59 protein-coding genes and 1 other annotated feature (1 of these 60 running past the window's edge) are annotated in these 57671 nt (G+C 35.7%); of the genes, 2 read left to right on the top strand and 57 right to left on the bottom strand.

What is annotated here, in order from left to right; translation table 11 throughout:
* Nucleotides 1–301 precede the first annotated feature (301 nt).
* Nucleotides 302–892 (bottom strand): peptidylprolyl isomerase, encoded by a 591-nt coding sequence (locus J3U50_RS03285; protein ID WP_034530939.1) that lies wholly within the window; start codon nucleotides 890–892, stop codon nucleotides 302–304.
* Between the two features lie 147 nt (nucleotides 893–1039).
* Here J3U50_RS03285 and J3U50_RS03290 point away from each other — a divergent pair, with 147 nt between their 5' ends.
* Nucleotides 1040–1678: a VTT domain-containing protein gene (locus J3U50_RS03290; protein WP_034530938.1), complete on the top strand. Its 639-nt coding sequence runs from the start codon at nucleotides 1040–1042 to the stop codon at nucleotides 1676–1678.
* 30 nt (nucleotides 1679–1708) lie between these two features.
* Here J3U50_RS03290 and J3U50_RS07335 read toward each other — a convergent pair whose 3' ends face one another.
* The 19 genes from J3U50_RS07335 to racE all read right to left on the bottom strand — a co-directional run bounded on the left by J3U50_RS07335 (nucleotide 1709) and on the right by racE (nucleotide 17371).
* A complete protein-coding gene (locus J3U50_RS07335; RefSeq protein ID WP_368042534.1) occupies nucleotides 1709–2353 on the bottom strand; it encodes a TIGR01906 family membrane protein in 645 nt (214 codons plus the stop codon).
* Nucleotides 2337–3116, bottom strand: coding sequence for a TIGR01457 family HAD-type hydrolase (locus J3U50_RS03295; RefSeq protein WP_301945555.1), 780 nt, complete (start codon nucleotides 3114–3116; stop codon nucleotides 2337–2339). Before J3U50_RS03295 ends, J3U50_RS07335 begins: the two co-directional genes overlap by 17 nt.
* A 12-nt stretch (nucleotides 3117–3128) precedes the next feature.
* The gene (locus J3U50_RS03300; RefSeq protein WP_034532203.1) at nucleotides 3129–3677 is read right to left on the bottom strand and encodes a YutD family protein; all 549 of its coding nucleotides are present in this window, start codon (nucleotides 3675–3677) and stop codon (nucleotides 3129–3131) included.
* Between the two features lie 12 nt (nucleotides 3678–3689).
* Nucleotides 3690–5063, bottom strand: a complete 1374-nt coding sequence (locus J3U50_RS03305; RefSeq protein WP_301945556.1) for a bifunctional UDP-sugar hydrolase/5'-nucleotidase — start codon at nucleotides 5061–5063, stop codon at nucleotides 3690–3692.
* Nucleotides 5064–5076: 13 nt separating this feature from the next.
* Nucleotides 5077–5685 carry a metallophosphoesterase gene (locus J3U50_RS03310; RefSeq protein WP_041152706.1) on the bottom strand — a complete coding sequence of 203 codons (609 nt, stop codon included), beginning with the start codon at nucleotides 5683–5685 and terminating at the stop codon, nucleotides 5077–5079.
* Between the two features lie 120 nt (nucleotides 5686–5805).
* Nucleotides 5806–7176: an amino acid permease gene (locus J3U50_RS03315; protein WP_301945557.1), complete on the bottom strand. Its 1371-nt coding sequence runs from the start codon at nucleotides 7174–7176 to the stop codon at nucleotides 5806–5808.
* A gap of 203 nt (nucleotides 7177–7379) precedes the next feature.
* Entirely contained in the window at nucleotides 7380–8570 is a 1191-nt protein-coding gene (locus tag J3U50_RS03320; RefSeq protein ID WP_034532195.1) for an acetate/propionate family kinase, read from the bottom strand.
* Between the two features lie 10 nt (nucleotides 8571–8580).
* Nucleotides 8581–9615 carry a class I SAM-dependent methyltransferase gene (locus J3U50_RS03325; protein WP_034532193.1) on the bottom strand — a complete coding sequence of 345 codons (1035 nt, stop codon included), beginning with the start codon at nucleotides 9613–9615 and terminating at the stop codon, nucleotides 8581–8583.
* Nucleotides 9616–9851: 236 nt separating this feature from the next.
* On the bottom strand, nucleotides 9852–10274 hold the full coding sequence (locus J3U50_RS03330) for a competence type IV pilus minor pilin ComGF (RefSeq protein WP_054608075.1): 423 nt from the start codon (nucleotides 10272–10274) through the stop codon (nucleotides 9852–9854).
* 137 nt (nucleotides 10275–10411) lie between these two features.
* Entirely contained in the window at nucleotides 10412–10864 is a 453-nt protein-coding gene (locus J3U50_RS03335) for a hypothetical protein (protein WP_301945558.1), read from the bottom strand.
* A complete protein-coding gene (gene comGC / locus J3U50_RS03340) occupies nucleotides 10833–11138 on the bottom strand; it encodes a competence type IV pilus major pilin ComGC (protein WP_054608072.1) in 306 nt (101 codons plus the stop codon). Before comGC ends, J3U50_RS03335 begins: the two co-directional genes overlap by 32 nt.
* A 3-nt stretch (nucleotides 11139–11141) precedes the next feature.
* Nucleotides 11142–12113 carry a type II secretion system F family protein gene (locus J3U50_RS03345; RefSeq protein ID WP_301945559.1) on the bottom strand — a complete coding sequence of 324 codons (972 nt, stop codon included), beginning with the start codon at nucleotides 12111–12113 and terminating at the stop codon, nucleotides 11142–11144.
* Nucleotides 12091–12999, bottom strand: a complete 909-nt coding sequence (gene comGA, locus J3U50_RS03350) for a competence type IV pilus ATPase ComGA (protein ID WP_301945560.1) — start codon at nucleotides 12997–12999, stop codon at nucleotides 12091–12093. Before comGA ends, J3U50_RS03345 begins: the two co-directional genes overlap by 23 nt.
* Before the next feature lie 90 nt (nucleotides 13000–13089).
* Nucleotides 13090–13824, bottom strand: a complete 735-nt coding sequence (locus tag J3U50_RS03355) for a YebC/PmpR family DNA-binding transcriptional regulator (protein ID WP_034532182.1) — start codon at nucleotides 13822–13824, stop codon at nucleotides 13090–13092.
* A gap of 95 nt (nucleotides 13825–13919) precedes the next feature.
* Nucleotides 13920–14921 (bottom strand): catabolite control protein A, encoded by a 1002-nt coding sequence (gene ccpA, locus J3U50_RS03360; RefSeq protein WP_054608069.1) that lies wholly within the window; start codon nucleotides 14919–14921, stop codon nucleotides 13920–13922.
* 156 nt (nucleotides 14922–15077) lie between these two features.
* A complete protein-coding gene (locus J3U50_RS03365) occupies nucleotides 15078–15500 on the bottom strand; it encodes a YtxH domain-containing protein (RefSeq protein ID WP_034532178.1) in 423 nt (140 codons plus the stop codon).
* A 15-nt stretch (nucleotides 15501–15515) separates the two neighbouring features.
* Nucleotides 15516–15893 carry a DUF948 domain-containing protein gene (locus J3U50_RS03370; protein WP_054608068.1) on the bottom strand — a complete coding sequence of 126 codons (378 nt, stop codon included), beginning with the start codon at nucleotides 15891–15893 and terminating at the stop codon, nucleotides 15516–15518.
* A gap of 69 nt (nucleotides 15894–15962) precedes the next feature.
* Nucleotides 15963–16553 carry an XTP/dITP diphosphatase gene (locus J3U50_RS03375; protein WP_054608067.1) on the bottom strand — a complete coding sequence of 197 codons (591 nt, stop codon included), beginning with the start codon at nucleotides 16551–16553 and terminating at the stop codon, nucleotides 15963–15965.
* Between the two features lie 2 nt (nucleotides 16554–16555).
* Complete coding sequence (gene racE, locus J3U50_RS03380) at nucleotides 16556–17371, bottom strand: glutamate racemase (RefSeq protein WP_054608066.1); 816 nt, start codon at nucleotides 17369–17371, stop codon at nucleotides 16556–16558.
* A 164-nt stretch (nucleotides 17372–17535) separates the two neighbouring features.
* Between racE and J3U50_RS03385 the strand changes: the two genes are divergently transcribed.
* A complete protein-coding gene (locus J3U50_RS03385; protein ID WP_054608065.1) occupies nucleotides 17536–18027 on the top strand; it encodes a YslB family protein in 492 nt (163 codons plus the stop codon).
* A gap of 46 nt (nucleotides 18028–18073) precedes the next feature.
* Here J3U50_RS03385 and trxA read toward each other — a convergent pair whose 3' ends face one another.
* The 37 genes from trxA to J3U50_RS03570 form a co-directional block, all read right to left on the bottom strand.
* A complete protein-coding gene (trxA, locus tag J3U50_RS03390; protein ID WP_034532172.1) occupies nucleotides 18074–18385 on the bottom strand; it encodes a thioredoxin in 312 nt (103 codons plus the stop codon).
* Nucleotides 18386–18475: 90 nt separating this feature from the next.
* Nucleotides 18476–20833, bottom strand: coding sequence for an endonuclease MutS2 (locus tag J3U50_RS03395; RefSeq protein WP_301945561.1), 2358 nt, complete (start codon nucleotides 20831–20833; stop codon nucleotides 18476–18478).
* 13 nt (nucleotides 20834–20846) lie between these two features.
* The gene (locus tag J3U50_RS03400; protein ID WP_034534301.1) at nucleotides 20847–21332 is read right to left on the bottom strand and encodes a CvpA family protein; all 486 of its coding nucleotides are present in this window, start codon (nucleotides 21330–21332) and stop codon (nucleotides 20847–20849) included.
* Nucleotides 21332–21595 (bottom strand): cell division protein ZapA, encoded by a 264-nt coding sequence (gene zapA, locus J3U50_RS03405; protein WP_034532166.1) that lies wholly within the window; start codon nucleotides 21593–21595, stop codon nucleotides 21332–21334. Before zapA ends, J3U50_RS03400 begins: the two co-directional genes overlap by 1 nt.
* 109 nt (nucleotides 21596–21704) lie before the next feature.
* Nucleotides 21705–22019, bottom strand: coding sequence for a DUF1292 domain-containing protein (locus J3U50_RS03410; protein ID WP_034532164.1), 315 nt, complete (start codon nucleotides 22017–22019; stop codon nucleotides 21705–21707).
* Nucleotides 22020–22037: 18 nt separating this feature from the next.
* On the bottom strand, nucleotides 22038–22469 hold the full coding sequence (gene ruvX / locus J3U50_RS03415) for a Holliday junction resolvase RuvX (protein WP_034532162.1): 432 nt from the start codon (nucleotides 22467–22469) through the stop codon (nucleotides 22038–22040).
* Nucleotides 22470–22472: 3 nt separating this feature from the next.
* Nucleotides 22473–22745: an IreB family regulatory phosphoprotein gene (locus J3U50_RS03420; RefSeq protein ID WP_034532160.1), complete on the bottom strand. Its 273-nt coding sequence runs from the start codon at nucleotides 22743–22745 to the stop codon at nucleotides 22473–22475.
* A gap of 79 nt (nucleotides 22746–22824) precedes the next feature.
* A complete protein-coding gene (gene alaS, locus J3U50_RS03425) occupies nucleotides 22825–25467 on the bottom strand; it encodes an alanine--tRNA ligase (protein WP_301945562.1) in 2643 nt (880 codons plus the stop codon).
* A 265-nt stretch (nucleotides 25468–25732) separates the two neighbouring features.
* Nucleotides 25733–27094: a DEAD/DEAH box helicase gene (locus tag J3U50_RS03430; RefSeq protein WP_053791660.1), complete on the bottom strand. Its 1362-nt coding sequence runs from the start codon at nucleotides 27092–27094 to the stop codon at nucleotides 25733–25735.
* A gap of 3 nt (nucleotides 27095–27097) precedes the next feature.
* Nucleotides 27098–28066, bottom strand: a complete 969-nt coding sequence (locus tag J3U50_RS03435) for a bifunctional oligoribonuclease/PAP phosphatase NrnA (protein WP_301945563.1) — start codon at nucleotides 28064–28066, stop codon at nucleotides 27098–27100.
* A gap of 136 nt (nucleotides 28067–28202) precedes the next feature.
* Nucleotides 28203–28517, bottom strand: coding sequence for a preprotein translocase subunit YajC (gene yajC / locus J3U50_RS03440; RefSeq protein ID WP_080695532.1), 315 nt, complete (start codon nucleotides 28515–28517; stop codon nucleotides 28203–28205).
* A gap of 67 nt (nucleotides 28518–28584) precedes the next feature.
* Nucleotides 28585–29595 carry a Holliday junction branch migration DNA helicase RuvB gene (gene ruvB / locus J3U50_RS03445; protein WP_053791659.1) on the bottom strand — a complete coding sequence of 337 codons (1011 nt, stop codon included), beginning with the start codon at nucleotides 29593–29595 and terminating at the stop codon, nucleotides 28585–28587.
* 13 nt (nucleotides 29596–29608) lie between these two features.
* Nucleotides 29609–30226: a Holliday junction branch migration protein RuvA gene (gene ruvA, locus J3U50_RS03450; RefSeq protein WP_054608063.1), complete on the bottom strand. Its 618-nt coding sequence runs from the start codon at nucleotides 30224–30226 to the stop codon at nucleotides 29609–29611.
* A gap of 13 nt (nucleotides 30227–30239) precedes the next feature.
* Nucleotides 30240–32180 carry a DNA mismatch repair endonuclease MutL gene (gene mutL / locus J3U50_RS03455; RefSeq protein WP_301945564.1) on the bottom strand — a complete coding sequence of 647 codons (1941 nt, stop codon included), beginning with the start codon at nucleotides 32178–32180 and terminating at the stop codon, nucleotides 30240–30242.
* 15 nt (nucleotides 32181–32195) lie between these two features.
* Nucleotides 32196–34817, bottom strand: a complete 2622-nt coding sequence (gene mutS, locus J3U50_RS03460) for a DNA mismatch repair protein MutS (protein WP_301945565.1) — start codon at nucleotides 34815–34817, stop codon at nucleotides 32196–32198.
* A 23-nt stretch (nucleotides 34818–34840) separates the two neighbouring features.
* Nucleotides 34841–35641 (bottom strand): TIGR00282 family metallophosphoesterase, encoded by an 801-nt coding sequence (locus J3U50_RS03465; protein WP_041152719.1) that lies wholly within the window; start codon nucleotides 35639–35641, stop codon nucleotides 34841–34843.
* Between the two features lie 79 nt (nucleotides 35642–35720).
* Nucleotides 35721–37268: a ribonuclease Y gene (rny, locus tag J3U50_RS03470; RefSeq protein WP_171819656.1), complete on the bottom strand. Its 1548-nt coding sequence runs from the start codon at nucleotides 37266–37268 to the stop codon at nucleotides 35721–35723.
* Nucleotides 37269–37480: 212 nt separating this feature from the next.
* Nucleotides 37481–38527: a recombinase RecA gene (recA, locus tag J3U50_RS03475; RefSeq protein WP_034532137.1), complete on the bottom strand. Its 1047-nt coding sequence runs from the start codon at nucleotides 38525–38527 to the stop codon at nucleotides 37481–37483.
* Between the two features lie 90 nt (nucleotides 38528–38617).
* Nucleotides 38618–39085, bottom strand: coding sequence for a CinA family protein (locus tag J3U50_RS03480; protein ID WP_054608060.1), 468 nt, complete (start codon nucleotides 39083–39085; stop codon nucleotides 38618–38620).
* A gap of 44 nt (nucleotides 39086–39129) precedes the next feature.
* Nucleotides 39130–39717 (bottom strand): CDP-diacylglycerol--glycerol-3-phosphate 3-phosphatidyltransferase, encoded by a 588-nt coding sequence (pgsA, locus tag J3U50_RS03485; protein ID WP_034532136.1) that lies wholly within the window; start codon nucleotides 39715–39717, stop codon nucleotides 39130–39132.
* A 47-nt stretch (nucleotides 39718–39764) separates the two neighbouring features.
* Nucleotides 39765–40619 (bottom strand): RodZ domain-containing protein, encoded by an 855-nt coding sequence (locus tag J3U50_RS03490; RefSeq protein ID WP_054608059.1) that lies wholly within the window; start codon nucleotides 40617–40619, stop codon nucleotides 39765–39767.
* Nucleotides 40620–40697: 78 nt separating this feature from the next.
* A complete protein-coding gene (locus tag J3U50_RS03495) occupies nucleotides 40698–41954 on the bottom strand; it encodes a pitrilysin family protein (RefSeq protein WP_054608058.1) in 1257 nt (418 codons plus the stop codon).
* On the bottom strand, nucleotides 41944–43218 hold the full coding sequence (locus J3U50_RS03500) for a pitrilysin family protein (protein WP_301945566.1): 1275 nt from the start codon (nucleotides 43216–43218) through the stop codon (nucleotides 41944–41946). Before J3U50_RS03500 ends, J3U50_RS03495 begins: the two co-directional genes overlap by 11 nt.
* Before the next feature lie 20 nt (nucleotides 43219–43238).
* Complete coding sequence (locus J3U50_RS03505; protein WP_053791652.1) at nucleotides 43239–44102, bottom strand: amino acid ABC transporter substrate-binding protein; 864 nt, start codon at nucleotides 44100–44102, stop codon at nucleotides 43239–43241.
* Nucleotides 44103–44105: 3 nt separating this feature from the next.
* The gene (locus tag J3U50_RS03510) at nucleotides 44106–44744 is read right to left on the bottom strand and encodes an amino acid ABC transporter ATP-binding protein (RefSeq protein ID WP_301945567.1); all 639 of its coding nucleotides are present in this window, start codon (nucleotides 44742–44744) and stop codon (nucleotides 44106–44108) included.
* A gap of 11 nt (nucleotides 44745–44755) precedes the next feature.
* The gene (locus J3U50_RS03515) at nucleotides 44756–45394 is read right to left on the bottom strand and encodes an amino acid ABC transporter permease (protein ID WP_034534329.1); all 639 of its coding nucleotides are present in this window, start codon (nucleotides 45392–45394) and stop codon (nucleotides 44756–44758) included.
* A 318-nt stretch (nucleotides 45395–45712) separates the two neighbouring features.
* On the bottom strand, nucleotides 45713–46516 hold the full coding sequence (gene minD / locus J3U50_RS03520) for a septum site-determining protein MinD (protein WP_301945568.1): 804 nt from the start codon (nucleotides 46514–46516) through the stop codon (nucleotides 45713–45715).
* Nucleotides 46516–47187 (bottom strand): septum site-determining protein MinC, encoded by a 672-nt coding sequence (locus tag J3U50_RS03525; RefSeq protein WP_034534333.1) that lies wholly within the window; start codon nucleotides 47185–47187, stop codon nucleotides 46516–46518. The genes minD and J3U50_RS03525 overlap by 1 nt, the downstream gene beginning before the upstream one ends.
* 33 nt (nucleotides 47188–47220) lie before the next feature.
* The gene (gene mreD, locus J3U50_RS03530) at nucleotides 47221–47739 is read right to left on the bottom strand and encodes a rod shape-determining protein MreD (RefSeq protein ID WP_301945569.1); all 519 of its coding nucleotides are present in this window, start codon (nucleotides 47737–47739) and stop codon (nucleotides 47221–47223) included.
* Nucleotides 47740–47750: 11 nt separating this feature from the next.
* Nucleotides 47751–48602, bottom strand: coding sequence for a rod shape-determining protein MreC (gene mreC, locus J3U50_RS03535; RefSeq protein WP_054608053.1), 852 nt, complete (start codon nucleotides 48600–48602; stop codon nucleotides 47751–47753).
* A 57-nt stretch (nucleotides 48603–48659) separates the two neighbouring features.
* A complete protein-coding gene (locus J3U50_RS03540; protein WP_034532118.1) occupies nucleotides 48660–49664 on the bottom strand; it encodes a rod shape-determining protein in 1005 nt (334 codons plus the stop codon).
* A gap of 166 nt (nucleotides 49665–49830) precedes the next feature.
* Nucleotides 49831–51150, bottom strand: coding sequence for a folylpolyglutamate synthase/dihydrofolate synthase family protein (locus tag J3U50_RS03545; RefSeq protein WP_081006879.1), 1320 nt, complete (start codon nucleotides 51148–51150; stop codon nucleotides 49831–49833).
* Between the two features lie 52 nt (nucleotides 51151–51202).
* Entirely contained in the window at nucleotides 51203–53863 is a 2661-nt protein-coding gene (locus J3U50_RS03550) for a valine--tRNA ligase (protein ID WP_053791648.1), read from the bottom strand.
* Between the two features lie 37 nt (nucleotides 53864–53900).
* Nucleotides 53901–54116 (bottom strand) — a binding site (T-box leader).
* Between the two features lie 45 nt (nucleotides 54117–54161).
* Complete coding sequence (locus tag J3U50_RS03555; protein ID WP_301945570.1) at nucleotides 54162–54659, bottom strand: peroxiredoxin; 498 nt, start codon at nucleotides 54657–54659, stop codon at nucleotides 54162–54164.
* Nucleotides 54660–54772: 113 nt separating this feature from the next.
* Entirely contained in the window at nucleotides 54773–55990 is a 1218-nt protein-coding gene (gene thiI, locus J3U50_RS03560) for a tRNA uracil 4-sulfurtransferase ThiI (RefSeq protein ID WP_034532110.1), read from the bottom strand.
* Nucleotides 55991–56005: 15 nt separating this feature from the next.
* Nucleotides 56006–57154 (bottom strand): cysteine desulfurase family protein, encoded by a 1149-nt coding sequence (locus J3U50_RS03565; protein WP_301945572.1) that lies wholly within the window; start codon nucleotides 57152–57154, stop codon nucleotides 56006–56008.
* A 104-nt stretch (nucleotides 57155–57258) separates the two neighbouring features.
* Nucleotides 57259–57671: the 3' portion of a septation ring formation regulator EzrA gene (locus tag J3U50_RS03570; RefSeq protein WP_054608049.1), read on the bottom strand. Its footprint extends 1297 nt past the window's final position; the window shows 413 of its 1710 coding nt (coding positions 1298–1710); its start codon lies off the right edge, out of view; the stop codon is at nucleotides 57259–57261.

Below are 57671 nucleotides of genomic sequence, written 5' to 3' on the forward strand. Positions count from 1 at the left end.
CAAGTTGTAAGTTCCTTACACATCATCGATTATCAATCTTGTTCAGTTTTCAAAGATCTACCTTTTATTAACTTGCTGTCTTAATTGACAACTCATTAATCATAGCAAATTATCAACACAGTGTCAATAACTTTTTTTATTTGCCAACGCTTGAAATCAACTGATTTAACGCGACTTGATTATGATATCAAAATCATCAATCACTGTCAACATCAATTTTTCAAGGTTATTTGAGAAGATTAAGTAATCTCTCTCAACAGCAATATTTATACTACCAGGAAGTCTTTTTACGGTCAAGTACTTATTTGAAAATTTCTACTTTGTTTACTAGAACATCTTCAACGGGTTTGTCACTTGCATCTACTTTAGCATCTGCAATCTTATCAACGATATCCATACCCTTAACTACTTGTCCGAATACAGTATGTCTGAAATCTAGCCATGGTGTTCCACCATTCTTAACGTAATAGTCAATGATTTCTTCAGGAAATCCTGCTTCATTCATTTGATCCATTAGTGTTTCAGGAAGTGTCTTATTTTGTACAATAAAGAACTGACTACCATTGGTGTTTGGACCAGAATTAGCCATAGACACAGCTCCACGTACGTTGTATAAGTCTTTAGAAAATTCATCATCAAATGGACGGTTCCAAATACTTTCCCCTCCTGCACCGGTTGCTGTTGGATCACCACCTTGAATCATAAAGTCTTTGATAACTCTATGGAAAGTTGTTCCATCATAGTAACCAACTTCTGCTAATTTCATGAAGTTTTCTACTGCTTGAGGTGCTTGTTTTTCAAACAAAGCTATTTGAATGTCACCATAATTTGTCTTTAGAATAGCCATCGGCTTATATTTATCATCTATACTTAATTGTGGATATTGAGTCATTTTGTCCTCCAAATATTTAATTGCTATATCTATTATAGCTAACGAAGTAAAAATGATTAAGTGTTTTTACTAAATTATTTTAAAAAAACTTTAATGTAAATCATGTAAATTTGTTAAAATATAGTTAAACAACAAAAGGAGAGAGAAATGCAACTTTTAATAGATTTTATATTACACATTGACCAACACATCATTAACTTGGTTAATTATTTTGGTGATTGGACCTACCTACTACTATTTCTAGTAATCTTCATTGAAACTGGAATCGTAATTATGCCCTTCCTACCTGGGGATTCATTACTATTTGCAGCAGCAGCTATCTCTGCAAATCCAAAATATCACCTAAGTATATTCATATTTATCATCCTATTCCTAATTGCTTCAATCGTCGGTGACTCATTAAACTTCTTCCTTGGTGAAAAAGTTGGTAATAAACTTACTAAACAAAAACATATTGGTAAGTTCATTAAACAAGAACAACTAGACAAAGCAAAAACTTTCTTTGATAAATACGGTATCTTAGCTATATTTATTGCTAGATTCATGCCAATCATTAGAACATTCGCACCATTCATTGCCGCCTCAAGTGGTTACAAGTACAGCAAGTTCGTTAAATATAACGTTGCTGCTTGTATCGTCTGGGTACTACTATGTTGTGGTGGAGGATACTTCTTCGGAAACATCCCATTTGTACAAGAACACTTCTCAGTGGTTGTACTTGGTATCATTCTGGTAACTTGTATCCCTGCTTTAGTAGCATTGTTCAAAAAAGAAAAGAAAGCATAATAAAAAGGACTCCTATGTTGGGGTCCTTTTTTATTGTGTTGATCTATTAATACATCGTAATAGGATCAAATAAAATACTGTTACAAATATAAATATAAAAGCAAATCCAATCATAAAGTACTGATCTGGAAACAGTATGATGATTGGTTCTTTTTTTGCATTAAAAATCCAATCATTGTTTCTAAATAGGATTTTATGGAAGAAGATAAACGCATCATTGAAATCAATTAAAGCAAACACAAAAAGAAATACAAAACATCCGTATATTTGCCTAAAAGCTGATTTTAAAAACCATAAAAGGCGATTTTTCCTTAATCTAATCAATATTTTTATGACTATTGGCGTCATAACTACCATAAAGAGATTATTTAAAAGAATTAACCTTCTCACATCACCAAAGTGTACCTTTTCCACGTTATTAATTGGCAACGTTGTTTGCATATCACTAATAAAGAATGACTGTAAATATCTAATAATCAATAAGTAATTATCACTGATTTGTCCTGAACTCATTTTAATGTCATGTTGTACGTTTAATACGTGGGCAACTGACGTATATATAAATGGCATGTTCATAAATAAAAATATCGAGCAAGTTATAAACCACAAGATGATTACTAACGACAATGCTCGATACTTCATAAATTCAATATTCAAATTAAACTTCCCAGTCATCCAATGAATCAATTTGATGAGTTGGTTGAACTTCTTTTTGTGCCACTTGTTCCTTGGTAGATAAACCAGTGTAGACAATTAAGGTATCCATGCCAAAGTTAATACCCGCTGAAATATCAGTCATGTAGTTATCTCCCACCATGACTACGTCAGACTTGCTCAAACCAATCTTATCCAATGCGTTTTGCATGATAATTGATTCTGGTTTACCAATTAAAACAGGTTTTTGTTGGGTTGCGTATTCAACAAGTTTTACTAATGAACCTGCTCCTGGTTGCATCCCTTTTTCAGTTGGAATATTACTATCTGGATTAGTACCAATAAACTTAGCACCATCCCTTACTAATAGAACTGCCTTACTTAATTGATCGTAAGTAACTGAACTATCTAATCCAACAATCACATAGCTAGGCTTATTATCAGTAATTTCAAAACCGTTATTTTGAAGAGCAGTGATTAATCCTTTTTCTCCAACTACATAAGCTGTCTTGTCTAATTGGTTGCTTTCAGCATCTTTTTTTACATAATCAGCAGTAGCTAATCCGGCAGTGTAAACGTTATCGACACTCACATGGATGTCGTGGTTATCACCTAGGTTTTTAACTACATCCTCAGGCATCTTAGTTGTGTTATTGGTTACGAAAAGAAAATCAATCCTGTTTGATTGTAGTCTTTCGATAAATCTCTTGGCAGCTGGAATTCTCTTACTTCCGGCATAAATTGTGCCATCAAGGTCAATGAAATAACCCTTATACTTTGTCATTAATATTCTCTCCTAGTCCGTTCTCTGTTTGATTGTAAAGTGTCTCTTGCCATGTCCCTTGGATTGGGTCACTGTCACGTGTTCTCTTTTATCTACACGAGGCTTTTCGTTAGTAACCTTTTCTTTGATAAAGGCATGACGGTTATTCTTATTGGAAGAACGACGGCCTCTTCTCTTATTGAAAGAACCGTTTGGTTTAGTCTTCACTTCTAGGTTATGCAAAACAAAATAGTCCGCACCCATGTTGGCATACTCATATAAATAATCTTGAATTGCCATGAATTGGTTTTGTAATGGTGTGTTACTACCATCGTCAGAAAATCCCTTTAGTCTTAATACGCCGTATCCGTAATCACCAACGATAAAGCTGTATCTGCTAAAAATGGGATTGTAACTAGCAGTGAAGTCATCAATATTAAAACAGTTATTACGATTACTGATGATTTCATATTTATGGCCATTAATTAAAATGGTCTTTTCGTCTTCAAGTTTTATGTTAGCTAGTGGTTTATAGTTACTGTTCTTTTCTTCGACTAGCTCTTCAATACTCTTACGATCCAAAATTATCCTCTCCTATTCTAGCGGATATTTCTTTGATAAGTATGATGCGAACACTTCTCTAAGTGTTTGATCATACAAGATATTATTATCACCCTTAATTGCAACCGTTGGGAAGAACGGAATGAAGATGTAATGATCTAGTAATGCAATTTCGTAGTTTTGATCAAAGTCAATCAATTTACCATCGAAGTAAACATTGTTTTGATCATCTACATCGATTCCATCATAGTTCAATTGGCCAAAGTACTTTCCTCTAAAGCCCATTCCCTTTTGTTCATATGCAATTAGGAATTTCCAATTCTTTTGCATTTCCATTACCATGCGCCATAAGTCGCTACCTGATAATGTTGTCTTAGTTACATGCATAGAATGTGGCAAGATTTGGTGTAATTGGTTCTTATCTACAATGCCTTTTGGAAGAGCATGTAAGAACAATCCGTTATTAACGATTGCTGCTTTAGTTCCAGCTTTTTCTTTCATCGCAGATAGAAATTCGCTAACCATTCTTGGTTTACCACGAAGACCATTATCCATTTTTTCATCTAACTTAGCAACTTTAGATTGAGCTAAAATGTCTTGACCTCGTTTTTCTAAAGCATCAAGCCACTTACTGTCTTCTGGTTCAACTGGTAAGTCACTAGTTTTAACAACACTAGCTTCACTATTGATAACGTGATCATCTTCAACTTCTAGTGTTACCTTTCCAACATAGTATCCATACTTGCCGGCAGCAGCCAATAATGATTGATTATCTTTTTCACCATGTTCAAACAAATGGTGAGTATGACTTCCAATGATAACGTCAAAACGTGGAAATTTCTTAGCAATTAATCTGTCTTGAGTAACCCCTAAGTGGGATAACAATACTAATACTTCATCATCCTTATCATTATCCAACAATTCCGGAATCTTTTCTTGGTCGTCAATTGGGGTCCATCCCTCAAGGGTATATGTTGATTGATATGGAGCTGTTAAACCATAAATCTTAATATGATTACCAGCTGGGGTATCAATCATCTTAGTTTCATGAGCCCAATCCGGTCTCTTCTTAGTATCAGAATCAACAATATTAGCTAAAACGACGTCAAAGTTGGCGTCATCATACAAATGATTTAACTGTTCTTTACTATTGGTTAGACCTTCATTATTACCGATTGTGGCAGCATCATAGCCGATTTCATTTAATAATTCAACATTGGCTTTACCGTTGGTAGCATCGGTCAATGGATCAGCTCTATCTAAGGCATCTCCTAAATCAACTGTAATGACGAAATAACCTTGTTTTTCCAGTTTTTGTTTTTCGCTAATTAAATATCTTTTTATTCTTGGCCAATTTTCAAAGTGTGAATGTAAATCATTGGTATGTAAAATAGCAATTTTTTCCAAACTTACTTCCTCCTTATCGTCTTTTGGCAAAATCAATTTTCTTTTGTTCCACCATCTTAAAAATATCCTGTTCACTAAACGGAGCACCGAATGGCTTCTCATAGCCTAAATAGTCCTTTTCTGGACTATCTACCCCAACATTGATATTTTCCTTTACCGGCACTGAATAGTGATGAATATGCCCGTGGAGATCAATAATCGGTCCAACCTGGCCCATCATCAAAGGATAATGGGTCATATAGTATTGGGCATGATTCATCTTAATCAATGCTCCAACATCGTGGAAAGAAAACTTTGGTTTCCCATTCAATTCATAGTTATTTTTCTCAATGAACTTAAACAAAGCTCTACTATCATGATTTCCTTTAATAAAGACAATTTGTCCATTCAATTGTTTTAAAATATCATAAATTTTTTCATGTGCTTTTCTTTGGGGCTTTTCATGACAGACTGCGATATCACCTAAATGATAAACAATATCACTGTCAGAAACTTCTTCATTCCAATTTTTAATGATATCGTTATCCATCTCATCCACAAAGAAATATGGTCGTGGCGCGAAATTCTTATTTCCTATCATGTGTTTATCAAGAAAATGCGTATCCGCTATAAAGTATTTCATTCTTGCCACCTACTTCCTTACTAATAGAATAAACTATTATTGAGCAAATGAAAAATAAAAAAACAGCTTCAAGCAAACTAACCACTTAATTAAGTAATTAGTCGTTGAAACTGTTTTATTTTATACGCGGTCTTTAATAACCTTGAAGATGTATAGGAATACAATCCATACGATTGATCCGATTAATGGAATCATTGTGTCTACTCTAAATAGCAATACAACAGCTACGAATAGTAGAAATGCTAATACAAAGTAACTTGAAAGTGGGAATAAAGGCATCTTAAATGTTAGCTTGTCTTCTTCCTTGTTCTTCTTAACAGACTTTCTGTACTTAATATGTGCAATAACGATTAATCCCCAAATGAATAGGAAACATGTGGTAGCCACACTTGAAATCAATTGGAAAACACCATCAGGAATGAAAGCATTCAAGAATAGTGAGATTGCGATAACAGCAATTGAGAATACAATTCCCGCTGCTGGTAAACCGTTCTTAGTTAATGAACCAATCTTCTTACCAACCTTATTGTCAGTACCGTAGCATAGTGAGTATGCCATTCTACCTGTTGTAAAGATTGATGAGTTACATGCAGAAACAGCTGCAGTTAACACAACAAAGTTGATGATTGATGCAGCTCCGGCAATTCCAATGTTTTGGAATACTTGCACGAATGGACTTGATGAAGCATTGATGTAGTTCCATGGGTAGATGCACATTAATGCTACTAATGAACCAATGTAGAAAATTAAAATTCTTGAAGGAACTTCGTTAATAGCCTTTGGAATAACCTTTTCAGGATCGTGTGTTTCTGAAGCAGTCATACCAATCATTTCAATTCCAGCAAAACTAAAGATTACCATTTGGAAACTCATTAAGAATCCTGAGATACCGTGTGCAAACATCTTGTGACCAAATAGGTTTGAAAGACTTGCATGACCCACTGGGGTCTTGTAATTCATAATTACTAGTACAATTCCTGTTGCGATTAAAGCTAAAATAGCAACAACCTTGATTAATGCAAACCAGAATTCAGTTTCACCAAATGCTGATACATTAATCGTGTTCAATAGGAACAAAATTATAATAAGAATTAATCCAGTTATCCATTGTGGCACACTTGGGAACCAATACTTTATGTACAAACTGGCAGCAGTAATTTCAGCCATAGCAATTGTTATCCAGCAGGCCCAATAAGTCCAACCGGCAACGAATCCCATCTTTTCGCCTAAGTACTTTTCAATAAATTCAATAAATGAATGACAATCAACGTTTGATAATAATAATTCGCCAAGTGATCTCATGATAAAGAATCCAGCAATTCCAGCAATTAAGTAAGCTAAAATAATTGATGGTCCTGCAAAATGAATGGATTCACCAGCTCCTAGGAACAAACCAGTTCCGATGGTTCCACCTAAAGCGATTAATTGAACATGACGATTTTTTAAACCTCTAGAAAGCTGTTGGCCTTCTTGTTTCGGTGATTCTTGCATTTCATCACCCTCCTCTAAATATTCTATGATTTTAATTATACATATTTTATTTAAACCGCAATACGTTTGAGCCTTTATACACTGGCGATTAACGACGTTTAACCCGCGGCGTTTCAACGTTTGTTCATGTTATTTATATTTAATTGAATTATTTTCATCAATCCATGAAAATAAAAAAGAGACCTTATTTGGTCTCTTTTCCATTATTTTTTAAGACGTTCGATATCTCTAACAATCATTAATTCTTCGTTTGTAGGGATTAATAATGTCTTGATCTTAGCATCGTCAGCACTGATATCTCTTTCAACAGCACGAATGTGGTTCTTTTCAGGATCAACCTTAACACCGAAGTAGCTTAACTTATCAGCAACTTCTTGTCTGATACCAATATCGTTTTCACCAACACCGGCTGTAAATACGATACCATCAACACCGTTCATTTCAGCAACGTATTGACCAACGTATCTAACAATTCTGTTCATGTACATGTTACGAGCTAATTCCGCTTGGTGGTTTTCATCCTTAACTGCTTCTAAATCTCTCATATCAGCAGAAACTTCAGATACACCAGCTAAACCTGACTTCTTGTTTAGGATGCTAATCATTTCGTTAATATCTGAAATGCCTTCTTTTTGCATAATGTAAGCAAGTAGTGAAGGGTCAACATCACCAGATCTAGTAGCCATCATGATACCAGTTAATGGAGTGAAGCCCATTGAAGTATCTAATGACTTACCATGGTCTACGGCACAGATTGAAGCACCGGCACCTAAGTGCATAATAACTAGTTTTAAGTCTTCTAGTTTTTTGCCCATCATAGCAGCAGCACGTCCTGATACGTAACGGTAACTAGTACCATGTGCACCATATTTTCTAGCTTTGTGATCACGGTAGTACTTGTATGGTAAAGCATACATATAGTTTTCTTCTGGCATTGAAGTATGGAATGAAGTATCGAATACAGCAACACTAATTACATCAGGCAAAATCTTCTTAAATGCTTTGATTCCTAGAATGTTTGCTGGTTCATGAAGTGGAGCTAATTCTGATAGTTCTTCTAACTTACTTAAAACATCATCATCAATAACAACTGAGTCAGTGAAGTATTCACCACCGGCAACAACACGGTGACCAACACCTGTGATTTCGTTGTAATCAGCAATAATGTTTAGGCTTAGTAGTTTGTCTAATACAAGTTTGATGGCTTCTTCATGGTTTTGGATATCCATTGTCTTTTGGAATTTTTCGCCATCACCATATTTAATTTCAACATCTGATTTAGTTAAACCAATTCTATCGATTGCCCCGCTTGAAATTAATTTTTCTGAAGGCATTTCGAATAATTTAAATTTTAATGTGGAACTTCCTGCGTTAATTGCAATTGACTTTCCCATAATAGTTCTCCTAACTTTTTTTAGATAATAAATCCTTTTCTTCCCACTCAACTAGTTCTGCTAAGAATTTTTGGAAAGCAGATACTTCGTTAAATGATGGGAACTCACCAATCATAATTTTTTCAACTTGGTGGGCATCTTCACCATGCTTTTGTAGAATCAAAATTGCTTTTTGAGCATTTGCATTGTTAAAGATTTCTTTTGGTAGATTCAATAATGCTTGAAGATAAGCATTATCTTGAATCCATTTTAACAATGATTTTGATTCCGGCGTGTTAAAGATATTACTTGGTACTAAGAAAACCCCATAACCACCTGGTTTGATATGGTTCATCCCTTGTTCGATTAACAAGTGGTGAGCATATGAATGACCATCTGTTGATCTTGTCTTATAGTTAGTGGTATTTTCATCAATCGGATAATACCCAATTGGTAAATCAGAAATTACTAAATCTGCATCATCTACCAAAATATTGGCAACTGAATCTTGGTAAATAAGTTCAGTATTTTTATCGTTTCTTTGCATTTGTGTACTTATGCTTGAAACGGCTAACATGGAATCATCATTATCGATTCCAATAGCATGCAAATCAATATCCTTAACTGCATCCTTCAATTGATTCATAACCGTAGTTAATAGGTTACCCATTCCGACGGATAAATCCAGAATCTGTAGATGCTTGGCATTCTTAACTAATCTAATAACCAAATAGCCCATGATAGAGGCTATTGTATCAGGTGTTATTTGGTGATTTGCTTGAATTGCATCCTCTTTGGTTGCTTTAATCATGCAAATTTGAATTGCCTTTCTTACAGTTTCTGCATCCATAGATTGATAATCTACGTCTCGGTATAATCCTTCTAACTTAGAAACTGTGTCACTATCTGGTATACCATCTTCAACATGAACTTGTCCGTCATTGATAAGGTTATCTCCAGTCTCGATAAATGCATCAAGATATGATACCCCTAGCTTGTCTTTCAAGATTTCAGCTGAAGAATTGAAAACTTTAAACAGAGTTTCTGTATCTTTCTCAGTCAGCACACTCAACTCCCTTAAAAGTATTATCACTTAATAACAACTTTCATATTACCAGATTTTTACAAGAAAATTCAAGATAAACCATTAATAACTTGCATATAAATTATCGTTATTCATAACTTTTTATCAATTTATCTATCGTCTGCATTTCAGCATTATATTTTTCATATTTTATCAATAAGAAAATTGATAAAACCGATAGAACGACAATTGCAATCAATGTCGCTGATCCACATTTTTTACTCATAAGATATTGAACTCACATCCTCATAACTTTCACCATTTGTAAATAACACATTTATTGCTAAATGCTTCTTTACTTCTTTAAAACTAACACTTTCAACATCATCTAAAAGCGGATAAAAGCCTCCATTGATTCCGGTTAAGATTATCATTTCGCCATTTTTATACATTTGATATTCTTTGGAGGACCTTTTACTCCCCATAGATAATAATTTCCCACCCACAATTTTATATAAAAAATAGTGTTTTTTAGTTGATTCGATATTATTTAGGAATAGCTGAAAGTCCACCGCATGCATATTTTTTTGATTATATGATTTTTTCAATGGATTAATCATTGTAATCGTAAATGCAATCAAACCGAGTATCGTTAGTGCGATAATTGTTTCAATAATCGTAAAGCCCTTTTCTCTTTTCATAGTCTAATCTCTTTTGTATCAAAGTTCTTCTAGCTTTATCAAGATTGTCATACATATGTTGATTTGATTCACAGAAGAAAATCATCCCTACAGAAATTAAAGTCAATGCCGTAATCGAATCAATCATAATAAAGCCTTTATTCATAATACTTTTCATATATTTTATAAGTACCTCCACCAAGTTGTACTTTTAAATAGTAACGAGTATGCGTTTTCTTGGAATACCACTCATAGGTTTGTGGTGGAACATATCCATCATTGTTAATAATTATTAATAAATTATCTTGCGAACGCATACCATTGGGCATTCGGAGTTTATTATAATGACCATCGTTCAAAAAGATAATGTCATTATTTTTCTCGTAAATATATGTCCTTAATCCGCTATATTCACTACTCTCAATTCCATGTTTCCAATACACATTAAAGTTTTCCCAAAAATCTTTTTCTAACTCTTGATCATTAATGTGAACACCTTGATATAAAAATATACATAACGACATAAAAATCGAGCTAATGATTAATACAATCAGCATCTCAATTGTAGTAAACGCCCCTTTATTCTTTTGCCACGGCTTTATTGTCCACAATTTGAATGCCTTCTTCTTGAGCTTGATCAGCTTGTTTTTGGGTTAGGTAACCATTTTTAACAAGTGCATCCATACTTACGTCTCCTTTATTTTCATCCGATGCAAATGAATCAATTTGACCTTGGACTAGTGTTTGCATTGCATGGACGTGTACGTCTGTTGCATGTTTTCTTTGTCCTGAAACATTTGGTACAACAATTAAAATTAGTAGTGAAATAATAAATAATACAATTGTCATTTCAATTAATGTGAAGCCTGATTTTTTCTTGTTCATTTTTTAAATTCCTTTCAATGATGAATAAATTGGCATAAGAACAACTAAATATGCCAAAACAATACAAATTCCAATAAATAAAAATAATAACGGTTGAATTAGATTAATTAGTTGATTTGAACGACGATTCATTTCCTCAAATTTAATCTGTGAAAAAGCCTCTAATTTGATTAATATTTCAGACACCTTTGACCCATGATGAAAAAATCCGTTAAATTCTGCTGGAATAAACGAATACATTCTAGTTAATTTACCAACATCTTCACCATGATTAGCCAGTCGACGTGCCTTTTCTCCTAACAGAAACATAATCGTATTAGGTTTGAAGTCTTTTAAAATGCTTAGAATATTCTTTAAATCAATTCCGTTTTGAATCAACATTTTTAATTCAAGCGACAATATATATCCCATATAAGCTTTGTAAATTTTTCCGATAAACGGAATTCTCGATATAACGTCTCTTTTTCTGAGTAATGGTAAACGTTTGTACATTAGAGTTACGATTAAAATCCCTATAAATAGGCAGAATAAAATTATATATAGCCAACCTAAATCATAATGTTGCATAGAATTAATCGAACTTAATTGTGGTAGCACAAAGGCATTGATTGCATAAACAATCCCTATCAAAATAATCACCAATACAATTGGGTAAAATAATAAATCCTTTATTTTGGACTTGTTTTTTAGCTTGATTTCGATAAAGTGACTTAACTCGTCTAAACAAGATGAAAGATCACCATATTTCTCGCTAATCATGATCTGATTATAAAAATCGTTATTAACTAAACCAATAATGCTGTCACTGAAGCTATTACCCTCACCCAACTTATTAGCAATTTTCTTAATCGTTGACTGCCTACCACCTACTTCAGATAGAAATTGAAGAGATTCCTTAATCGTGAACCCCGCACTAAACAAATCACTCAAATTCTTAAATAGATAGTACTGTTTATTCAGCGATAGTTTTTCCATTGCCAACTATCCTTTCTTTTAAACCTGCAAAATCATTTCTAATATCCATATTCACTGAAATATCTCTTTGATTTCTTACGGACAACTTTTGAAATACAACTGAATTTAAACAGTTAAATAGATCATCATAATCACAACCCAATTGACCTAGTCTATTAATGACCCCGTCAATATTCCTGGCATGGATGGTAGTTAGCACCAAATGCCCTGATAGTGCGGCACGAACTGCGGATTTTGCGGTACTAGCATCCCTAATTTCACCAATAATAAAAATATCCGGACGGCTTCTTAGTCCGACCTTAATCAACTCGTCGTAACCCATATCAGCTGACTCATTAACCTGTAGCTGAAGAAAATTGGGATTAATAATTTCTACTGGGTCTTCAATGCTCATGATCAATTTATTGGCACTCATCGAATTAGCTAAATGATAAATTGACGTTGTCTTTCCTGAGCCAGTTTTACCAGCGAAAATAATCATCCCATTTTGTTTTGATAATTCCTTCAACCGATAAAATTGATTTTCATTGTCATAATTAATTGTCTCGTCATCCAATGAATAAATAATCCTAATCACCATGGATTCGTGATTTTTATAGTTTCCAACTGAGGAAAACCGTAAGAAGAATTTCTTTTGGTTATTGATAAACTCAAATGAACCAATCTGTGGTCTTCTACGCTCACTGATTGACATCCCACCAATATATTTACAGTAATTAATTAATTTGTTTGCTTTTTCATAATTAATACAATCATGATTCTCAATATTTAAGCCTGTGTGTTCCCTAACAATATAATTTTCGTTAATCGGCAGAAGATAAATGTCTTTGATTTTGTCTTCGATTGCTTGATTAATTAGATTATCGAAATAATTTGAAATATTCATAAAAAAACCTCCACTTTTTATATTCGCAAAAAGTGGAGGCTTCATTTATTTTTATACAAAAAAAGATGCACATATGTGCATCTCCTTTAATTATTCAGCTGCTTCAGGTAATTCAGCTGCTTCATAAACGTCTTGAACGTCATCGTTTTCGTCAAGTTCGTCAATTAGACCAGTGTATTGTGAAACTTTGTCACTTGGTACAGCAGTCTTGTTTTGAGGGAACATTGTAACTTCAGCAGTATCTAAATCATATTTTTCTTGTAAAGCATCTCTAACAGCAGTTAGATCTGAAGGTGCAGTGAAGATTTCAAATTGATCGTCATCTGACTTCATGTCTTCTCCACCAGCATCTAAAACATCCATTAACATACTGTCTTCATCAACGTCTAAACCGTCACGTAGGATAACGATGTATCCTTTACGGTCAAACATGTATGAAACAGAACCATTTGATCCTAGTGAACCACCATGGTGACTGAATGCTGAACGTACGGCAGCAGCAGTACGGTTCTTGTTATCAGTTAAGCAAGAAACCATGATAGCTGTACCAGCAGGTCCATATCCTTCGTAAGTAATTTCTTCGTAGTTTGCTCCACCTTGACCAGAAGCCTTATCGATAGCACGTTGAATGTTATCCTTAGGCATGTTGGCAGCATGAGCTTTATCAATCACAAGACGTAATTGTGGGTTACCATCTGGTTCTGGACCACCAGCTTTAGCAGCTTGGTATAAATCACGAGACAATTTTTGGAAAATCTTACCACGTTTTTTATCTTGGGCACCTTTACGTCCTTGAATGTTATGCCATTTTGAATGTCCTGACATAATCACAGCACTCCTCTCGAATTCTATTGTTTCATTAGTTTACAAACATATCAATTATATCAATCAGTATATAATTAATCAAGTTACTATATCAGCTATTTAGTTGAGTCGCGTTCAACTATTTCATAGCCTAAAACCACATAACGGTTATCAATCTCTTCTTTGTTCATAATCTTAGTCAATAATCTCATCGCTACCGCACCAATATCATACAAAGGTTGAGTGATTGAAGACAATTGTGGTCTCATCATTTTCGCTAATTTTGTATTATTACTTGTGAATAATTCAAAATCTTGTGGCACTGAAACTCCTCTATCGGTCATTCCATTTAAGATTCCGGCAGCCAATTCATCATTAGTGGCTACAGCTGCAGTAATCTTATCATTGATGATTCGTTCAGCCAAATCATAACCGTCTTCATATGTTCCTTTTGTTTCGAAAACTAACTTTTCATCAAACTTGATTCCGTTGTTTTCTAATGCTGAAACATATCCTTTTAGTCGGTATTCTTTATTAACATCTTGTTTCATTGAACCAGATGCAAAGGCAATTCTAGAATTACCATTTTTGATTAAACGTTCTGTTTCATTCTTTACAGCATCTGTATAATCGATGTTTACGCTAGGTACAGAGTTGTTAATATCAACTGAACCCGCAAGTACGATTGGACAGTCAGAACGCTTAAAATCAGCTCTTAAATCGTCATTAATTTCATTACCCATGAAGATAATTCCATCAACTTGTTTGCTTAACAATGTATTTAATACTGATGCTTCCTTATCGGGATTATCATCCGAATTGGCTAGGATAATATTGTACTTGTACATAGTAGCAATATCATCAATTCCACGAGCTAGTGAAGAAAAGTATCCATCGGTTACATCGGGAATGATTACCCCAACCGTTGTTGTCTTCTTACTTGCTAGTCCCCTTGCCACAGCGTTAGGGCGATAGTCCAGATCATCTATGACCTTCAACACTTTTTCTTTGGTTGCTTGTCGTACGTTACTGTTACCATTTAAAACTCTGGAAACAGTAGCCATGGAAACACCAGATTCTCTAGCAACATCGTAAATAGTTACATTTTGCTTTTCCATTCTCTCAAACTCCTCTTTAAGTCCGCCTGGTTTGTTTTCATAGCGCTTTCAATATGTTTACAAATATATCAGATAAACGATGATTTAACAAGACTACCACCTCTTGAAAACACAAAAGAGGCCTAACAAAGTCAGGCCTCTTTTACAATTTAAAAATTATTTACTTAAATTGTCTTCTTGTTTTAAAGCATCTGGATCGATGACGATATCTTGGCTATCATCAGCGTTTTTTCTAACTTGGTTTCTCAAGTTGTCAGCTGCTTTGTGGAATTGGGTACTACCTTCATCGTAGTAGTATTGTGCTTTGTTAACTACATTGTCGTTAACCTTACCAGCAGCGTCTTTAATCTTTGACTTTGCATCTGAGGTCTTGTATTGTAGTTGTTCTTTTACGTCATCAACAGAATCTAAAGCGTAAAAAGCATAGTCTAATGCACGATCCTTTAAGTCGTTAGCAGTCTTTACAGTACTGTTAACAAATTCCTTTGTCTTTTCATCATCCATCTTACGGTATGCTAAGTATGCAGCAGCGGCTGCACCGGTAGTTAATCCTAATAAAAATAGTCCTGTCTTTTTCATAAAAAACACTCCCTTTTATTTTTTAAACATTCTAAAGCCAGCACCTGCGGCTTTTTCCATAAATGATTTCTTGTTTCTGTTTTGGAACTTTTTGGCTAAGTTTTGAGTTGCGTTATTTAAATCGCTAACGCTTTGTCCAACATCTGCAGCAGCTTGATAAACTGGATCCAAGGTGTTGATTTTTTCATTAACATCCTTAACTAATGAATTTGAGCTAGCTAAAATATCTTCGGCCTGTTTTGATATTACATTAATATCTTGAGAAATAGAATTAATATTCTTATTTACCTCGTCAACAGTCTTAGATAACTTGATTAGTAGAACCGCAGCACAAATTGCAATAATGAAAAATGCAACTGCAGCAATCAAACCAGCTAATCCTCCAATTGTCATGCAACCCCTCCTCATACGTTTATATGATTATAATAGCATTTACTATTTAATCTTACAATTAGTTTAATCTTAAGCCTTCCACCATTCATCAAACTTACTATATAGTTGTTTAATCGCATTTCCACGATGGCTTATCTCATTTTTTTCATGATCAGACATTTCTGCCATGGTCTTCTTCTTACTTGGTACATAAAATAATGGGTCGTATCCAAAACCATTATCACCTCTTGGGGCTTTTAAAATGGTTCCCTCTACAGTTCCATAAACAACGAATTTTTCACCATGTTGATTCAATAATACTAAGCAAGTTACAAATTTAGCGTCACGTTTGTCACTATTACCTAATTTTGCCAATAGCTTCTTATTATTTGCTTCGTCATCATGATCTCCAGCATATCTAGCTGAATGAATTCCGGGTTCATTATTTAATGCAGGCACTTCCAAACCAGAATCATCAGCTAAAACGGCTAAGTTAGTTCGCTCGAAAATGGCTTGTGCTTTAATGGTGGCATTTTCTTCAAATGACTCACCATTTTCAATAATTTTACCTAATTCTGGAAAATCTGCAAGTGTTTTAAAGTCGATATTTTTATCGCCAAACATTTCGCGAAATTCGCGGGCTTTATTTTGATTGTTAGTCGCAATTACAATTGTTTCCATAATCATAGCTCCTCTAGTTTTTTAATTGGTAGGTGTTTTGCGTGAACTTCGTAGTTAAGCCACTCGTTTGCAACCTGATTGAAATTGTCCGCATCCCCAGTAGTATAGAAGGAATACGTAGTATCACCCTTTTCATCATTTTCAAGATGATGTTGTTGTAAAATCGTCTTAATTTGTTTTACTGTTTCATATCCAGGATCAATTAGTGTAACGGAATCACCAACAGATTTTTGAATCATTTCGCGCATTATTGGGAAATGAGTACATCCAAGAATTAAAGTATCAACGTTATCTGTCTTGATAGTTGATAGATCATAATCGACCACTTTTTGTTTTTTTGCGTCTTTGTATTCTTGGTTTTCAACCATTGGGACAAATCTAGGACATCCCTGACTAAATACTTCGATATTATTATTAATCTTATTAATTGCTTTTTCGTAAGCACCACTCTTAACAGTTCCATTAGTGGCAATTAATCCAACACGATTGGTCTTTGTATTATTGACCGCTGCAATGCTTCCTGGGTTAACAACACCAATTACGGGGATAAGAAGATGCCCTCTCAAATAATCTAATGCGTATGAAGTTGCTGTATTACATGCAATCACCAGCATTTTAATATCTTCTTTTTCAATTAAGAAGTTTGCTATTTGTAATGAATATTGTTGAATTTCTTCTTTAGATTTTTCACCGTATGGTAAACGGGCTTCATCGCCCAAATATGCAATGTTTTCGTTTTGCAATTCTTTCATCGCCAGCTTAGCAACAGTTAAGCCACCAACTCCAGAATCCATAAAACCAATCGCTTTTTTGCTCAAAATAGTAACCCTCTTTTCAGTTCCACTACTTTTATATTACCATTTTTAGACCTTCCTGACATTTATTAAGGATAAACATTTTCTTTAATTTTACTTGGGATATATAAATTATGATAAATTTATAATATAATGTATTTGTATATAAGGAATTGAGGTTAACAAGTATGGATAATAATAATCTTTACAATAAAATAATTGATAATGATTCTACTCGTCCTCTATGGGGTCAAGAATTATTAAGAGACGTATTATTAAACGATTTATTGGGAAGTGATACCCACAGCATCATGTACTGGGCTGGTAAAAAAATTGCCAGAAAGTTCCCATTAAAAGACGCTTTGGATACTGTCCTATTTTTCAAACAATCAGGTTTAGGCGACTTATCTGTTTCTTCTGAAAACAAGCACGAAATCAAATGGACATTGAGCGGAGATATCGTTGCTAAACGAATCGAAGCAGATCCAGATGCCGACTTCATGTTTGAATCTGGTTTCTTAGCTCAAATTGCTCAACAACAATTCGGAGTAATTTCTGAAGCTGAAATGAATCCTAAAGAAGAAAAAAATGGAACCGTCCTTATTAGAGTACATATGGATCCAAAGCATCCTGCTCCAGTAATTGAAGATTCCGTTAAAGAATTTGATTTAAAACAATAATAAAAAAGAACGCTTAGCAATATGCTAAACGTTCTTTTTTATTGTCTTATAGGTATTGGTTTAAGATCTTAGCAAGTTGTTCTTTGCTGTGGTAACCCACGATGCTATCTACAACTTCGCCATCCTTCTTTACTAATAAAGTAGGAATACTCATAATACCAAATTTTTGTGGTGTTTCTGGGTTTTGGTCAACATCCATCTTGTTGAATGTTACCTTGTCACCCATTTCTTCAGATAATTGGTCTACAACTGGTGATTGCATACGGCAAGGACCGCACCAAGTTGCCCAAAAATCAGTTAAAGTAACACCTTCGGCAGTATCTTTTTCAAATGTCTTATCTGTTGTTTCTGAAACCATATTAATAGCCTCCTTATTTTTCTTACTGAAAGTAAGTTTAGACTGTTTAGTAATTAAATGCAAAGAATAAGTCTTATACGATTTAATTTTCTACCTCAATTTTACCACTGTGGAACCGTCTCCTCCAGCATTTGCTGGTGAATAATTAAAGGAGTCAACTCGTCTATCACTGGAAAGCATATCTGTAACACCTTGTCTAAGTGATCCGGTCCCCTTTCCGTGAATAATTGTGACGGAAGGATATCCCGCAAGCACGGCAGAATCCAAGTATTGATCAACTTCATGCATTGCTTCTTCATAGCGGTGGCCACGTAAATCTAGTTTAGCAGACACACGTTTTGAAGCAGTTCTCTTAACCTTGGTATTAAATCTTTGTTCATCATTATCAACTTTGATTTTTTCAAGGTCACCTTCGGCAATTCTCATCTTAAGAATTCCTAATTGAACTTCCCATTCATTATCATCTAACTTCTTAACCAACACACCACGTTGTCCATATGACTTAACCATAACGTCGTCACCCTTATGGAAATCGTGTTTAGCTTTCGCCTTCTTTAATACACGATTATTAACCAGGTTAACGTCATGACGTAGTGAGTTCAATTGACCTTGAGCATCAATTAATTCATTTTCCTTGATGGTAACTTGGCCAACTTTACGTTGCTTTTCATGAAGATCCTTGATAATTGCGTCCGCCTTCTTCTTAGCAGCTTCAGCAATTTCATTTGCTTGTTGCTTAGCAGCAGTCACCAATCGATCCTTTTGGTTCTTGTACTTAGCGTATTCTTCACTTAAATCTTCATGTAACTTTGTAGCATCATCCAATTGAACCTTTAGTTCATCGGCTTCAACTCGAGCACGTTTAGTTTGTTCAGTTAATTCAACAATCATTGTGTTTAAATCTTGGCTGTCTTGGTCAACCAATGATCTAGCTTCTGTAATGATTGATTCATCCAAACCAAGTCTAGATGCAATATTCAAACCATTACTTTGACCAGGAACACCCATCATTAAATGATAAGTTGGTTGAAGGGTTTCACTATCGAATTCCATAGATGCGTTAATCGTTTGTGGACGGTTGTAAGCATATACCTTTAATTCGGGATAGTGGGTTGTAGCAACAACATCACAATCCTTTTCGGCAATCTTATCGAGAATGGCGATGGCTAAAGCAGAACCTTCCTTAGGATCGGTTCCGGCACCCAATTCATCAAGGATTACCAAACTCTTCTTAGTAATTCCATTTAAAATATCAACGATATTATCCATATGTGATGAGAATGTACTTAAGTTTTGTTCGATTGATTGTTCGTCACCAATATCAGCGAAGACATTATCAAATACAGCAACGGATGAACCTTCGTTGGCTGTCACGAATAAGCCAGATTGAGCCATCAATTGAAGTAGTCCTAATGTCTTGATAGTGATGGTCTTACCACCGGTATTAGGACCGGTAATAATGATTGCCTTGTTATCTTTACCAATGTATAAATCATTAGCAACAACCTTATTCATATCAATTAAAGGATGTCTAGCTTGCTTTAAGTTAACATGATTTTCGTTTGATACAACTGGTCTGGTTGCTTTTAAATCTCTCGCGTATTTGGCCTTGGCATTAATCAAATCCAAGTGTCCTAATATCTTAGAGTTATTGATAATTTCACTTTGGTAAGGACGAATCAAATCAGATAATTCGATTAAGATACGTCTTTCTTCATGACGTTCTTCAATTTGTTTTTGACGAAGTTCTGTATTCAAACCAACTGTTGACGCTGGTTCAATATACAATGTTTGGCCAGAGGAACTGCGATCGTGCACAATTCCACCAAACTTATTTTTGTTTTCAGCTTTAACTGGTAACACCATTCTGTCTTCTCTAATTGTGACGATTGGTTCAGTTAAATCTTTACTGTGTTTTTGAGTGAATTGGTTCATAATTGAACGCACTTCACCCTTAATAACATCCATTCGACGTCTGATTGCATTCAATTCCTTTGAGGCAGTATTCAATAATCTTCCATCGTCGTCAATTGAATCAGATAGTCGTTGTGAAATGTTTGGGACTGCCTGAATTTCATTGATTAGTTTATACAAACGATTCAATGATACTTCATCGTCTCTTAGGTTATTAAAAAATCTAACTAGATAGTTAGATGTCTTTAAAATCTTATTTATCTTTGATAATTCACTACCATTTAATGAGGCGTCGATCTTTAAACGCTTCATGTATGGAGTGACATCATCAAGCTTGGGAATAGAAATTTCTTTATCTAAACGTAAAATATGCGCCCCATCATCAGTTTCATCAAGCCACATATTAATAGTGTTAGGATTATCTACCGGTGATAGTGCAGCTAGTTCCTTTTTCCCGTTTCGAGTCGTTAAGTATTGCTCGATTGAGCTCTTAACTTTTTCATATTCTAAAGTTGATAGAACTTTTTCATTCATTTATTTAATCACCTTATCTTAGCCATTTTTCATATAAATCGTGTGAAATAATTGGTGTTTTATGAACAATAAACTCAGCAACTGATGACTGATGATATTGTTTAGTTATTTGATTACTTGGTAGAACAGAAATCACATTTAAAATAAATAGAATTGATACGTAAGCAATTATCAATCCAATAACGGTTCCACCTAATGCATTAAGTTGGTGAATGACTGGGATATGTGTAATCTTATCTACGATTGAGATAATAATACGCACAAAAATCCCAGAAATTAAGAAAATAATGAAGAAGCTGATACTGTTACATAGGATTTGATCATTAATCAAACTACTGTTTGCAAAGATAGCTTGGCTCAAATCTCTAGCAAAGTATAGCGAAACAAATAGGCTAAACAAAAAACCAACAACACGTAATATTTCTTGTGCTAATCCACGGTGATATCCATCATATGCGCCATAGATAAGTAGTAGAAAGATAATAATATTAAAAAGCATTAGTTCATGTTTCCTTCTTCTTCGTTATTTTCGGTTAATTCATTTAATTTTTCTTGTAACTTAATTTGTTCTGAAAATGCGTTGAACGCCAATAAAATAGCAGCATCTTCGTCATTAATATCTGGTGACATTTCTTTTAATTGAACCAATTGACGATTCATTAATTCAGTCACTGTCTTCATGTGGTCTGCGGAACTCTTTCCTACAAATGTGTAGTTCTTTTTTCCAATACTAGCTTTAAAGCGTTGATTCGTGTCGTTCATTTTCGATAAACCTCCATTAACTTCATCACTATTTTAGCATGAAAAGGCAGACTATAACCAGTAAAGAACACAAAAAAAGACGCCGTTGCGGCATCTTTTTAGTTATTGTTTATTCTTCTTCATCGTCACCGTCATCGGTATCTAATAAAGTGTTTAGCACTGATTCAACCATTTCCCATTCTTCATCAGTTTCGATTAATTGTAAATCTCCACCTTGTGGGTCCATTGGATCATCGCCTTCTGGTAAGGCATATGCTTCAATGTTAACTTCTTCATCATCTGCTTTACCGGCTGGGTAAAGTAAGATGTATGATTTACCAAAATCATCAGATTCGAAAGTGAATAAAACATCGTATAGTTCTTCGTTTCCCTTTTCGTCAACTAATGAAATTTGTTGTTGTTCTTCTTCGTTGTTGTTGTCCATTGCTAACCCCTCTTTTCTTTATCTTGTTAGTTTACCTTTACCATCTAAATAGGTCTGTAAAATCAATTCAGAGGCAATTTTATCGATAACTTTTTTTCGTTTTTCTCTAGAAGTGTCCGCTTTTTCAATAAGCATTCTTTCGGCTTCAACAGTTGTTAATCGTTCATCAACAAAGTCTACTGGTAGGTTAAACTTTTCCTTTAACATTTCACCATATCGTTTTGAAGCTTCAACCCTAGGTCCTGAGGTATTATTCATGTTCTTAGGTAATCCTAGAACAAACCCCGTAATTTCATATTTTTCGACTAATTCGGCTACCCGATCTAATCCAAATTGTTCTTCGTCTTCATTAATTGGAATGATTTCAACACCTTGTGCTGTCCATCCCAATAAATCACTAACAGAAATCCCAACTGTCTTAGATCCGACATCCATCCCCATTAATCTCATATATTAATTTTCCTCACGATCATTATTCTTGTCCAAGTAAAAACGAACCAACTCTTCAATAATCTCGTCTCTTTCGTATCGACGAATTAAATTACGAGCATCATTAAATCGAGGAATATATGCAGGATCTCCTGAAATTAAATATCCGACAATTTGATTGTATGGATCGTATCCTTTTTCCTCCAATGCCTTAAACACGATTAATAGTGTATCATGAACATTCTTTGGAGTATTATTACTTAAATCAAAATACATTGTCTTATCTGAAGCACTCATTTATAACACCTCTAAATCTATGATGTAGGTTTATTATAATTCTACTTGGAACAAAATAAAACTTAAATATTAATTAATTTTAAAAGTTTTCTAACCAAGCCACTGCTGCTTCCATTGCCTTAGGTAATCCCTCAGGCTTTGAACCACCCGCTTGAGCCATGTTTGGACGGCCACCACCGCCACCATTAATTTCCTTAGAAATTGACTTAATGATGTCTCCGGCCTTCATGCCATCCTTAACCTTTTCATCACTAACAGCAACAATTAGGTTAGCCTTTTCACCACTTTGAGTTCCAAGAACTAATACGTCTGATAGGTTCTTGCTTCTCCAAGTATCAGCTAGTTGTCTTAATTGATCCATTCCTGAAACATTTAAGACACCAGTGATAATCTTGTTTCCGTTAACTTCTTTAACGTCATCGAAAACTGAGTTAGCTTGTTGGCTAGCAATCTTTGATTCTAACTTATCTTGTTTTTGTTGTAAGTCCTTGATTTGTTCTTGTAATTGAGCAACCTTGTTAGGAACTTCCTTAACTTGGATAGTCTTAACTTGATCAGCAACTTGTTTTAGAAGTGCTTCTTCATTGTTAAGGTAATCAAAAGCAGCCTTTGAAGTTACGGCTTCAATTCTTCTAACACCGGCACCAACACCTGATTCAGAAACAATCTTGAACAATCCAATTTGGCTAGTATTGCTTACGTGGTTACCACCACAGAATTCAACTGAGTAGTCACCGGCACTAACAACTCGAACCTTATCACCGTACTTACTATCGAATAAGGCGATGGCACCCATCTTCTTACCAGTTTCTTGGTCCGTTTCAACAGTTGTAACTGGTTCTGCTTTGAAGATTTCTTCGTTAACTAGGTCTTCAACCTTTTTTAGGTCTTCCTTAGTAACTGAACCGAAGTGAGTGAAGTCAAATCTTAAGTAGTTTGGTTCAACTAATGAACCAGCTTGTTGAGTATGGTCACCTAAAACGTTTCTCAATGATTGGTCCAATAAGTGGGTTGCAGTATGGTTGTGTTCAACCAATGCGTGGAACTTACGATCAACACTTAGTTTGTATTGATGGTCTTTTGAAAGACTAGTAATTACTTCAACAGTGTGTAGGTTTTGACCATTTGGTGCGTGTTGGACGTCAGTAACCTTTGCACATAAGTTACCATCTTCATCAACAATGGTACCTTGGTCAGCTACTTGCCCACCCATTTCAGCGTAGAAAGGAGTCTTATCAAAGATAACTTCAGCTTCACCGGCACCTACTTGATCAACTAGTTTTTCATCAACAATAATATCTAGTAATTTGGCGTCATCAACTTCTAGTTGTGAGTAACCAACGTATTCGCTTGGTGTCTTGATGTCGATTAACAGATCACGTTGAACACCCATTGACTTATCGTTTCCACGAGCATTTCTAGCACGTTCTTTTTGTTTTTGCATTTCTGCCTTAAATCCAGTTTCATCAACTGAGAATCCTGCATCTTCTAGGTATTCCTTAGTCATTTCTAATGGGAAACCGTAAGTATCGTATAGCTTAAATGCATCTTTTCCTTCGACAGTCTTTTGGTTAGTCTTCTTCAAGTTGTCCATTAATTCACCAAGAAGTTGCAAACCATCAGATAATGTTTCGTTAAAACGTTTTTCTTCAGAATGAATAACCTTTTCTAGGTAATCCTTTTGTTCCAATACTTCTGGGTAATATGACTTCATTATTTCACCAACAACTGGAACTAATTGGTATAAGAAGTCGTCCTTGATGCCTAAACGGTGACCTGACACAATCGCACGTCTGATTAAACGTCTGATAACGTATCCTCTACCAACGTTTGATGGAAGAGCACCGTCACCAATAGCGAAAGTAATTGCACGAGCGTGGTCAGCAATAATCTTAAAGTCGATATCGTCTTGAGCATTTTCACCGTACTTCTTACCATCACTTAGTGATTGAGTCTTTTCAATGATTGGCATGAACAAGTCGGTTTCAAAGTTAGTTGGTGCGTCTTCAAAAATTGAAACAACACGTTCTAATCCCATCCCCGTATCAATGTTCTTTCTTGGAAGTGGTTCGTAAGTATCATCTGGTTTGTGGTTAAATTGTGAGAACACAATGTTCCAAACTTCAAGATATCTTTCGTTTTCCCCACCAGGGTAGTTTTCTGGATCATCTGGAGCTAAATTATCGTATTTTTCTCCACGGTCGTAGAAGATTTCAGTATCTGGACCTGAAGGACCTTGACCAATATCCCAGAAGTTATCATCCATGTCGATTAAGTGGTCAGGAGAAACCCCTGCTTCTTGCCAGAATTTCTTAGCATCAGTATCTTCAGGATATACAGTCATGTATAGCTTTTCTTTGTCCCAACCAAACCATTCTGGTGAAGTTAGTAATTCAAAAGCCCATGTAATTGCTTCTTTCTTGAAGTAATCTCCAACTGAGAAGTTACCTAACATTTCGAATAATGTGTGGTGACGAGCTGTCTTACCAACATTTTCGATATCGTTAGTTCTAATACTCTTTTGTGAACTAGTTAAACGGTGGTTCTTTGGAACAACACTACCGTCAAAGTATTTCTTCATTGTGGCAACACCAGAGTTAATCCATAGAAGTGATGGATCATCCTTAGGTACTAATGAAGCACTTGGTTCAATTGTGTGACCATGTTGTTTGAAAAATTCCAAATACATAGCACGAATTTGACTACTATCTAATTTTTTCATAGAAATTCCCTCCAATAAGCACAAAAACACCGTTGCTAGTAAAGACGCTATATGCGCGGTACCACTTTACTTGCAACGATGTTTTTCGTATACCTCTTTAAGTCTCAATAACGCTGAGAAAGCGATTTAATTATTACTCGAGATAGCACTTGATAAACCCAATCATCTTTTTCACCAACCAAGATGTCTCTTAAAATGAAATTATACAAGCATGTTCTCTAATTTATATCTAAATTATATGGTTTATTAAAACCGGTGTCAAACGTTATCTATAACGTTGTGAACTGTTCTTCTTGGACTTTCTCTTACGACGTCCTTCTTCTCTTTGTTGGATACGACGATTCATTTCATCGTTTCGCTTAAGCTCTTGTTTAATCTTGTTCTTGTAACCAGGCTTAACGTTTCTCTTCTTCTTTTTAATCATACCAATCATGGTTGGTTCTAGTTTGTCATGACCACGACGGTGTGACTTTCTACGGTTACGATCATAAGTGTCTTCAACACGGCCACCACGAATAACCTTTGGCTTAAATGAAATGCCCATCTTTTCTAATGCATCAATTTCATCTTCTTCATCAGGTGCATAAAGTGTAACCGCAGTTCCAGGCATGTTATTTCTACCTGTTCTTCCAACACGGTGAATGAAGTATTCCAAGTCTTCTGGAATATCATCGTTAATAACATCAGAAACACCTTCAATATCAATTCCACGAGCAGCTAAATCAGTAGCTACAACGTATTGGAATTCAAGATTTTGAATTTGTTTCATAGTTCTCTTACGTTCACGTGGTGTTAAATCACCAGAAACAATTCCCACCTTTAATCCTTGGTTACGTAAGAATTCGTAAATTTCTTCGACACGTTTTCTAGTGTTAGCAAAGATTAATACAAGGTAAGGTTCACCCATGGTGATTAACTTGTAGATTAAGTCGTTCTTGTTTTGACCCTTAGTTGAAATTAACCAGTTATCAATTGTTGGACTGATAACAGTTCTGTTTGGAATGTTTTCAACGTATGGATTTTCTAGATACTTCTTCAAGAATGGTTTTAATTTTTGTGGAATGGTTGCTGAGAACACCATCATTTGAACATCCTTACCAAAGCTAGCAGCGATGTTGTCGATATCGTTTAAGAAACCAAGGTCTAGTGTCATATCGGCTTCATCAATTACTAGTTGAGTAGCTGTATGAACTTGTAGATGTTGACCCTTGATCAAATCAGAAATACGGCCTGGAGTTCCAATAACGATTTGTGGTTGTTCATTCTTTAGCTTTTCAATTTGTCTAACCTTATCAGTACCACCAACGTAGTTAGCGATATGAATGGTCTTGTCTGAATGCTTAGCTAGTTGCTTAGCATTGTTGTAAATTTGGTAAGCTAATTCACGACTTGGTGTGGTGATAACAGCTTGGACTTCCAAAGTGTCAACGTCTAAGTTATCAAAAATTGGTAACAAGAACGCATGAGTCTTACCACTACCAGTGGCTGATTGACCAACAACACTTCTACCCTTACGGATTTCAGGAATAATCTTTTCCTGAATAGCAGTTGGTTCTCTAAAGTTTAATTCATCTAAAGCATCCATGATGAATGGCTTTAAATTGTATTGCTTAAATGTACTTGGCATTTATTATTCTCCTTTGTAACTAGCGACTAATTCGTCTAATTTACTAATTACCGACTTGATTTCATCTTCGTCTTTAGCAGCGGCACCACTTGCCAAATCATGACCGCCACCGCCAAATTCTTTGGCTAATTCATTAATAGCTGGTCCTTTGGATCTCAAGCTAATCTTGTATGTGCCATCTTCTTTTTGAATAAAGATAGCCCAAGCGGTTACTTGATTGATATTGCCAGGAAGTGGCACAACGGCTGAAGTTCTTTCATTGCCTAAATTGAATGGTTCCAAAACTTCATCGCTTAATACGATATAAGCGGCTCCACTATCGGTAATGCTTAGATTTTCATATACATATGCGGATAGTCTAGCCATTGGTAAGTCAATTGATGATTCAATTGTGTTAACTTCACTAATTGAGAAGTCTAACTTAGCCAATTCTGATGCTACCCTAAATGTGTTTGATGAAGTAGATGGATATTTGAAACGACCAGTGTCACCAATAATACCAGCGTATAATAAGCGACCAGCATTTGCGTTAATCTTTAACTTCTTTGAGGATTCAAACAAATCATAGATTAATTCAGATGTACTTGATGCTTCTGGTTCTACCCACATAATGTCCCCAAATTTGTCATCATTTGGATGATGGTCAATCTTAATCATCATCTTTCCATGGGTATATCTATCATCATCAACTCGAGGTTGGTTAGCGGTATCAACAACAATAACCAATGCATTCTTGTATACATCGTCATCAATTTCGTCGGTTGTTCCTAACCAATCAAAACTTTGATATTGCTTTCCAACACAATAAACCTTCTTTTTTGGAAAAGATGCCTTGATGATGTTTGCTAAACCCATTTGAGAACCATATGCATCTGGATCTGGTCGTTGGTGTCTATGGATAATAATTGTATCAAAATCGCAAATGGCTTTGATAATCTTACTTTGCGTTGATAATTTGAAAAAATTAAACATTTTACTCATAATCGCTCCTAATATCCTTCTATAAATTCATAACATAATTATATCATATGGTCATTTATGTTGTTTAGGCCTTAACAGACAAAAGAGACAACCTTCAGCACTGCTGAAAACTGTCTCTTTCAACTTATTATTTTTCTTCTTTAGCTTCTTTGGCTGAGTCATCTGACTTAGCGTCAGCAACACGATCAGTTACCTTTGCGATTGCGTTTAGGTCAAATACTAAGTAAATGCCGTCACAGTCTAAAGTAACAGTCTTTTCTTCTTCGTTGATATCGTCAACGATACCGTGTAAGCGACCGATAGTTGTTACGTGGTCACCCTTTTGAAGTTGTTTTAATGTTTCTGCGTGTTTTTGTTGTTGTTTCTTTTGTGGTCTAATAACCAAGAAATACATAATCGCAAATAATACGATTAAAATAATAAATCCACTGTAGTTACCCATTATAGTTCACCGTACCTCTCATAATTTAATATATATCTTATCAAAATTATCATTAATAGTCCAGTCCCTAATTATCTCTATTAATTGGATAATTAAGGTGATGATAACCATTATCGGTTACCACTCTACCCCTGGCAGTTCTTTTAATGTAACCAATTTGAAGAAGATATGGTTCATACATTTCTTCAATTGTATTCACTTCTTCTCCAATATTAGCAGCAAGTGTCGATACACCAACCGGTCCACCATTGTAAAACTCAATCATGGTCTTTAACAACTTAATATCAGTTGCATCCAATCCTTCGTTATCAACACCCAACATTTTAAGTGAAGTATCAACGATATCGACATCAACGTTTCCATCGTTAGATACTTGAGCAAAGTCACGAACTCGTTTTAATAAACGGTTCGCAATTCTAGGTGTTCCTCTTGAACGTCTAGCAATTTCATGTGCACCTTGATCGTAAATCTTAGTATGGAAAATGTCAGCTGAACGTAAAACTATATCTTGTAAATCTTCGGTATTGTAGTACTTCATGTGTTCAACGATTCCGAAACGATCTCTAAATGGTGCTGATAGCAATCCGGCTCTGGTAGTTGCACCAATCAAAGTAAATGGTGGCAATGGTAAATGAACAGGATGCGCTGTTGGACCTTGACCCACAACGATATCAACACTGAAGTCTTCCATTGCTGAATAAAGCATTTCTTCGACTGTCTTTGGAAGACGATGAATTTCATCGATAAATAAAATATCACCAGGTTGTAATTCGTTTAGCAGTGCTGCTAAATCACCAGTCTTTTCAATTGCTGGACCACTGGTTGTTTTGATGTTTGCTTCCATTTCGTTTGCAATCACCATCGCTAAGGTAGTCTTACCTAACCCTGGAGGTCCGTACAACAGAACGTGGTCTAAAGTTTCTTCACGTTGTTTGGCAGCCTTAATGTACACTGACAACTCTTTCTTTAAGTCGTCTTGACCAATGTACTCTGATAAGTATTGTGGACGGAGTGATTTTTCAAATGTTTCTTCAGTTCTACCTTCACTATCGCCTGAGATAATGCGGTTGTCATCCATTTAATACTCCTCCTTAAAATTTAGTTACAGCACTTAAACCTTGTCTTAAGTAATCTTCAGTAGTTGTAACTTCAATATCTTCTAAGGCCTTTCTAGCCTTCTTAATGTCACGTGCTGAATATCCCAATTCACTTAGTGCTTCTAATGCATCTTCAAGTGCTTGGTTGTCTGATTTATCATCTGATACAGGTTGATTTTCAGCAGTAAAGTCATCGAATAATGATGGTGCAATGTCATCTAGCTTGCCCTTCAAATCAAGAATGATTTGCTTAGCAGTCTTTTGACCCACACCTGGGAACTTAGTTAAGTAAGTAACGTTTTCTGTATTAATTGCGCTTAGTAATGATTGTGGATCGTTTCCAGCAATAATTGCTAATGCACTCTTAGGACCAATTCCTGAAACGTTTAGCAATTTTTCAAAAATTGATTTTAATTCTCGGCTGGAGAATCCATAGAGTAGTTGTGATGAATCAGTCACGGCTTGGTGAATGAATACCTTCACTTCTTCATTACTATCTACTTGGTATACATATGGATTAGATGTGTATACCAAGTATCCAACTCCGTTTACATCAACTACGATATATCCGGGTTGGACATCTTCGATGGTTCCTTTTAAATATTCAAACATAGTCTATCCTCGATTACATAAAATTGTCGTTAGTATGTGGGTCTTGAATTCGTTTGAACATCTTTTCCATATCTGTATTAGAAAAAGATACTAAAACGGGTCTGCCATGAGGGCAATTAAACGGATTGTTAACAGTCGCTAATTCATCAAGTAAATGAACCGCCTGTTTTCTATCCAAGTGATGGTTAGCCTTAATTGCTTGCTTACAACTCATCATAATCGCTGTCTGTGCTCTAAATGAAGCTACCGAGATATTCTTATGATTAATGACCCAATCAATCATTTCTCGAATGGTTTCTTCCTCGTTACCTTCTTCAATCCATGTTGGATGTTGCTTTACTACGAAGCTGTTCTTCCCAAATGGTTCAACATTTAGGCCAACTTCTTGTAACATCCCCAACTTTTCTTGAATGATTAACGCATCACGATTAGGATAATCCAAGACTAGTGGCACTAACAAACTTTGTTGGTCGTTAGATACCTCTCCAATCTCAGTTCTCAATCGTTCATAGTTAATTCTTTCTTGAGCAGCATGTTGGTCGACAATGTACATACCATCGTCTGATTCAGCAATTAGATAAGTTCCGTGAAGTTGACCAATATACAAAAGTTTAGGAAAACGTGGTTGATTATCGTTGTTTGATACCTCATCATCAGTCACTTCATCTTCCCCAAATGGAGTTACGGGGTGTTCGTAGCGATGAGCAAAACTTTTTACATCTTCATCATTTAATTGTGCCTTATTACTGATGTAAATAGCATCAATATCAGAAGTCTTGATGTCTTCCTTAGGTGTTGCTTCTTTTTCTTCTGCTTGAGGTTGTAAAACGGGCTCAACATAATCGTTAACTAAAGGTTCACTCTTTGGTTCTTCCCTTGTCTGAGAATATTGATTGATTTGCATTTGCAACTGTTCAGTAGTATATCTTGGTTGAACAGCACGGTCTCTAGTCATCACTTCTGGAATTAGATTTTCTTGATAAATCGTATCATAGATTGTTTTGGCGACCAAATTACATAACTGATCTTCCTTGCTAATTCTAACGGTTTGTTTGGTTGGATGAACATTGACATCCGTTAAAACCGGATCCAATTCGATATTTAATACAGCAATTGGATAACGACCAACCATTAGCTTAGAACCATAACCATCGGTGATTGCTTTGAATAAAGCATAGTTTTTAACGTATCGACCATTCAAAGTGATGGTGACATAGTTTCTAGAAGCTCTTGTTAATTCAGACAAACTTACAAAACCACTAATCTTAAAGTCATTATCAGCATTTTTAATCTTAATAATACGCTTTAAGTTCTTGGCACCATAAATATCACCAATCACCTGTTGCAGTTGGCCTCTACCTGATGTTTTTAAGATTTCTCTTTGGTTATGAACCAACGAAAATGCGATATTAGGATGGCCAATTGCTAAACGATCAACAATATCAGAAATCTTGGCTAATTCAGTCTTGATGGTCTTCATGTATTTCAATCTAGCAGGTGTATTAAAGAATAAGTCCTCAACGCAGATGCTTGTTCCTCTTCTAGCTTCTGCTGGTTTGATTTCTTTAATTTCGCCACCCTTGATATGAATCTGAGTTCCTTCATCCCCAGTCGATGTTTTCAAATGAACATCTGACACTGAAGCGATTGAAGGCAAGGCTTCACCACGGAAACCTAAGGATTGCACCTTGAATAGATCTCTTTGGTTAGTAATCTTACTTGTTGCATGACGTTTAAAGGCGATTTCGACATCATCGTGATTAATCCCAATTCCATCATCGATAATTTCGACTTTCTTTAATCCTGCATCTTCAATATTGATATCAATTTGCGTACTTTGCGCATCAATTGAATTTTCAACTAATTCTTTTACAACCGAAGCAGGTCGTTCAACAACTTCACCGGCTGCAATTTGATCAGCAAGAATTGTTGATAACTCATGTATTTTATGCAAGATTAATCACCTCATTTATTTATCAATTTCGCGTTTCCATTTATATACTTCATTCATAATATCCATTGGTGTCTTAGACATCAAGTCTAAGTCCTTAAGAGCTTTTAGAATCTTATCTTCGCCACTCTTACGTTTTTTCTTTTGGGGTTCTTTGACATCCCCAAACAATGAAAGTTGTTGTTCTGGTTCATCAATTTCATCTTCAACGACTGGACTTGATTTTTCTGCCATGACAACATTGTCGGTATTAGTCTTTTCATTGTTGTTTTCCAAGTCACTTAAGATGACGTCTGCTCTGGATAATAATTCATTTGGTAAACCAGCTAATTTTGCAACGTGAATACCATATGACTTATCGGCAGCACCCTTCTTCACCTTGTGTAGAAAGACTAGTTCACCGTTTTTTTCAACCGCACCAACATGAACGTTTTGTAGTTCATCCAATGAGTCGGCTAGTTCAGTCAATTCATGGTAGTGAGTAGAAAATAGTGTCTTAGCATGGATGTGATTGTGAACATATTCAATGATTGATTGAGCTAACGCCATTCCATCGTATGTGGCTGTCCCTCTACCAATTTCATCGAATAAGATCAAACTGTTATCGGTAGCATTTTGAATCGCTTCGTTTGATTCCTTCATTTCCACCATGAAAGTACTTTGTCCAGAAATCAAATCATCAGCAGCACCAATTCTGGTAAATATTTGGTCAAAAATTGGCATTTCGGCAGACTTAGCAGGAACAAAACAACCAATTTGGGCCATGATGACTGTTAATGCCAATTGACGCATGTAGGTACTCTTACCAGACATATTAGGACCTGTAATTAACAAGACGTTTGTTCCTGGATCCATAATCACATCGTTTGGTACGTATGATTGATGACCCATAACCTTTTCAACCACCGGATGTCTACCATCAATGATTTCTAGCTTGTGTTCTTCATTTAAAGTTGGACGAACCAATCTGTATTCATCTGAAATAGATGCAAAGCTTTGCATTACATCCAAACTGGATACCGCATTGGCTAGTTTTTGTAGTCTTTGAATTGCACTCTTAACAACATCGCGGACTTCACTGAATAATTCATATTCTAAGGTCTTGGATTTTTCTTGTGCTTCAATGATTAACTTTTCTTTTTCCTTTAATTCAGGAGTAGAAAATCTTTCAGCATTGGTAAGAGTTTGCTTTCTTTCATATCTATCTTCTGGCAACTTGCTTAGGTTGGCCTTTGATACTTCGATGTAGTAACCGAAAACGTGATTGTAACCAATCTTTAGGTTATTGATACCGGTAAGCTCACGTTCTTTGCTTTCTAGTTCAGCAATCCATTGTTTTCCGTTGTTCATTGCATCCCTGTATTGATCCAACATTTCGTTGTAGCCATCTTTAATAACTCCACCATCAGTGACTGAGATTGGTGGTTCTTCAGTAATTGCCTTTTCAATCAGTTCTGACACTTCATCAACTGGGTCTAAATCATTGTTAATTTCATCAAATGATTTTGTATCCATTTCATCCAAGATATATTTAATCTTTGGAATTTGTTGTAATGATGTCTTTAATTGAACTAAGTCACGACCGTTAACTGAACCAAAGGAAACCTTACCGGCAAGTCTTTCCAAATCGTAGACCTTCACTAACATGTCAGTGATTTCACTACGTTCATAGTAATGGTTTAATAAATCATCGACTTGGTTTTGACGATTTTCGATGGATGATTTATCAATTAGTGGATGGTCAATCCATTCACGTAATTTTCTACCACCCATCGCTGTCTTGGTTTCATCCAATAACCATAGTAAACTACCTGACTTCTTGTTGGTTCTAAGGTTCTTGGTTAATTCAAGGTTGTATTGTGAATTATGATCCATCTTCAAAAATTCAGCTGGCTTGTATGCAACGGCTGCCTTCATGTGAGAAAGGCTACGTTTTTGAGTGTCCACAATGTAAGTAGTTAGACGATTTACGACCTTCTTTTCTAGGTCTTGTCTTAAGCCTTCTGAAAGATATCTCATATCATCTAATTCTTTAATGTCATCTTGATATGAAACTAAGATTCCAACTTTATTAATTAGTGCGACATCTTTTTCAGGAATTTCACGGTTAACGATTACTTCCTTAGTTTGTAGAGTCATCAACTCGTTTAAAACACTGTTCATATTACTTAAAACAGTGGTCTTTAATTCACCGGTAGATAGTTCAGCGTATGCAAAACCATAACCAGCATCTGAATATTCAATTGCTGTTAAGTAGTTATTATCCTTAGCATTTTCGGCACCCATTGTAGTTCTGGTACCTGGAGTAACTAATTGGGTAACGGCTCTTTTAACCATTCCCTTTGCCAATTTAGGGTCTTCCATTTGTTCTACAATTGCGACTTTGTACCCCTTATCGATTAAGGTATCGATGTATGATTCAACCGCTTTGTGTGGCACTCCACACATTGGAATTGGATTGTCGGCATTCTTACTTCTAGAAGTTAATGTTAGTTCAAGAATTTGGGCACCCTTTACCGCGTCTTCATTGAACATTTCATAAAAGTCACCAAGACGATAAAAAACAAAAGCATCTGGGTATTGATCTTTTACTTTCTGATATTGTTCCATCATTGGTGTTTGTTTAGTTTTACTAGCCATTAAAACAATATCCTCCTTTGCTACTAACCCTTATATGGGTGATTTGGATCAATTAATATTTTTTCAATAGATCTGGCAGTGCCATCATCTCTTAAATCGATAACACATCCGGAGACGATTCCACGTCCCTTTTCTTCAACTTCAAATCTAGTTGGACGTTGGGTAATGAAACGATGAATGATATTTTCATACTTCATTCCTAAGACACTATCAAATGGTCCACACATTCCAACGTCAGAAATGAACGCTGTGCCGTTTTTTAGAATTTGGTCATCATTGGTCTGCACATGTGTATGAGTTCCCACAATCGCAGAAATTTGACCATCTAGATACATCCCCATTGCTTTCTTCTCACTGGTTGTTTCAGCGTGAAAATCAACAAAAATTGCATCCGCTTCTTTTTTAATTTCACTGATAAGTTCGTCAATCTTTTGGAAAGGATCATCGATTGGATCAATAAAGATTCTTCCTTGTAAATTAACAACCGCTAATTTCTTATTATTAACGTTAATAATTGTATATCCACTACCCGGTACATCCTTACCAGGATAATTAAGAGGACGTACTAATTTTTTGGTATCATCGATAAAATCGAAGATTTCTTCGTTATTCCATGCATGGTTTCCTAATGTAATTACGTCAGTCCCTGCACTCATAATTTGTTTATATACTTTTTTATTAATTCCGCGACCAAATGATGTTGAATTTTCACCATTTACAATCGTTACCTGTGGCTTGTAGTCTCTTTTTAGAATTGGTAGATACTTGCTTACCATCTCTACCCCCAAGTTACCTACTACGTCACCTAAAAATAGTATTCTCATTTTCGTCCTCAATTCATTATTATATATATACTATTTTACATCGTTTTACATAAAATAAAAAAGGGCAAAAGCCCTTTTTTTATTTTGCATATTCGATTGATCTTACTTCTCTAATAATTGTAACCTTGATATGACCAGGATATTCCATATCCTCTTCAATCTTATTTTTAATATCTCTAGCTAAAACAACTGCTTGAGTATCAGAAACTTTTTCTGGTTTTACAATCACTCTAATTTCACGTCCGGCTTGAATTGCGTAGCTCTTGTTTACTTCTTCGAAGCTATCACTAATTGTTTCCAAACTTTCTAGACGATGAACAAAGCTTTCAAGAGATTTGCTCTTTGCACCTGGTCTAGCAATCGCAATCTTGTTTGCGATATTAACTAATTCAGAAATGATGTACTTAGGTTCACTGTCTTCATTATCGGCTGCAATTGAGTCAATAACAACTGGACTTTCTTTGAACTTCTTGGCTAAGTCAACACCAAGGTCAATGTGGGAACCTTCTGTTTCATTATCTGCAGAGCGACCAATTTCGTGCAACAATCCTGCGCGTTTTGCTAATACGACGTCTTCGCCTAATTCTGCGGCTAAGACACCTGACAACTTCGCAACTTCAATAGAATGGCTCAAAACATTACGCCCATGGTAAATCTTGAACTTCAATTTACCAATCATCATAATCATTTCAGGACTCAATGAATGAATTCCTAAATCAAATACTGTTTCTTCACCAATTTCTTGAATCTTTTCATCAAGTTCTCGACGACTCTTATCTACCATTTCTTCGATTCGAGCTGGGTGGATACGACCATCCTTAATTAGGCTTTCAAGTGCCATCTTGGCAACTTCTCTTCTAATTGGATCAAATCCACTTAGCACAACTGCTTCTGGAGTATCATCAATAACCAAATCAATTCCTGTTAGGGTTTCAAAGGTTCTGATGTTTCTACCTTCGCGTCCGATGATACGACCTTTCATATCATCGTTAGGTAGGTTAACAACTGAAACTGTGGTTTCAGATACGATATCAGCAGCACTTTGTTGAATCGCTTCAATAACTAGATTCTTGGCATTCTCAGAAGATTCCTTACGAGCTAGGTTATAACTATCTTTAACCATTTTGGCACGTTCGTCAGCTAATTCTTTCTTTGTTTCGTTAATAATTAGCTCTTGTGCTTCTTCTTGAGAAAGTGAAGAGATACGTTCTAACTCATCTTGACGTTGTTTAACTAGCATATCAGCTTGCTGTTGCTTTTGTTCAAGTTTCTTTTGGTTTGAATTAAGCTTTTCTTCACGCTTATTCAATGAATCTTCACGCTTATCAAAAGCGTCATCTTTACGATCTAAAGAATCTTCACGTTGAATTAGACGATTTTCTTGTCGTTGAACTTCAATTCGTCTTTGCTTAATTTCTTTTTCGATGTTTGAACGATAATGGTTACTCTTTTCTCTAGCTTCAAGAATTGCTTCCTTAGCTGAGGTTTGAGCTTGTCGTTTAGCATCTTCCAAAATATCTTGTGCACTCATGTGGGCCTTTGTTAATTTCTTATCAACAATTTTCTTGTTAGAAAACATTCCCACAGAGATACCAACTACAAAAGCAGCGATGATTGCGAGGATCATAGGTAAAAAATAAGTCATAGGCTTATTGCACCTCCACATCATCTAATTTAATTAAGTTTTTGATAATTGCGCATTGAATGATTTATTAGTCATTTTGCGAACTAAATAAATAGTTCAATGTACATTACTATATTTTAAATTTTAGTTGTGAAAGTGTCAACACATGTTATTTTCTTTTGCAAAATAAAAAAAGCCTTTCGGCTTCTTTATCGTTATTCTTCACCAGTGTCCAAACTTGTTTGTTCAGCTTCACCTGATTCAGAATCATCTTCGCCCATGCCATATGCAGCACGAACTTTTTTGTTAATTTCTTCCATTTTGTCCGGATTATCTTGTAAGAATTGTTTTGCGTTTTCACGACCTTGACCAATTCTTTCTTCACCGTATGAGTACCATGAACCAGACTTACCAATGATATCTTGTTCAACGGCCATATCAACTAATTCACCAGTTTGTGAAATACCTTGACCGTACATGATATCAACTTCGGCACGCTTGAATGGAGGAGCTACCTTATTCTTGGCAACTTTGATCTTAGTTCTGTTACCAATAATGTCAGTACCATCTTTAATTTGTTCAGCTCTTCTGATTTCTAGTCTGATAGTTGAATAGAACTTAAGAGCACGTCCCCCAGGTGTAGTTTCTGGGTTACCAAACATAACACCAACTTTTTCTCTAATTTGGTTAATAAATAGAGCTATAGTCTTAGTCTTGTTAATTGATCCAGATAACTTACGTAGTGCTTGTGACATTAAACGAGCTTGCAAACCAACGTGAGCATCACCCATTTCACCTTCAATTTCAGCTCTAGGTACTAAAGCCGCAACTGAATCGACAACTACGATATCAATGGCACCACTTGATACAAGGGCGTCACAAATTTGTAAACCTTGTTCACCAGTATCAGGTTGTGATAGAAGTAAATCATCAATGTTTACCCCTAGGTTGGTAGCATATACTGGATCCAAAGCATTTTCAGCATCGATGTATGCCGCTGTTCCACCTTGCTTTTGTACTTCCGCAACAGCTTGTAACGCAATGGTAGTCTTACCTGAACTTTCAGGTCCATAAATTTCAACAATTCTTCCTCGTGGGAATCCCCCAACACCTAATGCATTATCAAGTGCTAAGGAACCTGTTGGTACAGTGGAAATTCTAGTATCTCCACGGTCTCCCATTCTCATGATTGAACCCTTACCGAATTCTTTTTCAATTCGTTTTAAGGCACCATCTAGAGCCGCTTTTCGTTCATCAGCCATTAATTTGACCTCCCTTTGATAACTATTCGATATTTATACTATACTAATCTCTCATTAAAAAAGCAAGTAAAAACAGAACAAAAGTTCGCATTATTTAGAATACTCATTTTCAATCATTTTCAATGCAGCTTGTACTGACTGTTCACGCACTTCTTGACGTGATCCACTAAAATGAAATTCTTTTGCAAATTGATTTTCCTTGTAATCTAATCCGATAAATACAGTTCCCGCTGGTTGTCCTTCCAAACTATCAGGACCAGCAACACCTGTAAATGATACCCCTACGTCTACATTCATAATTTGTTTGGATTGCTTAGCCATCCAAATCGCCACTTGTTCAGAAACAACACCATATTCATCAATTACTTCCATTGGAATTGATAATAGCTTGGCCTTTGCTTCATTTGAATAAGTAACAAATCCACCATAGAAGATAGCAGAAACACCGGGGACTCCACCAATAGTGGATTGAAACATCCCTGCCGTTAAACTTTCTGCTCCGGTTATGGTGATTTTATCGTCAATAAGCTTGTTAACAATAGATGTATCAATTTGCATACATAATCCGACCTTTCTTATATATATACGATAATTAAATCGATTTACTTGAAAGAATCTGCAAAAATGAAACGACTCTTCCAGAAGTATTCAACACCTGAGTAAACAGTGAAGAATAAGCAGATGTAAAGTAATAATGTACCAAAACCAATGGTTGTAAATGGAATGAATAAGAAATCATTCAATAGTAATAAGATAATGGCAATCATTTGACTGAATGTCTTAATCTTACCAGGCCATGCAGCTGCAATTACTTGGCCATCGTTTTCAACAACGATTAATCTTAGACCAGTAACGGCTAGTTCACGACATACGATTACAGCTGCAACCCATGCTGGAACAAAGCCAAATGAAACTAGGATAATGAATGCTGACATAACAATCATTTTGTCTGCTAATGGATCAGCAAATTTACCGAAGTTAGTAACTAAATGTTGTCTTCTGGCAATTTGTCCATCTAAAAAGTCTGTAATACATGCAGCAGCAAAAACGATTGCTGCAACGATTCTGGTTACTTGGATACTTGTACCTAACCAGATAACTGTTCCCATGTTAATGTCACATGAAAGCAAAATAATGAATAATGGAATCATTATTATTCTAATTAATGTAAGTTTGTTTGGTAAATTCATAATTTCCTCCATAGAAATAAAAAAGGGCTTTAACAAAGCCCTCTTTTTTATTTACTAAATTCTAATGTAATTTGTGTAGTTAAAGGTGTGCTCTTGTCGTATTTCAATTCAGTACCATTAACCAAGATCTTAGCACCTTGGGTGTTACCTAGTGAAATGTTAACACTCTTAGTGTCAGCTGGAAGCTTAACATCCTTCTTATCACCACTGTTTTGTGAACCTTGGAATAGAGTCTTGTTATCAGCCATGATTGATGACCATGCTCTACCAGTAGCCTTTAAAGTAACAGTGTTTTCTTTTTGACCAGTTACATTATACTTAGTAGCGCTAACTTCCTTAATGGTAGTCTTAGTGTCAGTGGACTTCTTATCTTCTTTCTTCTTGTCATCAGCTTTGCTGCTTGATGAACTTGATTCTGAAGAACCAGTAACTGAAACAGAACTGCTACTAATGCTAGTTTGAGAAGAACTATTAGTATGTACAACGACTGCCCAAATACCGCAAACAACTACTAGAATTGCAACGATAATTCCGATGGTTGGAATAACCTTACGGAATGAGTCTTTTCTTTGTTCACGACTACGACTAGCTACACGGCTATTAACGTCATCCTTTGATACTTCATCAGCGTATTCTTCGCTTTGAGTATCAGGTAGACTATCGTCATGTTCATTCAATAGTTCAATACCGTTAACGCCAACAGTGTCAGCGAATTGCTTAATAAACGCGCGAACGTAAAAATCACCAGGAAGTTCAGCAAAGTTCCCCTGTTCGATTGCTTCAAGGTAATGTTTTTGGATTTTGGTAATCTTTTGAATATCGTCAATGGACATTCCCTTGGCGACACGTGCTTCGTGTAGTGATTTACCAATTTCTACTTGTTTTCCATTGTTATTTTGCATAGGTATTACTCCACTTATTTATTATTTTACATCTACAGTATATCATAATTAGCTATATTATCTAGACATCTAAACTAATTAATTTTTAGGAAAAATCTTGTTTTTCACTATCATGTCAGGTTTTAAAAATAATTTTCCATAACGAATTAAATCATCTAATTCTAATTGTTTAATCATTTCAATTTCATCATAGATATTTTCAAAATCATGATCTTCATCTGACATGTTATTTGCAATTGCTTCAATGGAATTCATCATTGAAACATGTTGACCAATTTCTTCTTTTTTAATTAATTCAAACTCATCAGATTTATCTGAAATATAGTCGGCAAAGTTAACCAATACATCTGAAATTCTATCAATGAACTCATCAATCTTTTCAGTTTCACCCGCTAATACCGCAAAGTTAAACTGATCTTCGCAATCGAAGTCAAAACCAAATGAGTCATCGATAATTCCATCGTTATACATCTTTTCATAAATCTCAGAACCTTCTGATAACAGAAGTTGTAGCAATAGTGAAATGGATAGTTCATATTTAATATCACCATTGTATTTAGAATCACCTTTAATTCCTAAAGCCACTTTAGGACGGTTTACATCCATATAATGGGTGGTTTCCCTCACAATTTCAGAAGATTGAATTGTCGTTCTTTTGACATCTTTAGGTTCGTTAAAACTCTTTTTACTTTGGTTATCGCTAACCCACTTAAAGATATCTTCAGGAACAACGTTTCCAACAACTGTAAGTTGCATGTTTTGAGGTTGATAGAAGTAATTATAAGAGTCATACAAGTCTTGCTTGGTAATCTTATAGATTGAATCCTCTGTGCCGGCAATATCAACATTCAATGGCGTATCTGGGAACATGTTTTGAACTGTCTTGAAGAATAAAACAGCTCCTGGTTCATCATCATACATACTAATTTCTTGGCCAATGATGCCCTTTTCTTTTTCTACCTTTGCGTCACTAAAGTAAGGTTCTTGCACGAAATCCAATAACTCAGTTAGGTTTTCATGAACATTATCAGTGGTTGAAAATAGGTAACTTGTTTTATTAAAACTAGTAAATGCATTAGAGCCTGCACCATATTTAGAGAAAACATCCATAGCATCATAATCTTTTTTATCGAACATCTTATGTTCTAGAAAATGGGCAATTCCTGCTGGATAAGTCTTTCCATTAATGTTGGTATCGATAGATCCATATCGTACGGAAAGCGTAGCATAAGTCTTTTGGTAGCCCTTCTTGGGAACAACTACCACAGACAACCCATTATCCATCTTTTCAATATATACTTTTTCATTAAACTTACGATACTCTTTAATTTGCATCATCAATCCTCCCATCTAAGAAGAAAATTGAATTCAATTCGACCTTTTTAGCAACCTCAGCAATTTGGTCGATTGTCACATCATTAACCCGTTGTTTCCATTCATCAAATGATAGAGCTCGGTTCAACAATCCATTAACGAATTGTTGTTCCATGTTTTGACGAGGACTGTCCAAAACAGCTTTTTTGGCGTTAATCATTTCAGCCTTAATACTGTTTAAAACATCGATGTCGACATTTCCATTAGCGATATCGTTTAATTGTTCCCTAACAATCGCTAAGACCTTATCCTTATTGCTGTAATTGATACCAGTGCTTACCATTACAAACCCATTGATAGAATTGTATGAACTACTTGCACTGTATGCCAAACTGTTCTTTTCTCTCACATTTTTGAATAGTTTAGATTGTGGTGTCCCACCAAAAATAGCATTGAACAATACCGCTGCCATCGCTTCTTTATTATTGTAGAAAATCGGCAAACGGTAACCTAAATTCAAACAACTTTGTGATGATTGAATCTTCTTATCGACCATTTCAACATCATCATTCATCTTAAATGAAGTTAGTGGTGCTAATTCATATTCTACACTTCGATTTAACAATTTAAATTGATCAAACAAGTTATAAATTCTTTCTTCCTCAACATCCCCGATAACAGAAATCTTGATATTATCGTTATTTAAAACGTTTGAATAGTATTCATATTCATTTTGACTATCTATTATGTCATAGTCATTTGGTGTTCCAAATATAAAAGAACCACGGTTTAGGTAGTCCTTGTAAAATAATTTCTTCAATTGAATTGAAGCATAGTACTGTTTGTCATCTGCCACTGATTCAACATACTTTTTCATGTTGTTTCTTTGTAAGGTAAACGTGTCTTTATCAAATTGGCCATCAGTAGCCAATGGCTTGAATACTACACTATGAATAAAACTAACAGCCTGTTGTAATAAATCATCTTTTGCATCCACAAATTTTGGATTTGGGATACTCAAGTTAATTCTTAGAACTGACAAATTACCATATCTCAAAACGTTGGTTCCAAAACTGGCTCCATACATTGATGATAAGTATCTTGCTAATTTGGATTGCGTTGGATAATCTTGATTACTAATTTCCATCAATTCTGCAAGTACTGCTCGTTTAGCAAAATTTTCTGGAATAGCCTCGCTAACTAGATCAAAAGTAAATGAAATTGTTTTGAATTTATCTTCTAAAATAACATTTAAGTCTACTCCATTAGCTAATTTCTTATGCAACAAAACCCCACCTCTAGTTCTTATTTCGTATTATTTGTTAATTTCATTAATGGTGAGTTGTAGTTCTTACCGAACCACTTCTTACAAATCTTTTCTAATTCACCATTCTTTGCTAGCTTCTTGAATGCAGCATTAATCTTAGCTTGCATTGTCTTATCACCTTTGCGGATTCCGACACCAAATTCTTCTGGTGGGAATTTACCTCTAACGACCTTGTACATGTCAGGGTTAGGTTGGTGTGCAATGTAATAGTTTGCATATGTGCTATCAATTAACAATCCACTAATTCTACCATGATTCAAGTCAATAAATGCATTAGTAAATGAATTGTATAGAATTGGTGATTGGTTTTTAATATATTGTTTCAATAATTTTGGTTGATCGTCAATATCATTTAGACCAGCTGAACCATTTTGGGCACCTAAATACTTGCCCTTCATATCACTAAATTTATTAATGTGAGATGATTTCAAAGTAACTAGTTCTTGGTCGTTTGCCAAGTAAGGCTTACTGAAGTTAACAACAGCTTGTCGTTCGGGAGTAATTGTGAAACCATTCCAAATTAAATCAATGGTGGTATTTCTCAACTCGGTTACGTTCATTGACCAATCGATAGGTTGAAAGACTGGCTTAATACCATATTGTTTAAACACAGCCTTGGCTAAGTCGACATCAAAGCCGACGATTTTACCGCTTTGGTTTTCAAACCCCATCGGAACGAAGGTAACATCTAGACCAATGGTAACTTGCTTGTTCTTTTCAATGCGGCTCCATGTATCTTGATGATCTGCTTTTTGTGTAACAGATTCACAACCAGATAGCATGATAACGGCCATCAAACAAACACTAATAATTCCAACCATTTTTAAAACTTTGGTCTTCATAGACTACCCCTCCTCTTTAAATGGTCTAACTTCCTTTACCTTGTCAGCAACTTGTTTTGCAAATGCCACATCGTGGGTAACCACAAGTTGTGTGATATTTTGTTTCTTTAAATCTAAAATAATCTTTCCAACTTCTTCACTTAACTTAGGATCCAATGCAGATGTTGGTTCATCGTAGCAAATAATCTTTGGGTGCATTGCCAAAGTTCTAACAATTGCCACACGTTGTTTTTGTCCACCAGATAATTGGTATGGGTAAAGTGATTCCTTACCAGTTAAATCTAGCTTGTCGATTAATTCTTGTGCTTCTTTTAATGCTTCTTCTTTTGACTTTTTTAACACTAATTGTGGTGCCAAGATGATGTTTTCAATGACAGTCAAGTTTGGGAATAACCCAAAGTCTTGGAATACTACCCCAATAACTGATTTTGAATCATCAGTTGGATCAATTTCTTCGCCATCCAAGAAGAACTTACCTGAATCGGCTTTTTCCAAACCAGTGATACATCTTAATAGTGTTGTCTTACCAGCACCGGAAGGACCAACAATACTTAGGATTTCGTTATCAGCAACATCTAGGTTCATGTCCTTGATGATGGTTTTACCTTGAAAACTCTTATTTAAACTTTTCACTTGAAACATGTTAATCCCTCCTATCTCCAGTAATCAAAACGTTGTTCGATTTTTCTTAGTACCAATGTTAATACCGCTGTTAGTACTAAGTAGAATACAGCAACTAAAATTAATGGAACTAATGTAACGTCACGTGCTGTTGCAATATTTCCAGCTTGTAATAAGTCACCAATACCAATTACGTATACTAATGATGAATCCTTAACTAGGTTAATTACTTCGTTTCCGATTGAAGGTAACACAATTTTGAAAACTTGCGGAATGACAATCTTACGAAGAGTTTGCCAACGAGTTAAGCGTAGCATCTTAGCACTTTCGAATTGGTTCTTTGGAATGGATTGAAAACCACCTCTAAAGATTTCAGCAAAGTAAGCTGCATAATTTAAAACAAAGGCGATAACAGCTGCTTCAAATCTTGGGAATACAATTCCGATAATTGGTAAACCATAAAAAATAAAAATCAATTGTAATAATAGCGGAGTTCCACGCATGATCCAGACATAAAATTCAAAGATTGCTTTGATAATATTTTTTCCGGTTAATGCTAGGGAAACTAAAATTCCTAATGGGATTGATAAAACGATTGTTAATGCGAAAATCTCTAATGTGGTTACTACCCCAGAAAATAGTGAAGGTAATATTTCTAAAATATATTGCATTAATTATTCCTCCTTTGATAAAAAAAACGCCCTTTTAGCAATATGCTAAAAGGACGTTGAAAACGTGGTGCCACCTAATTTCCTATTCTGCTCGCGCAAAATAGCTCAGTGAGTCTATTGACTCGCAGATAACGGCTGCACCGGTTTATTCCTAATTACGTTCAGAATAACAACTCACAGATGTGAACACCTGCTGTAATTACCTAGCTTTCACCTGTTACTAGGATCTCTGTGAATTACATACAAATGCATTTCTGCTCAAAGTCTTTTAATAATTAATAAAATAACTTAATTTCAATCGTAAGTCAATAATAAAGTTTAGTTACGTTTAAATAAATGCTTAAACTTATCCCATGCACTTTCCTTTTTGACATCAATCTTCATCAATGGAACTGTTTCACCTTCAAGTCTTCTAGCTACGTTTCTGTAACCTTGGGCTGTTGGGTTGTCTGGGTTCATAACAATTGATTCACCGTTATTTGAGGTACTAATAACCTTGTCATCATCTAAGATGATACCTAATAAATCAATTCCTAAATGGGTAGTGATTTCATCAACATCCATATAGTTGTTATCTTGCATCAATGATTTTCTGATACGATTAATGATTAATTTTGGTGTTTCTTGAAGTGGATGTTGTTCTAATAAACCAATTACTCGATCGGCATCACGAACGGCTGAAATTTCTGGAGTGGTAACAACGATTGCACCATCAGCACCAGAAACGGCGTTAATGAAACCTTGTTCGATTCCGGCTGGACAGTCAATAAAGACATAGTCAAAATCTGGTTTTAATTCATCAACAATGCTCTTTACTTGTTCTTCGTTTAGAGCTGTCTTATCAGTATTTTGGGCTGCAGGTAATAGATATAATAAGTCATCAAAACGCTTATCTTTCACCATTGCTTGAACTAGCTTTACTCTACCAGTTGCAACATCTACGATATCGTACATAACACGATTATCTAGACCCATAACAACATCTAGGTTTCTTAGACCAATATCTAAGTCAATCAAACACACTCTTTTTCCCATCATTGCTAACGCAATTCCAATATTAGCACTTGAAGTTGTCTTTCCAACTCCACCTTTACCTGATGTAATTACAATGGCTTTTCCCATTATTCAATACCTCCAATTCGATTAAAGAACTTCGGATTAATCTCTTTTAGATTCTTTATTTTACCATAACTTAGCACGTGTAGGTCGTTTACATATACTACTGTCTTTTCAGAATCCTCAATTGGACGATCCGCTACAATATCGTATTGTTCTCCTACACGAACTTGTTGTGCTGTATGTAAATTACCGATGATTAACTTACTTTCGTCATCAGGAAAACCTGCTTGAACAATTCCTTCGATAACTCCCATATTAAACACATTACCAGTGGCAATTAACTTTCCACCTTCATGAATCTTACCAAAGAATAAAACATCACCATCGACGTTTACTTCTTGACCATTTCTAATCACTCTGCTCATCACTTCAACATTGTTTTGTGCCATGATTTTAGCAGATTCTTCCTTGGTAATAACATTGGATAAAAAGTTATCGATAACTAGATTTTCGTAGTCATCAACTAACTTAATGATATCATTTTTATCTTCTTCTGACATCAATCTGTTACCCATCTGAACATTCAAATGTAATTGGTCTTTGCCTTTTTCACTTTCTTCGCCAAGGCCTTCTAGTAGTTGTTTCAAATCGACTAGAATTTCTCTCACACTAGCTGTTTCTTTTAGGATTAACTCATATCCGTCTTTGGTTCCTTTAAGTACTACAGATTGCATTTATAGATACTCCCTCTTATCTCTTTTATTACTCTACTCAATTCGATCAAATAATACCCCGATTGGCACGTACAAAATTAAGAATAACACTGAGTTAAACAATACAGTTGGAATCACTGCATGAATTAAAAAGTACCCAGCTGCCATGTTAGTAGCATTCATTAAACGATTTAATCCATAAGCCAAAACATTTATTAGTGCAATGTTAAACGCAAATGAAAATAACCCGGTCACAATGTTCATTGGTAAGAAACGATATAGCTTTCTACCGATGATGATTGCTAGTGGAAAGACAATTACGTACACCCCTAATATACCGGTATAGAACAAATCAAACAATAATCCGGCAATTGCTGCCCATATTTCAACGTGTTCGTTTGTTCGATTAATGAAGTACATACCAAAGAATAACCATGCAAATGTAATGCTTGGGACTAGCATATATTTTCCATATAGAAGGTGACTAAAAATTAATGAAATTGATCCATCCAAGAACAAAGAAATGAACAATCCAATTATGAAAACATATCTAATTGGTTGGTGTTCTCTCATCCTAATCACCCCTATGATGTTTTATCTACAACTGTAACAACTTCTAGATCATTCATGTTTGCTGGAGTTTGAATGTACAACTTAGTAGCAGTTCCATAATCATCAGTTGTTACCTTTGCAACTTTACCTACGTAAATACCCTTTGGTGTAATTCCACCAAGACCATTTGTAGATACTTTGTCATTTACCTTAATCTTTACCTTGGTATTTAAATGACCAACGATTAATTGACCAGTCTTTCTGTCATAACCGTTAATAATTCCGTTAACAGTTTCACCATTTGAATTGGTAGCTTCAACCGGGAACTTGTTGTCAGAATCAACAGTGTTAGAAATTAATTCTACTTTACTGTTACTGTTATTAACTTCGATGACACGTCCGATTAATCCTTTAGCGCCAAGAACGGACATATTCTTCTTAACCCCAGCAGATGAACCCTTGTTAATAACAAATTGGTCGTTCCATGCTGATGGAGTTCTAACTAAAGCTTCAGCAACAATTGGATTGTAATCAGCTAAACCACTTTTAATTTTAAGTTCACGTTTTAGTTGATCATTTTCGCTTTGAATAGCTTGGTCTCTAACCTTGGTTGCTGTAATTGTTTCTACTTGTGCTTTTAGCTTTTGATTTTCTTTGTATGTGTTAATTAGATTGTTTACAGTTTCTCCGGCATGTCTAACTGAGTTTGCAGGAACAGCAACAGTCCAACTAGCAATTCCAACCACGTCATTTCCAAAACGTTGGATAAACGGTGGCATTGATTTGTTATTTCTGGTTGAAACAGAAACGGAAATGAAACCTAAACAAATAATAAAAATCAAAATGGCAGTTAACCACTTTCGATTGGAGAAAAACTTACGCATTTTTCAATCCTCCGAACTAGTAAATAAGCGGGAAGATAACCTCCCCGCTTATTTAATCTATTTTCTCTTCATAATATCAATGCTCTTTAATGATTCACCAGTTCCGATTGCAACACAATCTAGCGGGTTCTTAGCGATTGAAACTGGAACCTTAGTAGCTTCTGAAATAACTTGTGGTAAGTTCTTCAATAAAGCACCACCACCAGTTAAGACAATACCGTGATCGATAACATCGGCAGAGATTTCTGGAGATGTTTCTTCAAGGGTTTCCTTAACAGTTCCAATGATTTCTTGAATTGGTTCTGAAATAGCGTTTGCTACGTCTTCAGCAGTAATTTCCACACTCTTTGGTAAACCAGTTAGTAGGTATCTACCACGAATAGTAACGTTTTCGATATCTTTAGCACCTTCAATTGAAGCTGAACCGATATCCCATTTTAGCTTTTCAGCAGTTCTTTCACCGATTAGTAGGTTGTACTTCTTTCTGATGTAAGCGGCAATTGCGTCGTTTAGACGGTCACCGGCTACACGAAGTGATCTACTTGATACGATACCACCTAATGAGATAGTAGCAACATCAGTAGTACCACCACCAATATCAACAACCATGCTACCAGTTGGGTCCATGATTGGTAGACCTGCACCAATGGCAGCTGCAAAAGGTTCTTCAATTACGTAAGCATCCTTTGCACCAGCAACACGAGTTGCATCGATTACGGCTCTCTTTTCAACAGCAGTAATACCACTTGGTACACAGACCATAACGTAAGGCTTACCTGAAGCATGTCCTACAGTCTTGTTAATGTAGTATTTTAGCATTGTAACAGTAGTTTCGTAGTCAGCAATTACCCCATCTTTCATAGGTCTAATTGCAGAAATACTAGCAGGAGTACGACCAATCATATCTCTTGCTTCTTGTCCAACTGCAACGATTTCTCCAGTTTTTGTATTCTTAGCAACAACTGAAGGTTCTCTTAACACAATTTCTTTACCATCAACGTAAACAATTGTGTTGGCAGTTCCTAAATCAATTCCAATATTTTTAGTTCCAAATCCAAACACAGTTTTTCATCCCTTCATAATTACATTTGGCTGGCTATTTTTAATTTCACCTTTTTTTGCATACTTTCTTAGTATACCATAGTTATTTTTTAATTTTTAATAACACTCTCTAGTGTATACGATTTTGCAACATTTATCATTAAAGAATTTAAAATTTAACAATTTTTTATTCTAATTTGAATAATTTTCGCACATCTGAGATGAAATATAGCGATCCAGTGATTAAAATCATGTCATCTTCTGACATTTCACCAGCAGTTTGAGCAATTGCTTGCTTCCAATCATCAATAACAGACACTGGATTTTTAGCCTTAATCTGACCGCTTATCTCATCTACATCGACACTTTGTCTTGAACCGTAAGCCTCAAACTTAGTTAATACTAAATGAACATTCTTAATACTACCTAAAATATTCAACATATCCATGTAATCTTTATCGGCTAAGATACCGATAATGATGTAAATTTCGTTTAAAGCAAAGTCCTTGATTAATAATTTCTTGATTTCGTTAACGGCATCGATATTGTGGGCACCATCTAGGACGACTAGTGGTTGATCATTAACTCTTTCAAAACGACCTGGCCAGGTTGTCTTAGCAATTCCACTAATAATTGCTGAACTATTTACTTCTTTACCCTTATCTTGTTGATGTAAAACATATGCCTTAATCGCACATGCCGCGTTGTGTGGTTGGTAAAAGCCTAACAAGCTGGTCTTGATGTTTCGGACCAAGTTATCATCATCTTCATAATCAAATGATTGTTGCCATTTGTTGCTCATGACTGGTTTAGAAGTATTAAATTCACTGCCGTAAGCATATAATGGTGCATCAAGTTCTGAAGCCTTATTTTTGAACACTTCCATCGCGTCGTCATCGACCTTACCAATTACAACCGGACGGTTTTCTTTAATAATTCCCGCTTTTTGACTGGCAATCTTTGGAATCGTATCACCTAACAACTTCATGTGATCCATCCCAATTGTTGTAATCACTGAGACAGTTGGTTCAAACACGTTGGTAGAGTCCAAAATACCGCCAATTCCGACTTCCACAATCACAACATCAACTGGATGCTTGGCAAAGTATAAAAACATCATAGCGGTGATGATTTCAAACTCAGTTGGACCACCGCCTTCAATAGTCTCATCCATTTCTTCAGCAATTGGTTTAATCTTTTCCACTAATTCAACCAACTCAGCATCTGAAATTGGATTGCCATCCACACTAATGCGTTCGTTGAACTTAATTAAAAATGGTGATGTAAACGTTCCAACAGTTTTATGGTCTGCTTGGAAGATATTTCTAAGGTAGGCTACCGTAGACCCCTTCCCGTTGGTTCCAGCGACATGAATAGCATTAATGTCTTTTTGTGGGTTACCTAAACGGTTCAAAAGGTCCTTGATAATGTCTAAGCTTGGATGCTTTTTAAATTTATATCTACCATGGATAAAACTAAGCGCTGTTTCATAATCCATCTTTGTCATCCCTTCAAAAAAGAGCCGGGACAATATCGCCCGACTCTTTAATTAATCTAAATTACTTTTGACTCTTAATTTCTTCTAGTCGTTGCTTTGCAGCATCTAACTTAGATTGGTTATCAGCTTGCTTTTCTTTTTCAGCGTTAACAACTTGTTCTGGAGCATTGTCAACGAACTTCTTGTTAGCAAGTTTCTTTTCGGCACGTTGTACCTCAAATGTGTAGTTTTCAATTTCTTTTTCGATTCTAGCGATTTCTTCGTCTAAATCAACTAGTTCGGCTAAAGGAATACTAATTTCTGCATCAGTCATGATTCCAGTCATAGCTAACTTAGGAGCTACAACATCTGAACCAATTGATAATTCCTTTGGATGACAGAAACGATCGATGTAATGCTTGTTTTCTTCGAAGATGTTCTTCAAGTCATCATTATCAGTCTTAATCAATAGGTCGATTGATGATGACATTGGAGCATTAGCTTGTGATCTGATATTTCTAACTACCTTAATCAATTCGATTAATGCAGCCATGTCTTTTTCTGCCTTAGCATCCTTGAATTCGTCATGGTTAACTGGGTATGGAGCAACCACGATTGATTCACCTTCATGAGGCATTGTTAACCAAATCTTTTCAGTAACAAATGGCATCATTGGGTGCATTAGTTTCAAAATCTTGTCTAATGTGTAAGCTAGGATGTTTCTAGTGTTATTCTTAGCCTTTTCATCGTCACCAGTTAGAGTTTCTTTACTCATTTCGATGTACCAGTCACAGAAGTCATTCCAAATGAAGTCGTATAATGCACGGCCAGCTTCACCAAAGTTGTACTTTTCAAAGTGATCAGTAACTTGGTTTACCACGCTGTTTAACTTACTTAGAATCCACTTGTCTGCTAAGTTCCATTCAGATGAATCAGGTAATTCTGGTTTTTCCATGTCGCCTAGGTTCATGATTACGTAACGACTAGCGTTCCATAACTTGTTAATGAAGTTCCATGCAGCTTCAATCTTTTCGTAACTGAAACGAACGTCTTGTCCAGCTGTATTACCAGTAGCTAAGAACCAACGCAATGCGTCAACCCCGTACTTATCGATAACATCCATTGGATCAATACCATTACCAAGTGATTTACTCATCTTACGGCCTTGTGCATCACGCATTAGTCCGTGAAGTAAAACATCCTTGAATGGACGACGGTCTGTAAATGTTAGACTTTGGAAAATCATTCTTGATACCCAGAAGAAGATAATGTCGTAACCAGTAACTAAAGTATTAGTTGGGAAGTAACGTTTGAAGTCTTCTGAGTTTTCATCAGGCCAACCTAGAGTTGAGAATGGCCATAATGCAGATGAGAACCAAGTATCTAGAACGTCAGGATCTTGTTCCCAGTTTTCAGCATCCTTAGGAGCTTCCATTCCAACGTACATTTCGCCTGTTTGCTTGTTGTACCATGCTGGAATTCTGTGACCCCACCATAATTGTCTTGAAATAACCCAGTCATGAATGTTATCCATCCATTGAGTAAATGTGTTTTCAAAACGTTCTGGCACGAAGTTAACCTTATCATCAGTTGATTGGTTCTTAACTGCGCGGTCAGCTAGTGGTTGCATCTTAACGAACCATTGAGTTGAAAGTCTTGATTCAACTTGAACACCGGTTCTTTCTGAGTGACCAACTGAGTGAACAATTGGGTCAATCTTTAGCATGTAACCTTGGTCTTCTAGATCAGCAACCATTGCTTTTCTAGCATCAAAACGATCCATACCAACGTACTTACCGGCATTTTCGTTCATAGTTGCGTCACCATTCATAGTGTTAATACGTTTTAAGTCATGTCTGTTACCAACCTTGAAGTCATTAGGGTCATGGGCTGGAGTAATCTTAACCATACCAGTACCGAATTCAGGGTCTACATATTGGTCAGCAATGATTGGGATTTCTCTTTGTACTAGAGGAACCATAATCTTCTTACCAACGATGTCTTTGTATCTTTCATCACTTGGGTTAACAGCTACGGCAACATCCCCAAACATAGTTTCAGGACGTGTAGTGGCAATTTCAATGTAATCTTTACCATCAAAAGTAGTCCCGTCTACAAATGGGTACTTAACATGGTAGAAAGCACCTTTATCATCTTTATGAATAACTTCGATATCTGATAAAGCAGTTTGTGCTTGTGGATCCCAGTTGATAATGTATTCACCACGGTAAATTAAACCTTGGTTGTATAAATCAACGAAGACTTTACGAACAGCTTCTGATAAACCATCGTCTAAAGTGAAACGTTCACGTGAGTAATCAAGTGAAAGTCCCATCTTAGCCCATTGTTTCTTGATAGTTGCTGCGTATTCATCTTTCCATTCCCAAACTTTGTCAACAAACTTTTCACGACCTAGATCGTAACGAGAAACGCCTTGGTCTCTTAACTTAGCTTCAACCTTAGCTTGAGTAGCGATACCAGCATGGTCCATACCAGGAACCCATAGGGTATCGTATCCTAACATTCTCTTTTGTCTGATTAACATGTCTTGTAAGGTTGTATCCCATGCATGTCCTAAGTGAAGCTTACCAGTAACATTTGGTGGTGGTAAAACGATTGAATAAGGTTTTGCCTTCTTGTCACCACTTGGTTTGAAAACGTCTTGTTCTAGCCATTTTTCATAACGACCTGATTCAACGGCGTCATGGTCATACTTTGTAGACATTTCAGTTTCTTTTGCCATAGTCCATCCCTCCAGTAAATAAAAAGAGCACTCCATCCAATAGGACGAAGTGCTCGCGGTACCACCTAATTTAAAGCATTAAAAAAATACTTTCTCTTAATCCAATTAACGATGGCCCGTTCATATCTAAATTATCAATATCAATATGAATGCTCACAAGCTACCTTCGTTTTGATAACGGAAAGATGTCTCACCTAATCATCTTTTCTCTGATACTCATCACCAAAACTACTCTCTTGATCTTCACATTTGTAATCTATATTGATTATATTAGACAATTTTTGGAAAATCGTCAACTCTATTTGTTTAATTTTTCAACAACTGCTAGAGCTTCTTTGAAATCTGGTTGTGAACCAATTTCTTCTACGACTTGACGGTAAACAATTTCACCATTTGCATCGATGGCAAAAACCATACGTGCTAATGCGTCAATTTCCTTAACGTAAGTACCTGATTGGTTACCAAAGTCTGTGTCAGCATCTGATAATAAATGCATGCTTTCAACACCCTTAGCTGCACACCAATCTTTTTGTTCTTCAACAGAGTTCTTTGAAATCGTGTAGAATTCAACATTTTCATACTTGTCAGCGTTTCTGTTGAACTTCTTAGCTTCTAGACTACATACCCTTGAGTTAACGTCTGGAACAGTTAAAATCAATGCTGGCTTACCGATTAAATCCTTGTTAGTGAATTCGTTGTTGTTAGCATCTAGGACTTTGAAATCTGGTAGAGCTTGTCCCTTATCCATTGGTTCTTTAATTGTTTCTACTGGTTTGTCTAAAAATTTTAATTGCATGTTATAAATCTCCTTAATTGGTAGTTGCTAGTTATTTAAAATACAACTTACACGATTGATTTGCAAGCAAAAAGAAAAGAGACCATCAATAAAGATGATCTCTTTTTTATAGATTATAGTAATTCAGCGAAAACATCTTCTTGAGCATTCAAGAATTCTTCCCCTGGTTTAATGTCGATAATCTTAACTTTGTCTAATGAACGTTGCATTAATCCTTCAACATCAATTAACTTTTCACATGCTCTAGTCTTTTCTAGATCAGGCTTAGTCTTTGGTGCAGGAGGAGTAAAGACTGTACAACAGTCTTCAAATGGCATAATTGATAGATCGTAGGTATCAATTCTTTCAGCAATCTTAATGATTTCTGTCTTATCCATTGAAAGTAATGGTTTCAATACCGGAACAGTAGTTACGTCATTGATTGCCATCATACTTTCAAGAGTTTGTGATGCAACTTGACCTAGTGATTCACCAGTGAAGACACCCTTACAGTGTCTGTCTAATGTCAACTTAGCGGCCAATCTTAACATCATACGACGTTGAATAGTCATTAAGTATCCTTCAGGAACCTTTTCCTTAATTTCTTCTTGAATTTCGGTAAATGGAACTTGAATGAATTGAATGTTACCACCAAAACGAGTTAACTTAGCAGCTAATTCTTTTGCCTTAGCTAATGCTTGTTCACTTGTGTATGGAGGACTGTAGAAGTGAACCATATCTAACTTCACTCCACGTTTCATTCCCATGTATGCTGCAACCGGTGAATCAATTCCACCAGAAAGCATCATAGTAGCACGTCCACCAGTACCAACAGGTAATCCACCGGCACCGTCAATGGTTTCACTTGATAAGAAGATACCGTTCATACGAACTTCAACTCTTAACTTGATGTCAGGGTTCTTCATTTGAACCTTGATACCATCAACGTTGCTCAAGATGTATCCACCTAGAGCATCGTTAATGTCGTGAGTGTCCATTGGGAAATGCTTGTCTTGTCGACGAGTGTCAATCTTAAAGGTCATACCGTCTTTGAATTGGGCTTTAACCATTTCAACGGCGGTTTCTTTAACCTTATCGATGTCCTTTTCTACCTTGATTGAAGGAGAAAAGTTTTCAATTCCAAAAACATCCTTTAAACGTTCGATAACTTTATCTGAGTCATCACCGTTCAAAGTAACGTGCAAACGATCTCGCTTAGCACTTACCTTTAGGTTTTCGAAATCATGCAACACTCTGTCAACGTTCTTGCCTAGTTGCTTAATGAAGTCTTTACGGTTCTTACCCTTTGTGGATAATTCACCGTATCTGACCATTATTTCAGTATATTGCATTCACGAATTTCCTTTCTATGAGTTAATCTTTTTAAATCTTTCATAAAGTTCGTCAAAGACTTCGTTAAAACGATCTGCTTCTTCCATTGTGTTATGTTCATCTAATGAAACACGCACAGCACTAGTTGCTTCGTCTTCATCAACCTTCATGGCAGATAAAGTACCTGAGGCAACGTGACGTTTAGAAGAACATGCACTTGTAGTTGAAATAAAGATTCCATGACTTTCAAAAGCATGGACGATTGTTTCACCACGAACACCTAGAATTGCAAAACATAAAATATGTGGTGCAAAGTGTTCGTTATCCTTTGAGAAGACCTTTACTTTATCAAATTTAGAAATATGTCCTAAAATATTTTGCTTGATTTTACGTTGTTTTGCAACCTTTTTATCTTCATCATCTAATAATAGACGTAAAGCGCGTGCCATTGCGGTAATGGCAGGTAGGTTTTCTGTACTACTTCTTAGGTTACGTTCTTGGCCCCCACCAGTAATTAATGGAGCAATCTTCTTACCACTTCGTTTGTACATAAAACCGACACCTCTTGGTGCGTGGAATTTATGACCTGAGAAAGTGGCAAAGTCAACACGATCATTGAAAATCAAATCTTGGATACCCTTACCAATTCCTTGAACGGAATCAATGTGGTAACTGATGTTAGGATAATCCTTTAAAAGGTCCCCGACTTCTTTAATTGGTTGAACTGCACCGATTTCATTATTTACAGCCATGATTGAAACCAAAATTGTACTTGGTCTAATTGCCTTCTTTAAATCATCGACAGAGATACGTCCTTCATCATTTACTGGTAAGTAAGTAACTTCGAAGCCCAATTGTGTTAATTGTTCAACGGAGTTCTTTACTGCAGGATGTTCAACAGAACTTACGATAATGTGATTTCCGTAGGCACGCTTTTCCAAGGCAGTTCCCTTGATTGCCCAGTTGTCACCTTCTGTTCCACCACTGGTAAATAATATTTCACTTGGTAAAACACCTAGTAATTTAGCAATTTGTGCTCTAGATTGTTCCAATAAATTGAATGATTGTTCACCAAATTGATGTAAACTAGATGGGTTTCCCCAAAATTCTTTGCTTACTTTATCGTAAGTTGCTACAACAGAATCGTCAGGTTTTGTTGTGGCACTATTGTCAAAGTATATCATTATTACCCTTCTTCATTTTTGGATTTGTCCGACTCAACTATATTTGACATTATAACAGAAAAAAAGAAGTAACGTTTGAATGACATCAAAGTTACTTCTTTATTTTATTTAGTTGTTTTCTTTTCGTTATAGTATTCAGTTTCCATTTGCTTGTATGCACCTGGATTAACCTTTTCGATTGCAGCAGCCATAGTAGCTAGACTCTTTTCGTATTGGTAACGATTATCAAAGTAGTCCTTTGCTTGTGCACAGGCAGCGTTTAAATCTTCATTGGCATTCTTATAACGGTTGGCGAATTGCATCAAACGTTCTGATAGCATTGCACTATCAACAATGTTTTCTGTATCGGATAGCAAGTGATCCATTGTGTCTGAGATGTTAGCCAATTTTTGGTTAATTTCATCCATACTAATCTTCACTTGGTTGATTGACGCTGATAGATTTGAAACTTCGTTGTATACGTAATCATAACGTTCTAAGAAGTCTTCGGTTAATCCAGGAAGGTTTAGGTTGTCAA

It is taken from the genome of Lactobacillus sp. B3795, from assembly GCF_026535805.1.
Classification (GTDB): Bacteria; Bacillota; Bacilli; order Lactobacillales; family Lactobacillaceae; genus Apilactobacillus; species Apilactobacillus kunkeei_C.

Bases quoted from the DNA above. Each gene is read 5' to 3' on its own strand.
- alaS (WP_301945562.1), bottom strand. From the start codon at position 25,467: ATGAAAAAATTAGATAGTAGTCAAATTCGTGCTATGTATTTGGAATTT.
- thiI (WP_034532110.1), bottom strand. From the start codon at position 55,990: ATGCAATATACTGAAATAATGGTCAGATACGGTGAATTATCCACAAAG.
- J3U50_RS03375 (WP_054608067.1), bottom strand. From the start codon at position 16,553: ATGGAAACAATTGTAATTGCGACTAACAATCAAAATAAAGCCCGCGAA.
- J3U50_RS03525 (WP_034534333.1), bottom strand. From the start codon at position 47,187: ATGCAATCTGTAGTACTTAAAGGAACCAAAGACGGATATGAGTTAATC.
- mreD (WP_301945569.1), bottom strand. From the start codon at position 47,739: ATGAGAGAACACCAACCAATTAGATATGTTTTCATAATTGGATTGTTC.
- comGA (WP_301945560.1), bottom strand. From the start codon at position 12,999: ATGAATATTTCAAATTATTTCGATAATCTAATTAATCAAGCAATCGAA.
- ccpA (WP_054608069.1), bottom strand. From the start codon at position 14,921: ATGGAAAAGCAAAATGTAACTATTTACGATGTTGCTAGAGAATCTGGT.
- pgsA (WP_034532136.1), bottom strand. From the start codon at position 39,717: ATGAATTTACCAAACAAACTTACATTAATTAGAATAATAATGATTCCA.
- J3U50_RS03550 (WP_053791648.1), bottom strand. From the start codon at position 53,863: ATGGCAAAAGAAACTGAAATGTCTACAAAGTATGACCATGACGCCGTT.
- J3U50_RS03430 (WP_053791660.1), bottom strand. From the start codon at position 27,094: ATGCCAAGTACATTTAAGCAATACAATTTAAAGCCATTCATCATGGAT.
- J3U50_RS03420 (WP_034532160.1), bottom strand. From the start codon at position 22,745: ATGAGTGCTTCAGATAAGACAATGTATTTTGATTTAAGTAATAATACT.
- J3U50_RS03565 (WP_301945572.1), bottom strand. From the start codon at position 57,154: ATGATATACTTTGACAATAGTGCCACAACAAAACCTGACGATTCTGTT.
- recA (WP_034532137.1), bottom strand. From the start codon at position 38,527: ATGGCTGATGAACGAAAAGCGGCTCTAGATGGTGCCTTAAAACGAATT.
- J3U50_RS03315 (WP_301945557.1), bottom strand. From the start codon at position 7,176: ATGCAAGAATCACCGAAACAAGAAGGCCAACAGCTTTCTAGAGGTTTA.
- mreC (WP_054608053.1), bottom strand. From the start codon at position 48,602: ATGCGTAAGTTTTTCTCCAATCGAAAGTGGTTAACTGCCATTTTGATT.
- rny (WP_171819656.1), bottom strand. From the start codon at position 37,268: ATGATCCTCGCAATCATCGCTGCTTTTGTAGTTGGTATCTCTGTGGGA.
- J3U50_RS03395 (WP_301945561.1), bottom strand. From the start codon at position 20,833: ATGAATGAAAAAGTTCTATCAACTTTAGAATATGAAAAAGTTAAGAGC.
- J3U50_RS03465 (WP_041152719.1), bottom strand. From the start codon at position 35,641: ATGAGAATACTATTTTTAGGTGACGTAGTAGGTAACTTGGGGGTAGAG.
- zapA (WP_034532166.1), bottom strand. From the start codon at position 21,595: ATGAACGACACGAATCAACGCTTTAAAGCTAGTATTGGAAAAAAGAAC.
- J3U50_RS03385 (WP_054608065.1), top strand. From the start codon at position 17,536: ATGGATAATAATAATCTTTACAATAAAATAATTGATAATGATTCTACT.
- ruvX (WP_034532162.1), bottom strand. From the start codon at position 22,469: ATGAGATTAATGGGGATGGATGTCGGATCTAAGACAGTTGGGATTTCT.
- J3U50_RS03495 (WP_054608058.1), bottom strand. From the start codon at position 41,954: ATGCAAATTAAAGAGTATCGTAAGTTTAATGAAAAAGTATATATTGAA.
- J3U50_RS03555 (WP_301945570.1), bottom strand. From the start codon at position 54,659: ATGCAATTAAAATTTTTAGACAAACCAGTAGAAACAATTAAAGAACCA.
- ruvA (WP_054608063.1), bottom strand. From the start codon at position 30,226: ATGTTTGAATATTTAAAAGGAACCATCGAAGATGTCCAACCCGGATAT.
- J3U50_RS03480 (WP_054608060.1), bottom strand. From the start codon at position 39,085: ATGCAAATTGATACATCTATTGTTAACAAGCTTATTGACGATAAAATC.
- comGC (WP_054608072.1), bottom strand. From the start codon at position 11,138: ATGAACAAGAAAAAATCAGGCTTCACATTAATTGAAATGACAATTGTA.
- mutS (WP_301945565.1), bottom strand. From the start codon at position 34,817: ATGGCTAGTAAAACTAAACAAACACCAATGATGGAACAATATCAGAAA.
- J3U50_RS03345 (WP_301945559.1), bottom strand. From the start codon at position 12,113: ATGGAAAAACTATCGCTGAATAAACAGTACTATCTATTTAAGAATTTG.
- trxA (WP_034532172.1), bottom strand. From the start codon at position 18,385: ATGGTTTCAGAAACAACAGATAAGACATTTGAAAAAGATACTGCCGAA.
- J3U50_RS03505 (WP_053791652.1), bottom strand. From the start codon at position 44,102: ATGAAGACCAAAGTTTTAAAAATGGTTGGAATTATTAGTGTTTGTTTG.
- J3U50_RS03545 (WP_081006879.1), bottom strand. From the start codon at position 51,150: ATGACAAAGATGGATTATGAAACAGCGCTTAGTTTTATCCATGGTAGA.
- J3U50_RS03410 (WP_034532164.1), bottom strand. From the start codon at position 22,019: ATGGACAACAACAACGAAGAAGAACAACAACAAATTTCATTAGTTGAC.
- J3U50_RS03365 (WP_034532178.1), bottom strand. From the start codon at position 15,500: ATGAAAAAGACAGGACTATTTTTATTAGGATTAACTACCGGTGCAGCC.
- J3U50_RS03295 (WP_301945555.1), bottom strand. From the start codon at position 3,116: ATGACAAAGTATAAGGGTTATTTCATTGACCTTGATGGCACAATTTAT.
- yajC (WP_080695532.1), bottom strand. From the start codon at position 28,517: ATGGGTAACTACAGTGGATTTATTATTTTAATCGTATTATTTGCGATT.
- J3U50_RS03515 (WP_034534329.1), bottom strand. From the start codon at position 45,394: ATGCAATATATTTTAGAAATATTACCTTCACTATTTTCTGGGGTAGTA.
- J3U50_RS03285 (WP_034530939.1), bottom strand. From the start codon at position 892: ATGACTCAATATCCACAATTAAGTATAGATGATAAATATAAGCCGATG.
- J3U50_RS07335 (WP_368042534.1), bottom strand. From the start codon at position 2,353: ATGACTGGGAAGTTTAATTTGAATATTGAATTTATGAAGTATCGAGCA.
- J3U50_RS03400 (WP_034534301.1), bottom strand. From the start codon at position 21,332: ATGCTTTTTAATATTATTATCTTTCTACTACTTATCTATGGCGCATAT.
- J3U50_RS03370 (WP_054608068.1), bottom strand. From the start codon at position 15,893: ATGACAATTGGAGGATTAGCTGGTTTGATTGCTGCAGTTGCATTTTTC.
- J3U50_RS03320 (WP_034532195.1), bottom strand. From the start codon at position 8,570: ATGGGAAAGTCAATTGCAATTAACGCAGGAAGTTCCACATTAAAATTT.
- minD (WP_301945568.1), bottom strand. From the start codon at position 46,516: ATGGGAAAAGCCATTGTAATTACATCAGGTAAAGGTGGAGTTGGAAAG.
- J3U50_RS03290 (WP_034530938.1), top strand. From the start codon at position 1,040: ATGCAACTTTTAATAGATTTTATATTACACATTGACCAACACATCATT.
- ruvB (WP_053791659.1), bottom strand. From the start codon at position 29,595: ATGGATGACAACCGCATTATCTCAGGCGATAGTGAAGGTAGAACTGAA.
- J3U50_RS03510 (WP_301945567.1), bottom strand. From the start codon at position 44,744: ATGTTTCAAGTGAAAAGTTTAAATAAGAGTTTTCAAGGTAAAACCATC.
- J3U50_RS03435 (WP_301945563.1), bottom strand. From the start codon at position 28,066: ATGTTTAATTTTTTCAAATTATCAACGCAAAGTAAGATTATCAAAGCC.
- J3U50_RS03310 (WP_041152706.1), bottom strand. From the start codon at position 5,685: ATGAAATACTTTATAGCGGATACGCATTTTCTTGATAAACACATGATA.
- J3U50_RS03355 (WP_034532182.1), bottom strand. From the start codon at position 13,824: ATGTCAGGACATTCAAAATGGCATAACATTCAAGGACGTAAAGGTGCC.
- J3U50_RS03330 (WP_054608075.1), bottom strand. From the start codon at position 10,274: ATGAAAAGAGAAAAGGGCTTTACGATTATTGAAACAATTATCGCACTA.
- J3U50_RS03490 (WP_054608059.1), bottom strand. From the start codon at position 40,619: ATGCAAAATAACAATGGAAAACAAGTAGAAATTGGTAAATCACTACAC.